Source organism: Clostridium felsineum DSM 794 (genome assembly GCF_002006355.2).
In the GTDB taxonomy this organism is placed as follows: domain Bacteria; phylum Bacillota; class Clostridia; order Clostridiales; family Clostridiaceae; genus Clostridium_S; species Clostridium_S felsineum.
On record NZ_CP096980.1, the window covers coordinates 4,556,046 to 4,613,716 of the forward strand.

General features: G+C 30.4%; 53 protein-coding genes, 2 tRNA genes and 3 rRNA genes (2 of these 58 cut by a window edge). 17 read left to right on the forward strand and 41 right to left on the reverse strand.

The window, feature by feature from the left end; genetic code table 11:
- On the forward strand, positions 1–252 hold the 3' portion of the coding sequence (locus CLFE_RS21095; protein WP_077833515.1) for a penicillin-binding transpeptidase domain-containing protein. It extends 1,575 nt beyond the left edge of the window; the window shows 252 of its 1,827 coding nt (coding positions 1,576–1,827); the start codon falls outside the window, past its left edge; its stop codon occupies positions 250–252.
- A gap of 85 nt (positions 253–337) precedes the next feature.
- On the opposite strand, the gene CLFE_RS21100 is transcribed toward CLFE_RS21095, so the two are convergent.
- Positions 338–1,063, reverse strand: coding sequence for a YgjP family zinc-dependent metalloprotease (locus CLFE_RS21100; RefSeq protein ID WP_242951633.1), 726 nt, complete (start codon positions 1,061–1,063; stop codon positions 338–340).
- 410 nt (positions 1,064–1,473) lie between these two features.
- The gene (locus CLFE_RS21105; RefSeq protein WP_242951635.1) at positions 1,474–1,887 is read right to left on the reverse strand and encodes a peroxiredoxin; all 414 of its coding nucleotides are present in this window, start codon (positions 1,885–1,887) and stop codon (positions 1,474–1,476) included.
- Between the two features lie 146 nt (positions 1,888–2,033).
- Between CLFE_RS21105 and CLFE_RS21110 the strand changes: the two genes are divergently transcribed.
- From CLFE_RS21110 to CLFE_RS21125, 4 genes are all read left to right on the forward strand, one after another.
- Positions 2,034–3,353 carry a replication-associated recombination protein A gene (locus CLFE_RS21110; RefSeq protein WP_077893661.1) on the forward strand — a complete coding sequence of 440 codons (1,320 nt, stop codon included), beginning with the start codon at positions 2,034–2,036 and terminating at the stop codon, positions 3,351–3,353.
- 83 nt (positions 3,354–3,436) lie between these two features.
- The gene (locus tag CLFE_RS21115) at positions 3,437–4,051 is read left to right on the forward strand and encodes a manganese efflux pump (RefSeq protein WP_077893662.1); all 615 of its coding nucleotides are present in this window, start codon (positions 3,437–3,439) and stop codon (positions 4,049–4,051) included.
- A 636-nt stretch (positions 4,052–4,687) separates the two neighbouring features.
- Entirely contained in the window at positions 4,688–5,998 is a 1,311-nt protein-coding gene (locus tag CLFE_RS21120) for a helix-turn-helix domain-containing protein (protein ID WP_077893663.1), read from the forward strand.
- Between the two features lie 16 nt (positions 5,999–6,014).
- Positions 6,015–6,167 (forward strand): hypothetical protein, encoded by a 153-nt coding sequence (locus CLFE_RS21125; RefSeq protein WP_169850949.1) that lies wholly within the window; start codon positions 6,015–6,017, stop codon positions 6,165–6,167.
- Positions 6,168–6,205: 38 nt separating this feature from the next.
- Here the strand turns inward: CLFE_RS21125 and CLFE_RS21130 are convergent, their stop codons facing one another.
- The 11 genes from CLFE_RS21130 to CLFE_RS21180 all read right to left on the reverse strand — a co-directional run bounded on the left by CLFE_RS21130 (position 6,206) and on the right by CLFE_RS21180 (position 20,051).
- Positions 6,206–7,876: a hypothetical protein gene (locus tag CLFE_RS21130; protein WP_077893664.1), complete on the reverse strand. Its 1,671-nt coding sequence runs from the start codon at positions 7,874–7,876 to the stop codon at positions 6,206–6,208.
- A gap of 191 nt (positions 7,877–8,067) precedes the next feature.
- Positions 8,068–10,032, reverse strand: a complete 1,965-nt coding sequence (locus tag CLFE_RS21135; RefSeq protein ID WP_077893665.1) for a sensor histidine kinase — start codon at positions 10,030–10,032, stop codon at positions 8,068–8,070.
- A 408-nt stretch (positions 10,033–10,440) separates the two neighbouring features.
- Positions 10,441–11,679: an EAL domain-containing protein gene (locus CLFE_RS21140; protein WP_077893666.1), complete on the reverse strand. Its 1,239-nt coding sequence runs from the start codon at positions 11,677–11,679 to the stop codon at positions 10,441–10,443.
- 300 nt (positions 11,680–11,979) lie between these two features.
- Positions 11,980–12,672: a response regulator transcription factor gene (locus CLFE_RS21145; protein ID WP_077893667.1), complete on the reverse strand. Its 693-nt coding sequence runs from the start codon at positions 12,670–12,672 to the stop codon at positions 11,980–11,982.
- 71 nt (positions 12,673–12,743) lie between these two features.
- The gene (locus CLFE_RS21150; protein WP_077893668.1) at positions 12,744–13,949 is read right to left on the reverse strand and encodes an ABC transporter permease; all 1,206 of its coding nucleotides are present in this window, start codon (positions 13,947–13,949) and stop codon (positions 12,744–12,746) included.
- Between the two features lies 1 nt (position 13,950).
- Positions 13,951–14,643: an ABC transporter ATP-binding protein gene (locus CLFE_RS21155; protein ID WP_077835051.1), complete on the reverse strand. Its 693-nt coding sequence runs from the start codon at positions 14,641–14,643 to the stop codon at positions 13,951–13,953.
- 37 nt (positions 14,644–14,680) lie between these two features.
- The gene (locus CLFE_RS21160) at positions 14,681–15,892 is read right to left on the reverse strand and encodes an efflux RND transporter periplasmic adaptor subunit (protein ID WP_077893669.1); all 1,212 of its coding nucleotides are present in this window, start codon (positions 15,890–15,892) and stop codon (positions 14,681–14,683) included.
- 45 nt (positions 15,893–15,937) lie between these two features.
- Positions 15,938–17,425 (reverse strand): sensor histidine kinase, encoded by a 1,488-nt coding sequence (locus CLFE_RS21165; RefSeq protein ID WP_077852862.1) that lies wholly within the window; start codon positions 17,423–17,425, stop codon positions 15,938–15,940.
- Between the two features lie 225 nt (positions 17,426–17,650).
- A complete protein-coding gene (gene argF, locus CLFE_RS21170; protein WP_077893670.1) occupies positions 17,651–18,652 on the reverse strand; it encodes an ornithine carbamoyltransferase in 1,002 nt (333 codons plus the stop codon).
- A 265-nt stretch (positions 18,653–18,917) separates the two neighbouring features.
- Positions 18,918–19,451, reverse strand: a complete 534-nt coding sequence (locus CLFE_RS21175; protein WP_077835055.1) for a GNAT family N-acetyltransferase — start codon at positions 19,449–19,451, stop codon at positions 18,918–18,920.
- Positions 19,452–19,460: 9 nt separating this feature from the next.
- Positions 19,461–20,051, reverse strand: coding sequence for a DUF1836 domain-containing protein (locus CLFE_RS21180; RefSeq protein ID WP_077835056.1), 591 nt, complete (start codon positions 20,049–20,051; stop codon positions 19,461–19,463).
- A gap of 406 nt (positions 20,052–20,457) precedes the next feature.
- Between CLFE_RS21180 and CLFE_RS21185 the strand changes: the two genes are divergently transcribed.
- Genes CLFE_RS21185 through CLFE_RS21195 form a run of 3 tightly spaced genes read left to right on the forward strand, consistent with a single transcriptional unit; the run spans position 20,458 to position 22,293 of the window.
- Positions 20,458–20,922 carry an amino acid permease gene (locus tag CLFE_RS21185; protein WP_077835057.1) on the forward strand — a complete coding sequence of 155 codons (465 nt, stop codon included), beginning with the start codon at positions 20,458–20,460 and terminating at the stop codon, positions 20,920–20,922.
- 49 nt (positions 20,923–20,971) lie between these two features.
- Positions 20,972–21,628 carry a PspA/IM30 family protein gene (locus CLFE_RS21190; RefSeq protein WP_077893671.1) on the forward strand — a complete coding sequence of 219 codons (657 nt, stop codon included), beginning with the start codon at positions 20,972–20,974 and terminating at the stop codon, positions 21,626–21,628.
- Between the two features lie 8 nt (positions 21,629–21,636).
- Entirely contained in the window at positions 21,637–22,293 is a 657-nt protein-coding gene (locus tag CLFE_RS21195) for a DUF1292 domain-containing protein (RefSeq protein WP_077893672.1), read from the forward strand.
- A 268-nt stretch (positions 22,294–22,561) separates the two neighbouring features.
- On the opposite strand, the gene CLFE_RS21200 is transcribed toward CLFE_RS21195, so the two are convergent.
- The gene (locus CLFE_RS21200; protein ID WP_077893673.1) at positions 22,562–23,932 is read right to left on the reverse strand and encodes a tRNA nucleotidyltransferase/poly(A) polymerase-related protein; all 1,371 of its coding nucleotides are present in this window, start codon (positions 23,930–23,932) and stop codon (positions 22,562–22,564) included.
- A 452-nt stretch (positions 23,933–24,384) separates the two neighbouring features.
- Between CLFE_RS21200 and CLFE_RS21205 the strand changes: the two genes are divergently transcribed.
- On the forward strand, positions 24,385–24,630 hold the full coding sequence (locus CLFE_RS21205) for an AbrB/MazE/SpoVT family DNA-binding domain-containing protein (RefSeq protein WP_077835061.1): 246 nt from the start codon (positions 24,385–24,387) through the stop codon (positions 24,628–24,630).
- Between the two features lie 60 nt (positions 24,631–24,690).
- Here CLFE_RS21205 and CLFE_RS21210 read toward each other — a convergent pair whose 3' ends face one another.
- The 14 genes from CLFE_RS21210 to CLFE_RS21275 form a co-directional block, all read right to left on the reverse strand.
- Positions 24,691–25,806 carry a C40 family peptidase gene (locus tag CLFE_RS21210; RefSeq protein ID WP_077893674.1) on the reverse strand — a complete coding sequence of 372 codons (1,116 nt, stop codon included), beginning with the start codon at positions 25,804–25,806 and terminating at the stop codon, positions 24,691–24,693.
- Between the two features lie 85 nt (positions 25,807–25,891).
- On the reverse strand, positions 25,892–27,016 hold the full coding sequence (locus tag CLFE_RS21215) for a C40 family peptidase (RefSeq protein ID WP_077893675.1): 1,125 nt from the start codon (positions 27,014–27,016) through the stop codon (positions 25,892–25,894).
- A gap of 210 nt (positions 27,017–27,226) precedes the next feature.
- Positions 27,227–28,072 (reverse strand): 16S rRNA (cytidine(1402)-2'-O)-methyltransferase, encoded by an 846-nt coding sequence (rsmI, locus tag CLFE_RS21220; RefSeq protein ID WP_077893676.1) that lies wholly within the window; start codon positions 28,070–28,072, stop codon positions 27,227–27,229.
- 11 nt (positions 28,073–28,083) lie between these two features.
- A complete protein-coding gene (locus CLFE_RS21225; protein ID WP_077893677.1) occupies positions 28,084–28,818 on the reverse strand; it encodes a tRNA1(Val) (adenine(37)-N6)-methyltransferase in 735 nt (244 codons plus the stop codon).
- A 113-nt stretch (positions 28,819–28,931) separates the two neighbouring features.
- Positions 28,932–29,702 carry an OmpA/MotB family protein gene (locus tag CLFE_RS21230; protein WP_077835982.1) on the reverse strand — a complete coding sequence of 257 codons (771 nt, stop codon included), beginning with the start codon at positions 29,700–29,702 and terminating at the stop codon, positions 28,932–28,934.
- A gap of 2 nt (positions 29,703–29,704) precedes the next feature.
- On the reverse strand, positions 29,705–30,493 hold the full coding sequence (locus tag CLFE_RS21235) for a motility protein A (RefSeq protein ID WP_077893678.1): 789 nt from the start codon (positions 30,491–30,493) through the stop codon (positions 29,705–29,707).
- Positions 30,494–30,685: 192 nt separating this feature from the next.
- Positions 30,686–30,856 carry a 4Fe-4S ferredoxin gene (fdxA, locus tag CLFE_RS21240; protein ID WP_010963626.1) on the reverse strand — a complete coding sequence of 57 codons (171 nt, stop codon included), beginning with the start codon at positions 30,854–30,856 and terminating at the stop codon, positions 30,686–30,688.
- A gap of 168 nt (positions 30,857–31,024) precedes the next feature.
- On the reverse strand, positions 31,025–31,228 hold the full coding sequence (locus tag CLFE_RS21245; protein ID WP_077835984.1) for a heavy-metal-associated domain-containing protein: 204 nt from the start codon (positions 31,226–31,228) through the stop codon (positions 31,025–31,027).
- Positions 31,229–31,242: 14 nt separating this feature from the next.
- Positions 31,243–32,154, reverse strand: a complete 912-nt coding sequence (locus tag CLFE_RS21250) for a PSP1 domain-containing protein (protein WP_077893679.1) — start codon at positions 32,152–32,154, stop codon at positions 31,243–31,245.
- Between the two features lies 1 nt (position 32,155).
- A complete protein-coding gene (locus tag CLFE_RS21255; RefSeq protein ID WP_077835986.1) occupies positions 32,156–33,100 on the reverse strand; it encodes a DNA polymerase III subunit delta' in 945 nt (314 codons plus the stop codon).
- Positions 33,101–33,117: 17 nt separating this feature from the next.
- Complete coding sequence (darA, locus tag CLFE_RS21260; protein WP_077835987.1) at positions 33,118–33,447, reverse strand: cyclic di-AMP receptor DarA; 330 nt, start codon at positions 33,445–33,447, stop codon at positions 33,118–33,120.
- 75 nt (positions 33,448–33,522) lie between these two features.
- On the reverse strand, positions 33,523–34,110 hold the full coding sequence (locus tag CLFE_RS21265; protein ID WP_077850835.1) for a nucleoside/nucleotide kinase family protein: 588 nt from the start codon (positions 34,108–34,110) through the stop codon (positions 33,523–33,525).
- Positions 34,111–34,130: 20 nt separating this feature from the next.
- Complete coding sequence (locus tag CLFE_RS21270; RefSeq protein WP_077893680.1) at positions 34,131–35,576, reverse strand: aminotransferase class I/II-fold pyridoxal phosphate-dependent enzyme; 1,446 nt, start codon at positions 35,574–35,576, stop codon at positions 34,131–34,133.
- A gap of 20 nt (positions 35,577–35,596) precedes the next feature.
- Positions 35,597–35,812 (reverse strand): sigma factor G inhibitor Gin, encoded by a 216-nt coding sequence (locus CLFE_RS21275; RefSeq protein WP_077835990.1) that lies wholly within the window; start codon positions 35,810–35,812, stop codon positions 35,597–35,599.
- Positions 35,813–36,032: 220 nt separating this feature from the next.
- On the opposite strand from CLFE_RS21275, the gene CLFE_RS21280 reads away from it, so the two are divergent.
- From CLFE_RS21280 to CLFE_RS21290, 3 genes are all read left to right on the forward strand, one after another.
- Positions 36,033–37,175: a zinc-binding metallopeptidase family protein gene (locus tag CLFE_RS21280; RefSeq protein ID WP_077893681.1), complete on the forward strand. Its 1,143-nt coding sequence runs from the start codon at positions 36,033–36,035 to the stop codon at positions 37,173–37,175.
- Between the two features lie 121 nt (positions 37,176–37,296).
- A complete protein-coding gene (locus CLFE_RS21285; protein ID WP_077835992.1) occupies positions 37,297–38,244 on the forward strand; it encodes a magnesium transporter CorA family protein in 948 nt (315 codons plus the stop codon).
- Positions 38,245–38,262: 18 nt separating this feature from the next.
- On the forward strand, positions 38,263–39,183 hold the full coding sequence (locus tag CLFE_RS21290) for a S66 peptidase family protein (RefSeq protein WP_077835993.1): 921 nt from the start codon (positions 38,263–38,265) through the stop codon (positions 39,181–39,183).
- A gap of 904 nt (positions 39,184–40,087) precedes the next feature.
- Here the strand turns inward: CLFE_RS21290 and CLFE_RS21295 are convergent.
- From CLFE_RS21295 to CLFE_RS21340, 10 genes are all read right to left on the reverse strand, one after another.
- Entirely contained in the window at positions 40,088–40,321 is a 234-nt protein-coding gene (locus tag CLFE_RS21295) for a DUF3006 domain-containing protein (protein WP_308463936.1), read from the reverse strand.
- Entirely contained in the window at positions 40,308–42,089 is a 1,782-nt protein-coding gene (locus CLFE_RS21300) for a bifunctional homocysteine S-methyltransferase/methylenetetrahydrofolate reductase (RefSeq protein WP_207651384.1), read from the reverse strand. Before CLFE_RS21300 ends, CLFE_RS21295 begins: the two co-directional genes overlap by 14 nt.
- A 76-nt stretch (positions 42,090–42,165) precedes the next feature.
- Positions 42,166–42,618, reverse strand: a complete 453-nt coding sequence (locus CLFE_RS21305; RefSeq protein ID WP_077836204.1) for a GNAT family N-acetyltransferase — start codon at positions 42,616–42,618, stop codon at positions 42,166–42,168.
- A 162-nt stretch (positions 42,619–42,780) separates the two neighbouring features.
- Positions 42,781–42,854 (reverse strand) — tRNA-Cys (locus CLFE_RS21310).
- A gap of 10 nt (positions 42,855–42,864) precedes the next feature.
- Positions 42,865–42,940: transfer RNA gene (locus tag CLFE_RS21315), tRNA-Phe, on the reverse strand.
- 7 nt (positions 42,941–42,947) lie between these two features.
- Positions 42,948–43,064, reverse strand: a 5S ribosomal RNA gene (gene rrf, locus CLFE_RS21320).
- A 70-nt stretch (positions 43,065–43,134) separates the two neighbouring features.
- Positions 43,135–46,039: ribosomal RNA gene (locus CLFE_RS21325) — 23S ribosomal RNA — on the reverse strand.
- Positions 46,040–46,368: 329 nt separating this feature from the next.
- Positions 46,369–47,874 (reverse strand): 16S ribosomal RNA (locus CLFE_RS21330).
- Together the 16S, 23S and 5S rRNA genes with 2 tRNA genes alongside form the textbook arrangement of a ribosomal RNA operon.
- A gap of 459 nt (positions 47,875–48,333) precedes the next feature.
- Entirely contained in the window at positions 48,334–49,749 is a 1,416-nt protein-coding gene (locus CLFE_RS21335; protein ID WP_077895505.1) for a sensor histidine kinase, read from the reverse strand.
- Positions 49,750–49,762: 13 nt separating this feature from the next.
- Positions 49,763–50,470, reverse strand: a complete 708-nt coding sequence (locus tag CLFE_RS21340) for a response regulator transcription factor (protein WP_077835844.1) — start codon at positions 50,468–50,470, stop codon at positions 49,763–49,765.
- Between the two features lie 171 nt (positions 50,471–50,641).
- On the opposite strand from CLFE_RS21340, the gene CLFE_RS21345 reads away from it, so the two are divergent.
- The 3 genes from CLFE_RS21345 to CLFE_RS21355 are packed head-to-tail and all read left to right on the forward strand — an operon-like array spanning position 50,642 to position 52,856.
- Positions 50,642–51,367, forward strand: coding sequence for an ABC transporter ATP-binding protein (locus CLFE_RS21345; RefSeq protein WP_077895504.1), 726 nt, complete (start codon positions 50,642–50,644; stop codon positions 51,365–51,367).
- Entirely contained in the window at positions 51,368–52,114 is a 747-nt protein-coding gene (locus CLFE_RS21350; protein WP_077853110.1) for an ABC-2 family transporter permease, read from the forward strand.
- Positions 52,115–52,121: 7 nt separating this feature from the next.
- Entirely contained in the window at positions 52,122–52,856 is a 735-nt protein-coding gene (locus CLFE_RS21355; RefSeq protein WP_077895503.1) for an ABC transporter permease, read from the forward strand.
- A gap of 101 nt (positions 52,857–52,957) precedes the next feature.
- On the opposite strand, the gene CLFE_RS21360 is transcribed toward CLFE_RS21355, so the two are convergent.
- Entirely contained in the window at positions 52,958–54,145 is a 1,188-nt protein-coding gene (locus CLFE_RS21360) for a Y-family DNA polymerase (protein WP_077853108.1), read from the reverse strand.
- Positions 54,146–54,238: 93 nt separating this feature from the next.
- The gene (locus CLFE_RS21365; RefSeq protein WP_077895502.1) at positions 54,239–54,976 is read right to left on the reverse strand and encodes an NAD-dependent protein deacylase; all 738 of its coding nucleotides are present in this window, start codon (positions 54,974–54,976) and stop codon (positions 54,239–54,241) included.
- Positions 54,977–55,605: 629 nt separating this feature from the next.
- Between CLFE_RS21365 and modA the strand changes: the two genes are divergently transcribed.
- Both modA and CLFE_RS21375 read left to right on the forward strand, forming a co-directional pair.
- The gene (gene modA, locus CLFE_RS21370; RefSeq protein ID WP_077835838.1) at positions 55,606–56,424 is read left to right on the forward strand and encodes a molybdate ABC transporter substrate-binding protein; all 819 of its coding nucleotides are present in this window, start codon (positions 55,606–55,608) and stop codon (positions 56,422–56,424) included.
- 28 nt (positions 56,425–56,452) lie between these two features.
- Positions 56,453–57,256: an ABC transporter permease gene (locus CLFE_RS21375; protein WP_242950931.1), complete on the forward strand. Its 804-nt coding sequence runs from the start codon at positions 56,453–56,455 to the stop codon at positions 57,254–57,256.
- Between the two features lie 148 nt (positions 57,257–57,404).
- Here the strand turns inward: CLFE_RS21375 and CLFE_RS21380 are convergent, their stop codons facing one another.
- A protein-coding gene (locus tag CLFE_RS21380) for a peptidylprolyl isomerase (protein WP_077835836.1) crosses the window boundary here: on the reverse strand, positions 57,405–57,671 show its 3' end. Its footprint extends 477 nt past the window's final position; only the last 267 of its 744 coding nucleotides appear in the window; its start codon lies beyond the right edge, outside the window — the gene reads right to left on this strand; its stop codon occupies positions 57,405–57,407.

Genomic DNA, 57,671 nt, shown 5'->3' on the forward strand with positions numbered 1-57,671 from the left:
GCTCAAAAAGCTGATCCAAAGACCGGAGGTTATTCTGCTGGAAAATACATGTCATCCTTTGCAGGAATGGCTCCTTCCTATGATCCTCAAGTCACTTTACTTGTTTCTGTAGATGAACCTAGTAACGGCAGCTATTATGCTTCTGATACCGCAGCTCCAGTTGTGAAAGAAATATATCAACAGATTTTTGATTACCTTTCACTAAATGGAAAATTAAATTTATCAGGAGACCCAGCAAATCAACCAAAATAACAAAAAGGATTTCTAGTTTAAAACTTAAACTAGAAATCCTTTTTACATTGCCTTTACTAATATATATACTATTGAATCATATATATTAAATATTAATGTACCTGTCCAATTCTTCCTTTTTGAGCTTCCAATCAGGTAGAAAATTAGTTACATAGTTATAAAATTCTTTCCTATGATTTCTGAATTTCACATGACAAAGTTCATGAATTATGACATATTCAATGCAATCCTTAGGAACCTTTACAAGTTGTGTATTTAACACCACTTTATTATCAGAAGGACTATAGCTTCCCCACTTTGATTTCATCTTTCTGATGCTAAGTTGTGGCTTCTCATTATATATTGTTTCAAATATTTTATACTTTTCATTATATAAATATGCTAATTCAATTGCTGCTATTTTCTTATACCATTTTTCAATATAATTCTTTTTATACTCATAATTATCCTTTTCTTTTATATACATATATACATTCTCGCCAAAAATTCTCACTTTGTTTTTCATACCCTTTTTTACTATAAGTCTATAAGGAGTCCCAAAAATATAAATTATGTCACCATCTGAATATTTAATTTCATCATTTATATCAATAATATTCTCTATCCGCTTCATCTGTTTTAGTATCCATTTCATTTTTCTATGCACAACATTCTTTATCTCCTCTTCGGATACATTAAACGGGGCAACTACATCTATCATAAAGTCTCTGTTAACAGAAATCTTTATGCTTTTTCTTTCCTTACGAACCAGTGAAAACTCAACCTTTTGATTCATATATTCAATATTCATGGCACTTCTTTCCCTTTTCATTTTAATTTTATACCTATAAACGAACTTACAAGATTATCATAAATCCCCCCTATACAATACATATTCTCATAAATTTTACTTTAACTTTACCATGACCACCCTATTGATTTTATATATAATTGGTTTATTTTATCTGTATGGAAAAACGCAAAATAAATGTTATAAAATCATTTTACGTTTCCCTAACTTTTATTATATCACATATTTTATTTTTTTACATATTTCATAAATAATTATTAATAATCTCATATAAATTAAACGCATAAATTGACTTTTTCAATATATCAATTTAGCTAATAAGCTCGTACTAACCTTATAATATATTTATATTCTATAATAACTTTAGTAATATTTTTAGTTTACAAATAAACATAAAAAGAGCTTCTGGAGCCCTTTTTATTAATCCAAAATCATAAAAATTTCATTATATCTTCAATATGTCCATTAACTCTTACTTTTCTAAAGATCTTTTTCACATTGCCCTTTTCATCTACTAAAAAGGTACTTCTTTCGATTCCCAGATACTTTCTTCCATACATATTCTTTTCTTTTATAACATCATACAATTTACATACACCTTCATCTTCATCTGAAAGTAGTACAAAAGGCAAACTAAATTTATCAATAAAACTGTTATGTGCTTTAACGCTATCTTTACTCACTCCAAGAATAACCCCATTTGAATTACCTATTTCATATATATTATTCCTAAAATCACAAGCTTCTTTAGTACATCCTTTAGTATTATCCTTTGGGTAAAAATACAAGATTACTTTTTTACCTAAGTAATCACTTAATTTATGCTCCTTTTCATCTGAACCCATAAGCACAAAATCTGGTGCCTTATCTCCTTCTTTTATCTCCAAAAAATCACCTCCCACATTATCTTTTATAAATTACAAATTTGTATACATCTATTTTTTAGTGATATAATTAAACATATGTTCGCACTTTGAAAGGAGATATTTATATGAACTATACACAAGGTTCATTATTTGAAAACTTTGAAAGCGTCCCTTTGGCAGGACGTATGCGCCCTGAAACATTAGACGATTATATTGGTCAGGAGCATATTTTATGTAAGGGAAAACCTCTTAGAAATATGCTTCTAAATGATAATATTACTTCCTTAATTTTATGGGGTCCTCCTGGCGTTGGCAAAACTACTCTCGCCATGATAATAGCTAAAATAACTAAATGCAGCTTTGTTGAATTTAGTGCAGCAACCTCTGGTATAAAAGAAATCAAAGAAATTATGGCTAAAGCAGCCAAAAATAAAATATTTGGAACTCGTACTTTGCTTTTTGTAGATGAAATTCACAGATTTAATAAATCTCAGCAGGATGCATTTCTTCCTCATGTTGAAAATGGAGATATTGTATTAATAGGAGCAACTACTGAAAATCCTTCTTTTGAGATTAATTCTGCTTTGCTTTCACGCTGTAGAGTTTTTGTTTTAAAACCACTTTCCACTGAAGCAATAATTAAACTTTTAAAAAATGCCATAAAAAGTCCACACGGCTTTAAGAATAAAAATATAAAAATTTCAGATGAACTCTTAAACTTAATAGCTGTTTATTCAAATGGAGATGCACGAACTTCTCTTAATATACTTGAAATGGCTGTTTTAAGCAGTAAATCTGAAAATAACATTACAACTATAACAAAAGAAATCTTGGAAGGGTGCATGCAAAATAAAACTCTTATTTATGATAAAAATGGTGAAGAGCATTATAATTTAATTTCAGCTCTACATAAATCAATGAGGAACAGCGACGTAGATGCTGCTATATACTGGCTTGCTAGAATGCTTGAAGGTGGCGAAAATCCTCTTTACATAGCTAGAAGACTTATACGTTTCTCTTCTGAAGATATAGGTATTGCTGACACAAATGCATTAAACGTTACTGTAAATGTCTATAATGCCTGTCATTATATAGGAATGCCAGAATGCAGTGTGCACCTTACAGAAGCTGTAGTATATCTTTCTTTGGCACCAAAATCAAACTCCTTATATACCGCTTATGAAAAGGCAAAGAAGGATGCTAAAGAAAATTTAGCCGAAGGTGTACCTCTTCATCTTAGAAATGCACCTACAAAATTAATGTCTGAGCTTGGTTATTCTAAGGGTTATAAGTATGCTCATGACTTTGAAGATAAAATAGTAGATATGCAGTGTTTACCTGATAATTTAAAAAATCAAAAATACTATTTTCCAACAGACGAAGGTAGAGAGAAAATTTTTAAAGAGAGGCTCGATTACTTAACAAAGAAAAAACACAATTCTTAACTGTAATATTATAAAAGTCGTACAACAAAAGTATTTTTAAGAATATATTAATATTGTAACTACTTAAAAGGGATATAGATTATATGATATTAGTATTTTCGGCACTACTCTTCAGCATATCTTCAAACTTAGATAATGTAGTAGTAGGTATGGCTTACGGTCTTAAAAAAATAAAGATAGGATTACTCCCTAATCTATTAATAGCCATTATAACCTCAATAGGAACTTTTCTATCCATGAGTATTGGAAAATATATATCTGTGTTTTTATCTAAGGATGTAGCCAATATTTTAGGTTCTGTAATTATAATAATTTTAGGAATATATTTTGTAATTGCAAGTATACCTAATCTTAAAAAAAATAATTTATCAAAGAGCTTAGCAGTTAAAGATGTTAAAGATATGGCTAAATATGCTGAGGAGTCTGATTTAGATAATTCTGGTGATATAAATATAAAAGAAGCTATTTTGATAGCTGTTGGCCTAACCTTTAACAATTTAGGCACAGGAGTAGCTGCAAGTATAACAGGCGTTAATATTGAGTTTACAGTTGTTTTCACCTTTGCGCTGAGTATTTTAACTATTTTGTTTGGAGAATATATAGGTAATCATGTACTTGGGCGATTCTTTGGAAAATACACTCCTCTTGTTTCGGGAATACTTTTTATATTGCTAGGTATTATCGAAATTCTAAATTAATACTATATTAAGAGAGCAGATAAATTAATTTGCTCTCTTAATATTTTGCTACCATAATTTAGATTGCAAATTCTATTGGAAAATACTTGAATTTATATGATATTCATTAAAAACAGCCCCAAATTATTGAAAATTGGTCTTAATTCACCATTTATTTAACTATTATTTTAAAAAATATTTGATATAATTAGAATATAGTAAAATTATCTATTTATTTAGAACTTACCTAGCAAAGCAAAATATTCTTTGCTTAAATTATATATATCTTAGAATACGAATAAAAAATAATTAATTTATTATGGTACAATATTTTTTACATTACTTAAAGCATATAAATACGTTTACATCATATATATATTAGTGTAGTTAATACTATTATTTTATAAAAACATTTTCTATTATGTATGTATATTACAAAGTTTTGATTACCTACATAAAAACTTTGTAATTGCAAAAACTTAATTTGTAAAATCAAGTCTGATAAAGTAATCCATTGCAGCTTAATTATAAACTATCTTTTCGGACACTTTTACCTAATTTTACGTATTATTACTTAATTTACATCAAATATCATTTCTGATATTATTGTAATGTAAGGATATTATTAGTACTAATAAACTTATAAGGAGACTTGGTATGGGAAACTGTGAAATTTTATCTTCCGGAGATAAAATAAAATTAATACGAAAAAAATACGGCCTTAGACAAGATGATATCGTGGGCGAAGAAGTTACCCGCAATCTTATAAGCCAAATAGAACACAATAAGGCAAAGCTTACCCGAAGCACCGCGGAGATTATAATAAAAAATTTAAACGAAATTGCTAAAAAAAATGATTTTTCAATAGATGTAACCGCTGATTATCTTCTAGAAGATGAAGAGTCTCAAGCAAATTCCATACTAGAAGATTATGTTGACAACTTGAAAAATTTGCTAGTGTATAAAGAAGATACTTTTTTTGCTGAATTAAAAAAAGCAGAGGAATTTTTAATACATTGGGACATAAGAGAAAAGAAAATTGAAATTTATGAGCTTGCTGGAGATTATTTTTACATACAGAATGATTTAGAGAAAAGCGTTTTGTATTACGAAAAAGCCTTTGACTTATTGGATAAAACCTCCTACAGCAAGGCTTTATTAAGTATCTTAAGAAAATTATCTTTGATGTATTTAAACTCCTTGAAATATGATAGATGCATTGAGTGTTGTAATTTTGCATTAAATCACTTTAAAGATATGCCCGAAGATTATGTCAAAATATTCATGTACAATAGTGCGCTATGCTATTATTACATGAAGTATTATGAAAAGGCCTTAGAAATTATTGATAAATTAGAACCTCTTGTTAAAAATAATACTTCCAAACTTATAGATGTCTTAAATAATAAGGCTTGTTGTTTTGATTCTTTGAATAAACTTGATAAGGCTGCAAACGTATATTTAAATGTATTAGAACTTTTAGAAAATATCGACTCAGACTCTTCTAAACATTTATTAATTTTATCCAATGCTATAGATATTTATATTAAATTAAATGAAAGAAGTAACGTTGTTAAGTATTTTAATATGCTTTTGAATAAACTTCCAAACGTAGATCAAAATAGCCTTTACTTAAGTAGTGCCTATTTCTACTTATACAAGGCATTTAAATACTTTAATAATTTAAATGAAGCAGAAGAGTCTCTTATAAAATCATTGGAATTTTCAAAGAAAAATAAGCAATATCCTTTTCAAGAAAGAGCAATTTCTAATTTAGCAGATTTGTATATATCATCAAATAACTTTGAAAGATTAGAAGATATAAATGATGAAGCAATCTTTCTTTCTAATATAAACAAAAAACCATGTACCTCAATATTTTATAAGTTATTAAAGTTTTTTAATAAAAACAATAAACCTAACAACATAGATAATATATTAAATTTTTTAATAAAATTCAAGCAATAAATGGGGGAGTGTCAATATGTTTCCAAAAAGAAGCAATAAATTCATATTAGTTTTTGTTCTTTGTACATTAGTTCTTGTATCTGCCTTTACTCTTAACACATGCGGAACACATAAGCTATTAAGCTTAGATCCTTCTTTAGGATGGAATATATCCAAATTTATATTTTAATACCAAAAACCGCCCTTAAAGGCGGTTTTTTATAACATTTATTTAACTTTTTCAATCTTAATATACTCTTTTGATACACTTGCTCCTGCACTAGGCCTTACTGTTCCAACTACAATATATCCTGAATCATTAGTAGCCTTTATGTTTTCTGCATAATCATCAGAATTGTATTCATTAGTTGTGTAATTCCAGGTACTATTACCTTGAGCATCTAATTTAAGAATATCAGTAAACATTTTATTTCCATTTGAGCTTGTACCAAAATTATAATTTGCTAACATATATCCATCTGGTGTTAATTCAACTCCATTAATTTTTTCATTATTAAAACCTTTTTGAAATTCTAAGCTTCCAGAAGAATTTGTTTTTACAAGAACTGCTCCATCCGCAAAAATATATCCTCCATCTGAGGTTATTTTCAAGCAGTCTGAATTTGATGTTCCAGTAAAATAACTTTTTGATATTGTATAACCTTGCTGCCAAAGTGTGTTTCCATATCTATCTGTCTTAATGAGGTATGGTTGATCCGTAGCATTACCTATATTAGTATCTAAAATTATATATCCTCCGTCTACTGTTTGCTTAATTGATGCTCCAAAATCATTATCAGCATTTCCAATAGTTTTTTCAAATATTTTATTACCTGACCCGTCTATTTTAAGTAAGTATACATCAAATTTATTATTTTGAGTACTTTCATCTCCAACTATTGCAAAATTTCCATCACTGGTTTGTATTATTTCACTATACTCTAATTCTTCAGTAGTAGTATCACTTTTTTCCCATATTATGTTTCCATTAGGATCAATCTTTGCTATATATCCCTTATTACCTATAATAATGTAATTTCCATCTCCTGTAGGCTTTATACTTGAAATAGATGAATTTTTACTATTAGGTACATTTATAGTTTTATCCCAAACCTTATTTCCTTGAGAATCTATTTTCATTAAATATGGACTCCCGTAGTTTATGCATCCTCCTATTAAATATCCTCCATCATCTGTAGGCTGAACAGAATTGCTTCCAATATTTGATGTAGAATCTTCGTAAGTTTTTTGCCATTGCACTGAAGGTGTAGTATTAACAGGTTTATTACTTGGATTAACTATATCAAATGTGTACTGAGCAACATTTGACCATGCATTCTTTGAATCCTCACATTGAAATGTTAAATTATATTCACCTACTGTAGTTATTTTAGTTACAAAGCCATAATTCTTTGTACCATCATTTAAGTATCCTATTATAGAACCATTAGGAATTCCTCCAACTTCCATGTCAATTATTGCATCTCCATCTGGATCATAGGTATAATTTTGTCCATTATTTGACCATACCCATGCTATTAATGAATTAGTAGTTAAGTTTCCATTAGCATCAAGTGAGTCTTGATTTAATATATACGGCTCTAATCCTGCTACTGGTGGATTATTAGTAGCAGCATCTTTTAAAACTCCTAATTTTTGTTTAGTATTAAAATATCCAGGATCAACTACTATCTTATTATCTTTAACTTTCGGACTGCATTTCTTGATGCTTAAATTGCTCTTTTTTAAATTTATAGGTTTAAGTTTAACTAACTTTTTAGATGTACTAACCTTTGCTGTCTTATTTTCTACATTATTCTTTGCAAAAACAACACTTGTTGTAGTTGCTAACATTAAGCAAACGCTTAAACTTAATGACATAATCTTCTTAAATGCCATTATATCTCACCCTCTTATCATTTTTTGTGCCAATATGACTTATTTATACTTTTATTCAATATTAACACATCTATATTATAGCATATTTTTACTAATATTACTTTTTATATACTCATCTCAAATTTTTACATACAAAAAAAGTTGGAATATAATATTCCAACTTTTTAAAATCGCTTTATTAACTCATCTATTTACTCAAGATATATATCTGCAAATTCTATATTAACCTTTTCTACAATATTTTTTATATTATTATCATCTACTTTTTTTACATGCCTGTACTCATCCATAACTTCATTTTGCACCGCTGGAAATTCTATAATAAATGTAGATCCTACATTTTCTTCACTCTCCACTGATATTTTACCACCATTCATTTCAACTATAGATTTAACAAGCGAAAGGCCTATACCACTTCCCTGATGAGGGGTAACATTCATCGGATTAACTTGCTTAAATCTTTTGAATATAACCTCCTGCTTTTCCTTAGGTATTCCTATACCATTATCTTTCACTTCCAGTACTATCTTAGAACCTTTATCATGTATTGTTACAAGTACTAGTCCATTTTCTCTTCTAAATTTTACTGCATTTGAAAACAAATTGAGCATTACCCTTTCTATCATATCTGGATCGCACTGAACGTATTTTTCCTCTACTTCTGTATCAAATATGAGCTCCATTCCTTTTTCATGTAGATATGGCACTATAGACATAGTTATATTTTCTATAAGACTAATTATCTCTCTATCACTTACACAAGGCTTTAAAAAACCACTATCAATTTTTGTTATATCAATTAAGTTACTTATTATTCTTAAAAGTCTATAACAATTTTGTTTTAAAACTTTCATATATTTATTTATGTTGCGCCTATCAAAATTATTTTTATCAATTCTCATTTCCATAACTTGAATTGCACTATATATAACATTTATAGGTGTTCTAAGTTCATGTGTTATATTTGTAAAGAATTCTCCTTTGAGCTTATCTGTAGCTCTCATTTTTTCAATTTCTTCTTTACTTTTTTCAGTGAATTTTTTCTTAGAAATATCCTTAATTAAATGTATGTTAAACTCTTTTCCATTTACAGAAATAGAAAGTTCCTCAACCCTTAGATATACTTCCTTTCCACTAGACGTTATGATCTTTCTTTCATTTTCTTCATTCTTAGGCGAAGCTTTGTATACAATTTCATTCACATCCATATTGGGGATAAACTTGTCCTTTTTAATATCAAAAATTTTTCTTTGAGCTTCATTCATAAAAATTATTTTATTTTCTCTTTCAATTATAATTCCTTCACTTAATTTTTCTAAAGCATTTCTGTATGAAGTTCTATCCTTTTCTATAACGTCAAGTTTACTCTTTATATTGTCTATGTTCTTATTAATTACTTCTTTAGATACTAATATGTATACAAGAATAGAACACACGAATTCCACAAAAAAACTTAACCTTCCAAGAAGATTATTAAAACAAAGTATATTAGGTAAGATAATAAAACAATATAAAACTATATATGTAGAAATTAAACCTTTGCTTTTAATCCATTTTCTCTTTTTTTGAAAATTGTAGATAAATATGAACGTTATCACTATGCATACAATTGCAGAAAATAAATGCAAATTATTTAAGCTAATTATGCTATATCCCCAAAATGCTTTTATAAACGTTATAGGTAATACAAACAAAATCAATCCTATTAAAGCTACCACCTCTACAATTTTAATATTCCTATATTTGCTCTTACTATTTTGAAGTACAGATATAAGACCAATAAAATATGTATAGACTATTAAATTTTCTACAGCATTATTAAAATTCAAAAGTTCATAAAGCTCCATTAAATGACTATTGTATTTTAATATGGATATTAATGATATAAAGTCTATAACTCCAAGAACACCGAAAATACATATTGTATAAATTATAACTTTTTTAGACGAAATCTTATAGGTTATACTTGCCGAAAAAAGTATGTACAAATCAAAAAATACCTTAAAAATTTCACTAGTTTCTATGTAAAACTTATAATTAAAAAATAAAATCTGTGTAAGAATGTATACCCCAAATACAATTGTTAAAAATATAACTTTGTTTATCTTTTCTTGTTTATACTTAATTCCAAAATCTTCTACTTCGGAATAATTCATTTTAATCCCTCTCAATCAATTGATTACCATATCTATATTTTTTATCATGTGTATACTAAGCTTCAATATGTAAATTTCATTTTTTACCTATATTATATAGTAACATACAACTTAATACAATATAAATCTAACCACACCCAATAAAATAAAAAACTAGAGGATTATTTTTATTTACCTTAAAATAAATATTTCAAAATATCATGATGTTAATTGTTTAACTAATAAAGCTATACATATAAAACCAAAATCAAAGTTTAATTAATACATATCAAAACAACTATTTTGATATGTACTTAATTAACTTCTCTTTTTATCTCAAGATACTTGAATATTCATTTCTTAATAAATTTAAACTTTATCAAAACCCCTAGTTTGAAAATTTTCATATGTTTGTATAATACATTTTATCTACATGTTCATGTAATCAGGATTAAAATCAACACATAATATATATTCTTTATCTTCTAAATTTTTAAATACTGCTGAGATAGTTATGCATAAATTTCCTGTAGCTAAAGATATGTATGGCTCTGTTACATACTTATTAAGGCTCATTGTTTTAAGAAAATAGTAATATTTTTTCAAAGCATGATTGGTTCCTTTTTGTGCTGGTTCAAATATAAGCGCTCTTTGTGGAACTAAATCTGTAAATTTAGTTGCCGTGCTTCCTACTTGAATTCCGTCTTTATCAAGTATATAAACACATTCAAGCTTACTATTTCTATTTATAACTTTACCTATAGTTTCATCAAATTTTTCTTCTTCTATCGCTGCCAACTCTTTTAAAGCTTCATTTATAACAGAATCATATCCACTATAAATCATTTCTTTAGCATTTACTTCTTCTTCTGTATATTTTTCGTACTTTACAGCTGTTTCAGCTATAAGCTTTCTGCTTGCATCTAAAAATTTCTCACCTAAATCGAAATCATTTTCAAAGTACGTTCCCTCTAGCATGTCAGCTCCAAGCTCCATAATCGTCATTGTTTCCTGTTCTGATGCTATATCCTCACAGACTACAAGTGCACCAATTTTTTTTGACAAGTTAACAAGTGATCTGAAAACCTCTTGTCTATAATAGTCAACTTCTATACCTTTTGTTAAAACACTATTTATTTTTATAATATCTGGTTCAACATAGGATATTTTGTCCATATTGGCAAAACCTGTCCCTAAATCTTTAAGTGCTACTAAGAATCCATTGCTTCTATATAAATATATAAATTTTTTAAGTGCTTCTACGTTAGTCATTTTTCCTTCTACTATTTGAAGTACAATATTATTAGATGAAATTCCTGAATCCGACACCAAGTTCATTATTATTCCAGATCCTACGTATTTATCTATTATAGATATATTAATATCTAAAAATAAAAGTAATTCCTTATTTCTTTTATAAACCTTAGCAAATTCTTTAATTGCCTTTTCTCTGTAAAGTCTGTCAAGCTCAATTAAAACATCCTGCTTTTCGGCAGTCTTAAAAAGTTTTGATGTAGTAATAATTCCCCCATTATCATCAGAAGATCCTAAACAAACCGCTTCTAAACCAATTACAGATTTTTTTATTACAGATACAACAGGTTGAAATTTTATAATTAAATTCTTATTAGCTAGTATACTGTTTACATCAACATTACTTGCCTCCATCACTAGACCACCTTCCATTATTTAAATATAATTAATTATACAGTATATTTGTAAATAAAACAATAAACTAACAGACACATATTATCATTTTGTTAAATTTTTAGTTTATTCAGTTTATTATTGATTTATTCATACTTTTCTATGTTTTGTAATATAAAACTATTTATAGAAATTATATCCTGCAAATTCAATATTCTTTATTTATATTATCTGTTATAACTTTTTCCTTATACAATATAATAAAAAAAACATAAAAAACATCAGCAAAATAGATTCAATTCTGCTAATTCTTTTATGCTATTATCCTCTAAATCTATAACCTGCTCCCCAAACAGTTTCAATATATTCAGGGTTAGATGTATCCTTTTCGATTTTTTCCCTTATTTTTTTTATATGAACTGTTACTGTGGCTATTTCACCTAAAGAGTCCATTCCCCATATTTTATCAAATAGTTCTTCTTTGCTAAATACTCTATCTGGATTTTGAGCTAAAAATACCAACAAATCAAATTCTTTAGTAGTAAATTGTGATTCTCTTCCATTTACAAATACTTTTCTTGATGCTTTATTTATATTGAGTCCTCTAATTTCAATTTCATCTTCTAAGCTTTTATTGCTACTATTTACAAGTCTTTCGTATCTACTTATATGTGCCTTTACTCTTGCCACAAGTTCACTAGGACTGAATGGCTTTGTCATATAATCGTCAGCACCAAGACCTAACCCTCTTATTTTATCTATATCTTCCTTTTTAGCTGACACCATAAGAATAGGAGTGTTCTTAATTTTTCTTATTTGTTTACATATTTCAAATCCGTCTATCTCAGGAAGCATCAAATCAAGTATAATCAGATCATAACTTTTAGCCTTTGCCATTTCTAATCCTATTCTTCCTGATTCCTCTATATCCACTTCAAAGTCACTAAGCTCTAAATAATCTTTTTCAAGCTCAGCTATGCTAACTTCATCCTCAATAATTAAAATTTTCTTCATTATATCACCCCAAATTATTCTTCGATGTTTTTTTATCTATCATATATATTATTATATATTTGCAATCTAATTTATTCAAATCTTAAAGCTTCCATAGGACTAAGTTTTGACGCTTTATTGGCTGGATATATACCAAATACTATACCCACAAATACTGAGAATAAAAATGCACCCAAAACTACATTTGAAGATATAACCACGTTGGTTTTTATTAACGTTGATAAGAGCTTTGCTCCTCCATAACCAATTGCAACACCAATTATTCCTCCTACAGCACTTAAGCTTGCTGCTTCAATTAGAAACTGAACTAATATGGTTCGTCTTTTTGCTCCTATTGCTTTTCTTATGCCTATTTCCCTAGTTCTCTCTATTACTGAAACAAGCATTATATTCATGATGCCTATACCACCAACCAATAATGATATAGCTGCTGTTCCGGTAAGCATTGTTGTCATACTACTAGTTGTTTTGGTAGCTGTTTGAAGTATACTCGATTGACTTAGAATTCTATAGTTGCTATTTTTACTAGAATTACTACCTCCAGTAGTGTTTTGTTCTACCGACCTATATTTGTTGTCTAAAAATAATTGTAAATATCCCATAGCTTCATCAACAGTATTTTGACTTTGTGCTTCTGCGTAAAATGTCTTTATTTCAGTTGTCTTAGTAAGTCTTTTTGCTGTACTTAATGGTACTATTATTCTATCATCACTAGATCCTGATATTGAAGTTCCTGTTGAATTCAATACTCCAACTATAGTAAATTCAACCCCGTTAACATCCATTGTTTGCCCAACTACATCTGTAGAATTAAAAAGTTCATTTGCAACATCAATTCCAACTACTGCAACTTTATATCTATTATCAACATCTCTACTATTTATGAATCTTCCTGCACTAACCGAGATATTTCTTACCTGTGAGTAATTAGGTGTACTTGCCTCCATACTTGTGGATGCTGTATTATCTCCCTCTTTAACATTTACATTGCTTGTTAATAGAGGTGCTATATCTTTTATTCCTGGTTTTTTCTTTAAATTACTTAACTCCGCTTCTGATATTGCTTTATTTCTATTTCCAATTATATTTACTGCTATAAGGTTTGTTCCAAGACTTTCGATTTGACTAGCAACACTTTCCTTAGTTCCTTGCCCTATACCGACAAGAACTATTACTGATGCTATACCAATTATTATCCCTAGCATAGTAAGAAAGGACCTAACCTTATTAGCCCAAATAGACTGTAAAGACATTTTTATAAGTCTTGTAAATTGCATGTTATTCCCTCCCTACACTACTATCATCTGAAAGTATTTTTCCATCCCTTACAGTAATTACTCTTTTAGCCTCTTTTGCTATTTCCATATCATGTGTTATTAAAATAACTGTATTTCCATCTTCATTTATTTTTTTAATCATCCCTATGACTTCTTTCCCTGTTTTGCTATCTAATGCTCCTGTAGGTTCGTCTGCTAGTATAATTTCTGGATTAGATGCAAGAGCTCTAGCAATGGCTACCCTCTGCTTCTGACCACCTGATAATTCTGAAGGCTTATGAGCTATATGCTCTTCAAGTCCAACCTTTGTAAGAACCTCCATTGCTCTAGTTCTTATTTCTTCCGAACTTAATCCCTGATATACTAATGGCAATTCTACATTTTCCCTAACACTTAATTTAGGAAGCAAATTATAGTTTTGAAATATAAATCCTATTTTTTTATTTCTTATCTCTGCAAGTCTATTATCGCTGCAATTCGTACTAAGTCCATCTAAAAAATATTCACCTTCTGTAGCATTATCAAGACATCCTATAATATTCATAAGTGTTGATTTTCCTGCTCCTGAAGGACCTACAATAGACACAAACTCTCCTTTAGAAATTTCTAAATTAATATCACTTAAGGCTCTGTATTCATTTTTTCCCATTTTATAAACTTTACCTAAATTGTTCATTTTAATTGATAACGGCATTTTATGCACCTCTTTCATAAATTATTTGCCAGATTATCTACTTATTGCCGCCTTGTGACTGTCTATTTGAGCCGCCGCCTACGCCTCCAAAGCCTCCCATGCCTCCAAAGCCGCTCCTACTATTTTGTGAACTATTTGTAGTAGTTTGTGGAAGTTGAATCATAACCTTTTGCCCCATCTTTAATCCAGAAGTTATTTCAACATAATTTTCATTTTCAAGTCCAGTTTGAACTTCTACTAAACTTGTAGACGAATTAGTTGACGAAAAACCTGATCTACCGTAGCTATTTTGAGAACCTTTATTAGATGAATTAGAGTTGGCTCTAGTATAACTCTTTGTGCTGCTTGAATTTGAACTTGAAGTACTACTATTACTCTTTTCTTCCCTTACATATTTCTTTCCATTTTTCTCTACGAGCGCTTCAATTGGAATAACCAATGCATCTTGTTTTGAAGCAACTTTTATATTAACATTAGCACTCATACCTAATTTTACAGCTGCATCTGCATTATCTACATTTAAACCTACAGAATATGTTGTTACATTATTAGTTGTAGTTCCAAGCTCAGATATTGTCTGTACAGTTCCTGAATATGTTTTACCACTTATAGCATCAAACTTTATATCCGCTTTCTGTCCAACCTGAACCTTAGCTATATCAAGCTCATCAACAGCAAGATTTATTTTTAAAGAACTTGTATCTGCTACTGTAATAAGTGCTTTACCTTGCTGAGTACTATCTCCATTGTTATTATTTTTATTGACTACCAATCCTCCTATTGGTGTTATAACTGTCATATTGTTTTGCTGCATCTCAGCACTAGCCAAATCATTTTGATCTGATTGAAGTGCCAATTGTTCTTTAGGTAAATCTGATGGTTTAGCACTATTTACTACAAGCTGCTGCTGCTGAACGGCTAAACTTGCTTTGCTAACCTGCTGATCTATAGTATCACTTTGAACTTTTCCAATCACCCGACCTGCTGTAACAGTATCTCCCACATTTACATTCAAGTTTTGAACTGTACCTGTATTATTGGCTGTAACATCTTTTGTTTGTGCCGGTGAAACCGTTCCTGTTCCTGATACTGTAACATCAATATTACTTTTGTTAGCGGCTACTGTGTAATATCTATTAGCCGTTGTCTTTTTAGCATTTACAGATTTACTGTAGAAATAATATCCTCCGATGGATACAACACAAACTATTACAGCACCAATGATTACATTAATAATCTTTTTATTCATTATATAATTCCTCCTAATTATGTTACTAGTTTCTGTTTTTTAACCCTATGATTTTAATTTTATTGAGAACCATATCTCCGTGCCATTACCCTTCTGGCTTTTTGCCCATATTTTCCCGCCATGTTCCTCTATTATTTTTTTACAAATTGCTAGACCTAACCCACTTCCACCTTTTGAGGTATTCCTTGAAAAATCTTCTCTATAAAATCTATCGAATACATGTAAAAGTGCCTCTTTTGATATTCCCATTCCGTTATCTTTAATTCCTACTATTATATCTTCATTACTAGATAACATTTCAACTAATATTTTTCCATGTTCTTTATCCATATATTTAATAGAATTAGACACTATATTAGTTATAACTCTATTTATATTTTGAACATCTATTCTTACAATAGCTTTACCTTTTATAGAATTATCATAATGAAATTCTATATTATTTTTTTCAACATCAAATTTAACTTCCTCCATTAAATCATCCATGTAACTTACAAAATCTATATCTATAAAATAAAATGGAAGTTTTTTCAAATCTAATTTTGAATAAGTTAAAAGTTCTTCTATTAAATAATTCATAGACTGGGCTTTATTATAAATGGTATTCACATACTTTTCCATCTTTTCAGGAGTATCTGCAACTCCATCTTTTATCCCCTCAACATATCCCTTTATTGAAGTTATTGGAGTTTTTAAATCATGTGATATATTAGATATAAGTTCCTTCCTATTGTCTTCATACTGTAATTGCAACTCTACGGACTCCTTAAGTCTTTTTCTCATATCATCAAATGCATTACATAATTCTCCTATTTCATCCCTTGATTCAGCCTTAACTTCAAAACTTAAATCTCCATCCTTAATTTTCTCAGTACCTATTTTAAGCTGTGTTAGTGGTATAAGTATTGATCTTGATACTAAAAAAGTTATAAGTGCACTTGTTAAAGATACTATTGCTATTATTGCTATTACAATAGAAATTATAAATTCCTTTGACAATTCAGATAGTTTGCTTGTGTCTATTACTAAAAATATAATCCCTGATCCCCCATCTGAAAAAGCAAATCTTATCTGACGTACCATAGTTTCACTATCATCTGAATTATTTTCTATCTTAGAAAATTGCGGTCTATCCGCATTATAATTATAGTTATAATCATCTAATTTATTTATTATATCTTTGTTATCCTCTTTGCTACCATTAAATATGACTTTACTGTTTTTTTCTACTACTATATATGAATTCTTTTCTAAAAGCGCTGCATTAACTGATTTCAAGAATTCACCATCCTGAAAATTATCCGGAATAGCTTCTGCCTTACTTTCAAGCTCTGATAATTGCCTTAAATTTATTGACTTTATTTCCATATAAGGATTTATTAATGCTCTCTTTCTTCTATCCTCTATATTATAATAAGTGTGGAGTTTTTTAGTATAAACACTATCTAATCCAAGTAAAGTAACTATACATAATGCCAGTGGAATTATACACATTGCAATATTAGATAATACTAATTTAGTTTTTATCGACAATATATACCTCCTCTTTTTTATAGTATAAATTTAAACTCATGCCGTAAATACATCTTACTATGCCATTCTTAATTCCTAATAAAGTAATTATAAAAATTGCATAAAATATAATTACTTTTATATAAATCCATAATTATTTTATTATTTGTTACCCCTTAAGCTTTTATTACAAACTCACAAAAAAACAAATAGGATGCTGCATTTTGCAGCATCCTATTTAACAAATTATACATCACCTAAAGTTGCAACCATAATAGCTTTTATTGAATGAAGTCTATTCTCTGCCTCATCAAAAGCAAGAGAATAATCACTTTCAAACACCTCATCAGTAACTTCGAAGGGAAGTTCATTAAACTCCTCAAAAATTTCCTTTGCAGCATCTGTACTAAAATCATGAAAAGCAGGAAGGCAATGCATAAACTTTACATCTGGATTTTTAGTTTTATTTATCATATCCATATTTATTTGATATGGCTTTAGCATGTTAAGTCTTTGTTTCCACACTTCTCTATCTTCCCCCATAGAAACCCATACATCTGTGTAGAGCACATCTGCCCCTAATACCACTTCATCAACATCATCATTTAATGTTATCTTGCCACCAGTTTCTTTACATATTTCAATGCATTTCTCAACTAGCTCTTGGTCAGGAAATAAATTCTTAGGTGCTGCAATTCTAAAATCCATTCCCATTTTAGCAGCCCCTATCATAAGTGCATTAGAAACATTATTTCTTCCATCTCCGCAGTACACAAACTTAATTTGATTCAACGGTTTGTTAAACTTCTCCTTCAAAGTCATAAAGTTTGCAATAACCTGTGTAGGATGTTCCTCATCCGTAAGTCCATTCCACACTGGAACTTTAGAATGCTCCGCTAGTATTTCGACCACTTCTTGCCCATATCCTCTATACTCAATAGCATCAAACATCCTTCCAAGCACCCTTGCCGTGTCCTTTATAGATTCCTTTTTACTTATCTGACTTCCTGTAGAACCTATATATACTGCATGTGCTCCTTGATCATGTGCAGCAACCTCAAAGGAACATCTTGTTCTAGTTGAGTCCTTTTCAAAGATCAATGCTATATTCTTCTTTTTTAGGTATTGCTCTTCTACTCCATTTTTCTTATCTTCCTTTAATTTCTTTCCTAAATCCAACATATAGTTTATATCTTCTGGTGTAAAATCCAATAAAGATAAAAAGTTTCTATTTTTTAAATAGCCCATGTTACCCCCTAATCTATAACTAACCTTCTTCAGTTATAATTATTCATTATTTATGAATAATTATAACATCAAATAAATAAAATTACAAACATTATTTAATATAAAAAAATAATAGAGATTCCTAATATATATAATCCAATGTGTCTATGCTCATAAGCAATCTTATCTTACAAGAGCTTTGCTTTAAAATAAAAACATTTCACATTTATATAATATTAAAGAATCTCTATCACGAAAATATTCCATATCCAATGTATATGTATATTTATTCATTGTAGAACCAGTATCTTCTTATCTTACTTTTTTTCCACCTATCATTTACTTCATTTTCAAAAATTCCACCGTTTTCTTCAATAACTTTTTTAGATGCAACATTGTTTACATCACAAGTTACCAAAATAGGGGTTATATTGAGTTTTTTTGCCTTTTCAAGCCCTAACTTTAAGATAATCTTTCCATAACCTTTATCCCTTTTAAGCGGCGATATATCATACCCTATATTTCCAATTATATCTCTTAAGATTTCACTAGATAACTTTTTCCGTATTCTTATTACTCCTAGAACACTTTTTTCATTGTCGATTAACCAATAAGTTGCACATGGTACAAAGCCTTCTTTTAACTTTATCCCTTTGTCTTGTTCTTCTAACTTAATTAAATACCCCCCAAAGTCATCTAATGCCTTATTATACATTTTGAAATACTCTTTCTCTCCATAGCTTCTATACTCCATAACCATACGTTGAAATTCATATTTCATATCTAAAGATGGCTTTACCAGCTTCAAATCCTCTTTCACTTAATTTCCCTATTCCCCTTTATATTCTTCAATTATTTTTTTTGCTATGTTTTTTATAACACTAGCCTGTGCAACTAGACTCATTACTACAATAAATACAAATATTTTCTCCTCATCTTTTTTATCTAACTTAAAATTCTTTACTATATTTTTAAGTCTATCTGTACTAAAGTCTTTTTCCGCAAATACGTTATTAAAATAATTCTTTTGAACATCTGAAAATGCTTCATATGCTTGCTCCCATGATATTACATCATCTTCTTTATCATTTATTTCATTAAACGCTAAAGCAAATACTTTTTTTATTTCTTCAGTATTCAAAACAGGTCTCATATAACTTAATAGCAAAAGTTGAGCCACATGATCCTTAGTATATCCTTTTTTTCTGCCGTCTTCAGGTTTTGATATAACTCCACCCTTTATATAATTCTGCACTATATTGTTTGTATATTTTTCACTTTCAAATTTATCATTTAAAAAATCTATAACCTGTGACAAGAACAAATCAAGCTTTGGCAATTCGTCATAGGATATTATACTGTTTGCAGAAATTTCTTCAACTAATTTTTTTATAGCATCTATACTAAATTCTTCCTTCATATATACCCCTCCATCTATAATAAAAAACAATTATTGCATTTTACTCCTCTAAAGATTGTCATTTCTCATATATTTTAATTTATAAACTAAATCACTTTATAACGTAAATAAAGCTTCCTTTACATTATAAGTTAATTATAAACCTATTACAAGTTATTTTCTATCCAGAACAGTATGTAAATTAATGATATTTAGAGATATAAAATGCTTGTACACTTTTTTAATGGTAAAAAGGTTGATTTAAACATAAAATGAGTTATTTTATATATTGTAATGTAGTATTTTATATTATATAATTATTTCATAAATTAAGTTACATAAATAACTATTGAGTTTGTTTTAAATCCATATTCAAACGGTACGTTTTGTTATATAATTAGTCTATAATTATATAACTTAAAAGGAGGTGCTCAAAATAAAGCGTAAAAATTTAATATCATTATTTCTCTTTGTTTTAATTTTTTTAAGTACAAACCTTTTTGTACCGATTAATATTAATAACTATGTATCAAAAAATATAACTTATAACACGGTATATGCGTCCCCAAGAGGCGGCTTTCATTCAGGCAGTTTTTCTAGCCACTCAAGTTCTAGTTCCAGCAGTGGTGGCTTTAAATCTGGTAGCTTTAGTAATTCACATTCTAGTAGCAGTAGTTCATCAAAAAGCTCAGGCTCAGGTTTTTTTGGAGGTTCTAGCCATAGTTCATCTTCAAAACGTACTTATGTGCCAATACCAATCCCCTTCTTTGGTCACAGCTACTATGGAAGAGGTTATTCTTCATTCTTCTTTATACCGTTTTTAATAAAGTTTATACTTTTTGTAATAGTTGTAGTTTTTATATACAAATTTCTAAAAAATAGAAGAAGGTAAACAAAAATTTCGAACATAAAATCATATTATATATTAGGAGGAAACTATTATGGGAATATTTAAAAGAGTATCAAACATGATGAAGGCAAAGGTAAACAACACTTTAGACGAAATGGAAAATCCAATTGAATTACTTGATCAAAAAATAAGAGATATGGAAGAAAGTCTTAACAAAGCAAAGGTTTCTTCAGCACAAATACTTGGAAACGTACATGAAATAGAGAAGAAACTTGAAAAAGCAAAATTAGAAGCTGAAGATTTTGATTCTAAAGTAAAACTTGCTGTAAAAGCTGGAAATGACGAACTTGCTAAAAAAGCACTTGAAAGAAAACTAGAAGCAGACAAACGCTGTGAATCTCTTAAGAAAAGCTATGACGATGCTGCTCAAAAAGCAAAAATCATTAAAGATAAATTAAGAACATTAGAAGAAGAAATAACTAAAACAAGAGCCTACAGAGATGAAGCTGCTGCAAGATTTAATAATGCTGAAGCAACTAAGAAGGTAAATGAAGTTTTATCAAATGTGGATGCTGGATCAAATAGCATAAATATTGATGACATAGAAAGAAAAATAGAAAGAAAAGAAGCTATGGCTGAAGGATTAGGCGATTTAAGAGTTGAAGATTCCCTTGATAAAGAGTTCGAAAAATTAAATGAGGTTAATCTAGACGATGAACTTGCAAAATATAAAAACAACAGTAAATAGGAGAATATATGAGTAGAACAGAAGATTTTGTAAAATCAGAAAAAGCTCAGTACGAAAAAATATTCTCAGATATATCATTTACAATAAATGATATATCTGATTTCCTTGATAAACCTACATTAAATAATAGAAAGTATGTAACTAGAATAAGTGTACTTTCTAAATATATAGAACTCTTAGACTCTGCCAACTTAGAAAGTAAAAAAAGCGGATTTTTAGGTAATCTATTAGGTAATAACAAATATATCGACTTAGTTCAAAGTTATAAAAATGATCATATATCCGACTTCACTCAATTAGAAAGCTGTTCAAAATGTGCATGCTTAAACTGTACTTCTGAATGTAAATTTGATTCTTGTAATGGTTGTTCTTCTGGAAAAACGGTAGCTTATTGTGATCACAAACGCACAAATGTTGTTCTTTGGAAAAATAAAGTTTTAAACCTAACTAATAATGCTACTGGAAGTGATGACAGATACTCTGTTTTAGCACTAGTACAGGATGCTTTAGAGGATAAACGATATATATTAATAGAAAATCTTATGAATTCAGAAAGATTTATTCTTTACTATACTCCAGGAATTTCAGAAGATTCCTATGGTGAAATAACAGATGAAAAAGACTTTAATTTTGCTGCTTCTGCTTATGAAAATCTAGAACGTTAAAAACCAAACTTTTTTTATAGCTGTTAAATAGAATTACTTTTATTTAACAGCTATATTTTTTTGACTTATACACAGTTATACACATATTTTTATACCGAAAAAACAAGTTATCCACATTATCCACAATTTTGTCCACAGTTTTTGTGTGCAATAAATATTTTAATTCCTCTTATTTTCAGTATGATTCTCGTTATTCCTACTATAATTCACATTATCAACAATATGTGAATAAGTTCTACACAAATTTTACACATATTATTGTGAATACCTACTTTATCATTTTTAAGACAAATTTTTGTTGTTCCTCTCTAGTTTTGCTTCCTTCAAGATAAATAAATTTGTCAAGTTTGTTGATCATATCACCTATATCATTTCCGTTTAAACCCAAATCAATCAAGTTATTTCCATCTAAGAGTCTATTTATTTTTAAGTTTTTAAATTTATTATACTTAAGCATTAGCTCAGAAATAAATTCTATAAAACTAGCTTTTTCATTTCCATGATCCATATAAATTTTCGTAGCATACACATCACAAAAGGATGCCACTATAATATGTGGAATATATTTATCAAAATTCTTAAAGAACTCGTATTCTTTTAATTTTCTAGCTTCTTTTTCTGTTTTAAAAATCATAAGCGGGTACATGTGATTTCTAACAACTGAGCTTACTATCTTTTTTCCTTCAATAGGGAATTTTAATTCATCACACACTTTTTCAATTATTTCTAATCCCTTTTCATCATGTCCCTTGAAGCTTATACATTCTCCTTCTTTCTTATAACTTACATACTTACCTATGTCATGAACAAAAACAGCGAAAGCTAAATAATCTGATTCATCATATAACCCAATTTTTTTCTCAAATCTCTCTAAATTCAAATTATCAACTTTTAAATATCCCTTTTTCAAGTCCTTAAAAACTCTATAAGCTGTATTCATATGTGTAAAGGCATCCACAAGATGATATTTACATTTCCCTACGGTTTTTAATTCTTCTGTATATGGAAGTATATTTTTTAAAACCATATACTGATCCATTACTTCAAAAAACACTCCACTTTCATCATTATGTATACTGTGCATAATTTCATCAAGAACTCTATCCTTAGGAAACTTCATTATATTCTTTGCTTCTTCTCTAATATACTCCTCAGTATATCCATTAAAATGCATGCCATATTTTATATAAAATCTTACTCCCCTAAGTATCCTCACAGCATCCTCTTTAAGACTATTTTCATTCACTACTTGGATAATTCTTCTCTTAATATGTAATCTTCCCTTAAATGGGTCTATTATCTTATTATCTTTTACATCTAAAGCTATTGCGTTTATCGTAAAATCTCTTTTATTTAAATCCTCCTCTATATTCTTACCTTTTATTCTAGATATGTCTACTAAACAACCTTTATAGCTAGCTCTATATACATTCAAATCCTTTTTTATAAGGCTTATCTTTGCACCCTTATCTTTAAGTATATCTAGTATACCTTCAAAGTCATCTTCAAAAACAATATCTAAGTCCTCCGGTTCATTTTTAGAATTAATAAGTTTATCTCTTACATATCCACCAACTACATAAGCTTTTATATCTACCTCTGTAATTATATCTTTTATTAGTCTAATAATATCATTCACAAAAATCACTCCTTAAAATAATTATATCATTTTAATTTCCAACATATACATAAAGGTCGAAAATTTACATTTGTTCTTATTTTTTTAACAAATATTTCGACATGTTATTAGGTTTAACCCATATAATTACTTTTTTGTTTTTCTGCAATCTTGCATCCCCCTAAAATCAAAAAATACAGCTATTTTATAGTATTTTTCCCTATAAATCACTTAAATTTTTTTATTTACCTTGATATTTCTGGGATGTAGCATATGGAAATATTTTGTATTAATACGAAAAAAAGCATTGACATTTCAATTATATGGTAGTATATTAACATTAGATGGAAGTTACTAAAAAAATTGTAACTAAATTTAAAACATTATGTTTTACTCATTGACTTTTAATGTAATATTTGTTATTATTTAATTGCAATGTTTGTCGGATAATGTAATTTAAGGAGGAATTTAAAATGAAATCAACAGGTGTAGTTAGAAGAGTAGACGAATTAGGTAGAATAGTAATACCTATTGAGTTAAGAAGAACTTTAAATATAGCAGAAAAAGACGCTTTAGAAATATATGTAGATGGTGAGCAAATCATTTTAAAAAAATATGAACCTGCATGTATATTCTGCGGAGATGCAAGTGACGTTATTAATTACAAAGGTAAAAACATCTGCAAACACTGCCTTCAAGAATTAAAAGAAGGTAGATAGTTTTTAGTTTCATATATGAAAAGACTGCTCTATAAATAGGCAGTCTTTTATTCTTTATAATTAGTTTATTATTCTTCTTGCAGCACAATAATGTCTTATTGGTGAAAGCCTAACATTAGCTCCTGTATGAGGTGCTTCTATAAAATAGCCGTCACCAGCATAAATTCCAACATGATCTGGTCCTTTATCACTCGGTTCAAAGAAAAGCAAATCACCAGGCTGAAGATCACCTACAACTGCCTGCCCTTCATTAACCTGTTCATATGTTGTTCTTGGTAACTTAATACCAAAATGACCATAAACGTATTGTACAAGTCCTGAACAATCAAATCCTCCTGGCTGAGTTCCTCCCCATAAATAAGGAGTTCCCTCAAAAGATTTCGCATATTTCACTACAGCGAGCCCATCTCCACTTTGAAGAGCTTTATTATTGCTACTATTCTGAACATTCTTACCTATCGGCTTTAATTGAAGATCTGTAGAAACATTAAGTGCTTCTATTTTCTTTCTCTCATCATCTATTGCCTTTTGTATTTGCTGCATCTCGTTACTATGTTTAGCTTCTTCAGCTTTTGCTGCTGCTATAAGAGTATTTTGAGTGTTCTTCTTATTATTGAAATCATCCATTTTTTTATGATTATCGTTTTGAAGTACTATAAGTTTATTATTTTGATCAACTAAAATCTTCTGCTGAGCTTCTACTTCCTGCTGTTGAGCTTTAAAATTATTTATTACACCTTTATCATATTTTATTATATCTTTTACATCATCTAATCTAGAAACAAAATCACTAAAATTCTTACTGTTTAAAATTACTTCTATATATTGAGTTGTTGTGCCATTTACATACATAGCTCTCAATCTATCTCCATAAAGTTGCTGCTCATTAGTGATATTTTCCTTAGCCTTATCTATCTTTTTCTGTGTTATTGCCATGTTTGCTTTACTCTCATTTATTTTCTCATCAGTGTTTTTTATGCTCTCATTTAATTCTCCAATTTGGTTGTCCAGTACAGTTATTTGACTTTCCATATCTTGTACACTCTTCAGTGCATTTTGATACTGCTGTAAACTTTTATTATACTGATCTTGAAGCGGGCTCGCAAACACAATATTGCCGCTGCAAGATACCATAATACTCAAAGCCACAAGCGAAGTTAAAAACTTTCTGTGCATTCCACTTCTCCCCTTTTATATTAAGTTTTATTTAAATTATTAAAGGGACAACAAAACAAATTTTGTGTCCCCATATTTTTCAGTCCTATTTTACTCTTTTAATCAAACTGTAAGCTCTAACTGGTGTTAATCTTACATCTAATCCTGTACGTGGTGCTTCTACCATTTGTCCATCACCTGCATAAATTGCAACATGATATGGTGCTGACGCAGGTCCAAAGAACAATAAATCTCCTGGTTGTGGCGAACTAACAGTTGTACCTACACCTGCCTGTTCTTGACTTGTCCTAGGAAGGCTTATTCCAAAATGATTATATACATATTGAACTAATCCTGAACAGTCAAATCCACTTGGAGTTGTTCCACCCCATACATAATGAACTCCACGGAAGCTTTCTGCAAAACTTACAACATCATTACCACTTCCTGCAAATGAAGAAGGCGTTGAATTATTTTGCACAGGTGCACTGGATGTTCCTCTGCTTATTGGTGCTGCTGCCTTTGGCGCTGCTGGTGTTGCTTTAGGTGCTGCTGCCAAAGCTATAGCTCTAGCTTGAGCTGCTTTTTCTGCATCCTGCTGTGCTTTAAGTGATGCTGCATCCTTACTTTCTTCTGCCTTTGCTTTTGCAACAAGAGCATTTTGCTCAGTCTTCTTATCATTTAATTCCTTAAGTTTAGAATCATTTTCCTTATTTAAAGCTTCAAGCTGCTGCTTATCTGCTACAATTTTATCCTTTTTAGCCTCTATTCTATTTTGTGAGTCTTTTAAATCTGATACGAGCTTTTGATCATAATCTGAAATTTGCTTTATAGCATCTATTCTAGACACCATATCACTAAAACTTTTTGATTGAAGCAATATGTCTACATAACTTTGAGTACTACCACTTATGTATAAAGCTCTAACTCTATCTGCAAATTTATCTTTTTCTTCCTTTATGTTATCCTTAGAAGTCTCTATGTCATTTTGTGCCTCATTTATATTGCTTTGAGCCTCAGATATCTTCTTATTAACACTATCCCTTTGACTCATAATAGTTTCAATCTGGTTGTCCATTTTTTCCATGGTAACTTCTAAATCTTGCACATTTTTATGCGACGCATTTAATTTACTTTGAGCGTCCTGAACCGGCGATGCAAAAACGCTCGTAGATCCCATAGTCGCTATTATACCTACTGCGACTACAGTCGACAATATCCTCTTGTGCACTACATATCTCCCCCTTAATCCAATGTAAATATTTTCACTCTTGCTCATAAAAAAAGACTGTCCAACTTTTGTATTCAATTTTATAATATTGTTTATATTATATCATTATTTTTGCACAATTTACAACCGACACTTTTTATATTATATTCAAGTTTTTATAAGCATATAGTACAATAAAAAGATTATTCAAATCTCTTAAGGGATTATACATCATTTTATTGCTATAGAATGTTTATAAACTTCCGATTTACCGATGTTTCTCTCTTTGGCCACCTTTTTCACAGCCTCTTTTTTAGATAATCCTTCTTCCATACATTTAATTATATGCTCTTCAATACTCATATCTTCCCACTCAGACATTTTTTCATTTATAATCTCCTCTTCGCTCTTTCCTGCAAGGATTAGAACGTATTCCCCCTTAGGTTTAGAAGTATTATAAAACTCAATTGCTTCCTCAAGAGTAATATGTTTTATCTCTTCATGAAGTTTTGTAAGTTCTCTACATATAGCTATTTGTCTGTTTCCAAGATTGTCAAATAAAAAGCTTAATGTATTTAATAGTTTATGCGGAGCTTCATAAAAAATTAACGTTTCCTTAACATTTTTCACATCTTCAATCACTGCTTTTCTATCCTTTGTTTCCTTAGGCAGAAATCCTCTAAATAGGAACTTTGATGTATCAAGTCCAGAACATACTAAAGCTGTAACTAAAGCTGTAGGGCCTGGTATAACTTCAAATTCAATATTATTTTCAATAAACTTCTCTACTATGACACTTCCCGGATCTGAAATTCCTGGCATACCTGCGTCTGTTACTAGCGCTATATTCTTACCATCCCTAACCATATCCATTAATTCTTTACTTCTATTATTTTCATTAAACTTATGATAACTTATCAAAGGCTTCTTTATATTAAAGTGATTTAATAACTTTAAACTCTGCCTTGTATCCTCTGCTGCTATAACATCACAATTTTGTAGTGTTTCCAAAGCCCTCAGTGTTATATCCTTCAGATTTCCTATAGGTGTTCCAACTAAAAATAATTTTCCACTCATGCTAGTTTCCCCTACCTTCCATATATCTCATTTAATTCTTCCGTATAATCTCCGTTATCCTTATGTATATACAAAGAGTTTTCCCATTTTAAGAACTCTCTACCATCACGTTTACCTTCTATAAGAACTATGTTTGGTGGTTTTTTAGTGTTCGGATAAACCAGTTTTATGGATTTGGGTTCTATTTTATATTTTCTCATTAAACACAGTATGTCAGCAAGCCTTTCAGGTCTATGAACCATAAAAAAGCTGCCATTATCTTTTAGTAGAATTCTAGCGGCCTTTATAACATCCTCTAAATTACAACATATCTCATGCCTAGCAATAGCATTCTTATCAAATTCATTTACAATTCCTGAATTTTTTAGTTTATATGGCGGATTTACCGTTATTACATCCACTCTTTCCATTTTTTTTAATACTTCTACATTTTTAAGATCTTCATTTATAAATTTTATTTTGCCTTGAAATTCATTATATAAAACAGTTCTATTTGCCATTTCAACCATATCCTCTTGAATTTCAATACCAACAATAGATTTCGGTTCCTTTTTTCCTTCTATAATAAATGGAACTATTCCTGTTCCACTACACAAGTCTATAACTGTTTGATTTCTTTTAACCTTAGCATAATTTGCAAGCAAAACAGCATCTACTCCAAATCTGAAGCCTTGTTTTTTTTGTATTATGCGAATATCTTTTATTTGTAAATCATCAAGCGTTTCATCTATTTTAACTAAATCCATAAATTCACTTCCTAAAATCATTAATCAGAAACTCTATTAATTATATTATACATTACTGATTTTTTCTATAAAAATAAAAAGGCAAGGAACATAAATCACTTCCTTGCTTTCTTTTATTTACCGCCGCTTTCTTGTTCTACAGCGTTAAATTTACTATTTAATATTACAATATCAACTCTTCTATTTCTAGCCTTACCTACATCTGTATTATTATCTGCTACTGGTCTTGTATCTGCATAACTTACTGTATACATTTGAGTTGGTGGTATTTTAGCTGTATCTAGTAAAATATGCTCAACATTATTTGATCTAGCAGAACCCAATTCTATATTTGATGGATATTGCGAATTGCTTATAGGGGTATTGTCTGTATGCCCTTCAATTCTTATATAGTTATCAATAGTATTTAGTATCTTTCCTATTTCAACTAGTTTTTTTTCAAAATCTGGTTTTACTTCTGCTCTTCCCCTATCAAACATTAGTGTATCAACTATACTAACCACTAATCCCTTTTCTTCTAAGTTAGTAGTTACACTACCTTGCATACCATTTTCTTTTACATATTGGTCTATTTTTTGTTTTACATCCTTAAGCTTATTTTCTTCAGTCTTCTCTGCTGAAGCATTTTGTTTATTAGATTGTTGCGTAACATAATTATTGCTTGTTTTTATATCAACAGCATCTTCATTACCTATAATTGTTTTTCCAGTGGAGCCTTCAAAGCCAGCTTTAAGGGATTGTGCTATTTGTGCAAACTTAGACTTACTCACTGTACTTGAAGCATACATAACTATGAAAAATGCCATAAGAAGAGTTATTAAATCTGAATATGTAAGTAGCCAACGTTCTGAATTTTCTGGCTCCTCATGTTTTTTCTTTTTCAAACTTATTCACCTTCTCCTCCACTCATATTTTCATATTGTAGAAGTTGCTTCTTGTCCAAAAATCCTTTAAGTTTTTCATCAAGTGTATTAGGATTTATACCTTCTTGAATACAAAGTATAGCTTCTATCACTAAGCTTTTTTCTTGTATTTCTATAGCATTAAGTCTTTTTAATTTACTTGCTATTGGTAAGCAGACTAAATTGGCACTACTTATACCATAAAGTGTGGCCAAGAATGCTGACGATATCGATTCTCCAAGTTGGGAAGTATCACTACTTAAGTTTCCAAGAACAACAACAAGACTACAAACAGTACCTATGATTCCAAGTGTAGGAGCAAATCCGCCCGCAGCTTGAAATATATCAGCGCCTACCTTATGCCTTTCTTCTATCAATTCTACACTTAACTCTAATGTGTCCTTTACTGTTTGAGGCTCGATACCATCTACAACCATCTGAAGACCTTTTTTGATAAAGGGATCTACGCCTTCTTCTGATATCATTTCTTCTATACTTAAAAGTCCTTCTTTTCTTGTCTTAAACGCTATCTGTTTAAAGTAAGCTATAAGTGCTGGTAAATCTGTTTTAGGTTTTGCAAAAACAACCTTGACAACACTTCCAATCCTTTTTATATCAGCAAATGGGAAAGATGTACATACTGCTCCTATAGTTCCTCCAAAAACAATTATTGCTGGTGAACCATGCAATAAGCTTGTAACTGAACCACCATCAATCATAAAACCCAATATAACAGCTACCACCGCCACTAACACAAATATAATACTATCCAAACCATTCTCCTCCTTAATACCCGTCGGTTAAGAAAACTTATAAAATTTATATATATTCCAATATGTACCTTCAAGAAAGTCTATAATTTATTATCGTAACCTAGAATAATTAATTTACATGCTATTTAAAATTGCAATAAAATAAATAAAAAGTTCGCATCACTAAAATGCGAACTTTTTATTTATTTTATTTTACTCTTGAACTGGAGCTCCTACTGGGCAAACATTAGCACAGTTTCCACATTCAATGCATGTATCAGCATCAATTACGAATTGAGTATCTCCTTGGCTTATAGCGCTAACTGGACATTCTGAAGCACATGAACCACAACTAACACAAGCGTCTGTTATTTTATATGCCATACTAAATACACCTCCTTATCATATAGGCGTTAAATACTACACGTACATTGTAACATGATTTTGATAAATTTCAAACAATATTTATATAATTTTGAGGGCATACTAAAAAAATAGATATGTTGTTTGTATTTTTATGAAATTAATTACAATTCCACCATATTGCTCATGTTAAACAATAATATAACCCAACTTTTCTATTGAATCTACCATATCATCTACTTTTAAAAGTCTTTCATCATAAATCACTTCAACTTCTAACTTATCCTTATCTATATAAAATGCTATTACTCCCTCATTTCTAGATATAGAGCTTCTAACCTTTGATATATCATTTGAAGTAACCATATTACTTATTTTTAAAACCGTCTTCATTTTTTGAGTGCCTCCTAATCAGGTTTAAATAACTCTTTTACTTCTTTTGCATCTACATCTTCAAGCTCTAACTTTATTTGAGATTCATCTACATTTCCTTCATAAGATCCAGATATTAATTTTACATCTTTAATATGAACCTCTGCTTCTGAAATTGTTTCTCCATCTTTTGCTGTATACTTAACTTTAACTGATTCTTTTATTATATTATTGTCTACTATCTCTGCCTTACCATACTCTTTTGTATTTACTATAGACCCAACCTTCGGCATTCTTTTTCTTATATCTTCATAACTCTCTTGTTCATAATTTAAGCAGCACATAAGCCTTCCACATACTCCTGAAATTTTAGAAGGATTAAGTGACAAGTTCTGCTCTTTTGCCATTTTTATCGAAACTGGTGCAAAATCTCCTAGATACAAAGAACAACACATAGGTCTTCCGCATACACCAAAACCGCCTATCATCTTTGCTTCATCTCTCACACCTATCTGTCTCAGCTCAATTCTAGTCCTAAATACAGATGCTAAATCTTTAACTAACTCTCTAAAGTCTACTCTTCCTTCCGCTGTGAAATAAAATATTATCTTATTATTATCGAAGGTGTACTCAACATCTATCAATTTCATGACAAGCTCATGTTTTTTTATTTTATTAAGACAAATATTAAAAGCCTCTTTTTCTTTGCTTTTGTTTTCCAAGTATTTCTTTTTATCTTCTTCTGTAGCTACTCTTATAACACTTTTTAGAGGTGATACTATACTCTCTTCCCCTACATTTTTTAACCCTATAACACAATTACCATATTCAATTCCCCTTGCTGTTTCAACTATAACGTCGTCCCCTTTGTTTACATTGAGATCATCAGGAGAAAAGTAATATATCTTTCCTGCCTTCTTAAATCTCACTCCCACAACTGTTATCATATTAGACCTCCTGTATTTTAAACAACATTTCAACATAAGTTAAAGGCATATTAACATTTGTTTCCAAGTTTAATTGTCCATAATTCACTGCTTCTACCATCTTATTTAACTGTTTCATAGAAAATTGGCTAGCTACCTTTTTTACATCGTCTATCTTATCTAAATTTATTAAAAGATCCTTATTTCCCGTTTCTTTGTATATAAGCGCATCTCTTATATATAAAATAAAGTAGTTACAAATTTCATGCCATAATTTCTTATACTCAGAGAGCTTATTTGCACATTCAATAATCTTTTTAGGATTTAGATTTTTTATATTTAAAATAGCATTTATGACAATATTCCTTATTTCCTTCAAATCTTTATCATTTAAAAATTCATCCACTTTACCAGGAATACCATCACTAAAAGCTAGTAATGTTCTTATCTCATCTTCATTTGTTATATTATATTTAATATCTATAAATTTTCGTATTTCATCTTCATTGAGACGATTTAATTTATAAATTTGACATCTTGATTTTACAGTATCAAGAACTCTATTTTGAGATTTACATAATAATATTATATAAACACCTACTGGTGGTTCCTCTATTGTTTTTAAGAAAGCATTTTGTCCTTGAATAGTCATAGAATCCATATCATGAACTACTATTATTTTATTATTGCCTTCATACGGCTTTTTATTTACTTCCTCTATTATTTTCCTAACTTGATCTACCGATATACTTTTTTTGTCATTTAATATTTTCCACTCAATTAAATCTGCATATTCCCTTATTTCAGATTTATTTAAAATCTTTGAAGCAATTTCTCTTGCAATAACACTTTTACCTATTCCATCTTCACCACATAATATTATTGCATGTGGAAATCTTTTATTTTTAATTAACTCATCAAACTGTGTTCTAATATCTTCATGTCCAAATATATTTTCAAATTTCATGAAAACTTCTTCCTCTATCAAATTTTAATAAACTTATCAACGTCCACTACAAATATAGTTGCTCCCCCTACCTCTACATCAATAGGATAAGGAACATATACTCCCGTGGACCCTGCAACTGGAGAAGGTGACGTTACAACTTGCTGACGCGTTTTGCATACATCTTCTATTGTCTCTATAACACCATCTACTTCTTTTTCTTCAACTCCTATCATTAAAGTAGTATTTCCTGACTTTAGAAATCCACCTGTAGTAGCTAGCTTTGTTACTCTTAATCCTTTGTCTGTTAAGACATCAATTAACTCACCTGCGTCATCATCTTGAACAATGCATATAACTAATTTCATTTTTACCCCTCCTCTATAGAATCTTTATATTTATTTTAACACATTTTTATGTAAATTCTATGTTTTTAAATATATTTAAATATTCTTAATGATATCGTTTTTTATTTGATTCAAACAATCTTCAAGACTATAATTGTTATAATATTTTTTTATTCCACATTCTTTTAATCTTTCTCCACTAAAATCTTCATTATCCGCCAGAAATCTTCTGCACATTTCTTCGTAATTAGGTTTATGTTGATTTCGTTCTCTTTTTAGTGCTCTTTCAAGTCTAATGCCATCCTCAACATTTATGTAAAATGGTATGATTTTTTCTTCTCCAAAATAAGCCTTTATATTTTTATAAGCTTCTAACGTTGTTATAAGTATATAATTTTCATTATCTGAATCGAATTGACCATCATCTACTGTAGCATAATGCCATTTCCCATTTACCGTGTTGTAACTTCTTTTTTCTATTACTTTTCCCATATTATCATAAGTTTCTAGCTTACTTTCATCTATAAAATAATATTCTGTACCGTCCCTTTCTGTATCCCTCTTAGGTCGTGTTGTATATGTTACAATAGGCTTTAATTTTAAGTTTTCATCTCCTCTGAGTTCTTTAAATATAGTATCTTTCCCAGAATTACTTTTTCCAAACAAACAAATTATTTTGCCCATTTTAATCCTCCAATATTAATTTAATTTTCAGAAACAACTTCTATTATAGTATCTCTACCTTGATTTTCAATTCCCAAAACTGTAATTCCGGCCTTAATAAAATTTATTATACAATCAATAATTTCTTGATTTATAATTTCACCTGGCATAATAATTGGTATTCCAGGTGGATATGGAACCAATTCTTTTTTTACTGCTTTTCCTAAACTATCTTCAATTTTAACTTTCTCAGATTTCAAATTTAAAACCTCATATGGCGCAAATCTAATTTCAGGTATATCTGGTAGATTCATAAATTGATTTTTATTATCATTTATTTTTATAATGTTACAGTTCTTTAATGTTTTATATAAATTTTGTAACTGCAATTCTCCATCAAAGGGTGAACAAATTAAAACAACATTTCTGTCATCACACATTTCAGGTTGTATATTATTTTCTTTTAAATATTCATACAATTTAAATCCGCTGCATCCATCTTCTACATTAATCACAAACCTTGTTGCATCAAATTGAAGCCTTTTTCCATTTATACTTAAATCCTCTGAATTCAACACATGTAGTCCATTTATTTTGCTTATTTTTTTTGAATATTTTATACATAATTCTACTAAGTTATCGTAATCACGCTTTCCTCTGTCCTCAAGATAATTTCTAGCATAATCCATAGAACTCATTAACATGTAAGATGGGCTTGTACTTAAAAACGAACTTACATAAAAGTCTACTTTGCTTTCTTCAATATCACCGCATAAATGAAGATATGCAGTCTGAGTAAAACTTGGTAGAGTTTTATGTGAACTCATTACAACCATATCTGCTCCAAGCTTAACAGCACTTTGTGGCAAACCTTCTGATATTCCAAAATGAGCTCCATGTGCTGAATCGACTAAAACTTTCATTTTATATTTTTTAGCTACCTTTATTATATTTCTCAAGTCTGAGCACACACCATAATAATTAGGATATGTAAGTATTATTCCCTTGGCATCTTTATTTTCTTGTATAACTTTTAAAAAATACTCCTCATCTATAGATAAAGAAGCATTTATATTCTTATCAAAATAATTTTTTACATATATAGGATTAAGTTTTCTTAATATTATTCCGTTGAATATTGATCTATGGCAATTTCTTTCAACAATTATCTTGTCTCCCTCATTGAAACATGAAAATATCATAGCAAGATTACCACTTGTGCTTCCATTCACAAGAAAATATGATTTTTTACTTCCATATAAGTCTCTAAGCCTATCTTCAGCTTCCTTAATAATTCCAACCGGCGCATGTAGATTATCAAGCCCATCAACTTCTGTTAAATCCATTTTTATGATATTTTCATATAACTTCTTACCCATTTTACTATTTGAAAATCCTCTACCACCTTTGTGTCCTGGTGTACAAAACAAACTATTTTTTTCACTTATATATTTCATTATTCCATCTATTATAGGTGCTTTAGACACTAGTAATTCACTTCCTTATATCATGGAGTTTTTATACAATCACACACCCCACTTTTATATCGTTTTCCTGTATTATGAACTATTCTTTTTTTTATACGTTTTTTATAATATTCATAAAAATCATTTCCACATTCAAGTCCTACTAACCTTTTTTCACAGTTCTTGCAAATACCCTTTCCATTTATTATTATACCATCTTTTAATGGCTTTCTGCATATGATACACATTTTTTTCATAGCCTATCCCTCCTATGAATCAAGCATATTAGTTTTCTTTAAACATCTAATCTTTATTCACTATAACCCTTATACTATATTTTATTCACTGTACTATGAAATTTTATTTTGTCCCAAAAAAATTTTAATATATTTTTATTTTTAGTAAATACTATAAGTTATTAAATATTAATCTTCTATATGTTGTTTGATTCTAATCTATATCAAGAGGTGAGTAACTTTGAAACAAGAACTAGCTTCATTTTTAACTACAATCGATAGCGAATTGTATTCTCTTACAAAATATTTATATGATAATCCCGAAGAAAGCTTTCATGAATATAAAGCTTGCAAGTATATAACTGATCTTTTAAAGTCTTATAATTTCAATACTTTAACAAACTATTTAGATGTTAACACCGCATTTTTTTCTCAATTTGGAGAAGGTCATCCCAAAATATGCCTTATATGTGAGTATGATGCAGATATAAATTACGGTCATATATACGGATTTAATGCTAAAACTACTATTTCTATTGGTGCCGCCCTTACTCTATCCAAAACTATTTCTAAAATCGGTGGAAGTGTTGTTCTAATAGGTTGTCCTGGTGAATTGAAGAGTAGTTTGAAATCAACAATGTTTAAACAAGGAACTTTTGAAGATATGGACGCTATATTGTCAGCTCAACCACATGTAATAACAGCACAAAGTGGTACTTCAATGGCTTCTCTTCCACTAAAACTTAATTTTTCATCAAATAACAAAATGGCTGATATAGCGAGTTCCCACTGGAATTTTAATACTGCCCTAATTATTTTTAATGCCTTAAATTATTTAATAAGCACTTCAAAAGCTAGTTTAGATATTAATAATTTAAGTTTCTCAAATTTAGTTGACTCTGATCCTAAAATTTCTGAAATGGCCTTTACTTTAAATTCTGTATCTTCTCAAAATATATCTGACCATGAGTTAAAAATAAGAGAATTTTTCAAGGGTTTATGCTCACTATTAAATATTGACTTCGAACTTCACCTTAGCGACGCACCATGTACAGAATTGTTATCAAGCAGTACTCTTTCACGACTTTTTTCACATAATTTAAAGGAATGTGGGATAATAAATATAGATAAACCTAAAAACTTATCCTCATACCTCAGTTTAGGAATTATAAGTCATTCAATTCCTTGTATACATCCATACATATCTATAACAGAAAATTCTTCAGTGAGATATGGAACTAACTTCTTCGCAGATGAAACAATTACACCTTATGCTCATAATATAATTATGAAAACTATAAAAGCTTTAGCATTTACATGTATTGATTTAATAGAAAATAATAGCCTTTTATTTGAAGCAAAAAATGAACTTAACAATAAATAAGTTCTTAATAATTGAATTTTAGACTTCTTACCAGTTATAATATATCTATAACTATAATTGAATTAAAGAAGGGAGGAACTGTACAAATAATTATTTTACACTTTGTACAGGACCATAAAACATGATATCCATTTATAAAAGTGTTGATTTCAATAATCCATCAAAACTTGAAAAATTAGAAAATGTAGAACCAGGCTGTTGGATAAATGTCACAGCACCAACTAAACAAGAACTAATGCTTATACAGAAAAAAACAAATGTTCCAATGGACTTTTTAAATGCTGCGATGGATGATGAGGAGACCTCTAGATTAGAAATAGAAGATAATAACATTTTAATTATTGTAGATATTCCTTTTACAGAGGTTGAAGATAACTCTTTAGCTTATGATACTTATCCACTTGCCATAATACACACTGAAAAGGAAATCATAACAATATGTCTTAAAAACAGTAAAATATTATCTGACTTTCTTGATGGAAAAGTAAAAACTTTCTTTACTTTTAAACGTTCACGATTTATATTACAAATACTATATAAAGTAGCAACCTACTATCTACTGTACCTTAGACAAATTGATAAAAAAAGTCTTATGGTTGAAAAAAGACTTCATAAATCTCTTAAAAATAAAGAGCTTATTCAACTTCTATCCCTTGAAAAGTCTCTTGTATATTTTTCTACTTCACTTAAGTCAAATGAAATTACTCTTGAAAAAATGTTAAAACTTCAAGTAATGCAAAAATACACAGATGATCAAGATGTACTTGAAGATGTGATAATTGAAAATAAACAAGCTATTGAAATGGCAAGTATATATAGCGATATTCTAAGTGGAACAATGGATGCATTTGCCTCAATAATATCTAATAATTTAAATGTTGTAATAAAATTTTTAACCTCAGTAACAATACTACTATCAATTCCTACAATGATTTCAAATTTATTCGCAATGAATGTTGCTGGAATACCTTTATCAACATATAGATATGGATTTTGGATAATTTGTGGACTTATGGCCTTAATATCCTGCATAACAGGAATATTTTTATATAAAAAGAATACTTTTTAAATTAAGAAGGTGATAATTTTGTTAGGTAAAAAACTTAAGCTTGGAGATACAATAGGTATTATATCTCCAGCAAGCCCTGAAGATCCTAAATCTATTGAAAATGCTATTAGCTTTTTTCAAAACAAAGGATTTAAAATTAAACTCGGCAAACATATATATGATAAGCGTGGTTATCTTGCCGGTGAAGATAAAAATAGAGCAGCTGATCTTATGGATATGTTTAAAGATAATGAAGTCGACATGATTTTATGTGTACGAGGAGGCTATGGTTCTATGCGAACTTTGCCTTATATAGATTTCGATGTTATAAGAAGCAATCCAAAAATATTTATAGGTTTTAGTGATATAACTTCTTTCTTAAATACTTTTTATTCTAAATGCAATTTGATTACTTTTCATGGGCCAATGTTTACTTCTAATTTTAAAGACAAGTATACTATTGACTCATTTTTCAACACTCTAATGAATGGAAACAAACCGTATATAATTTCAAATCCTTCTGAAAATGAACTAATTTGCAGTGTAGAAGGTGAATGTCGTGGACATTTAGTTGGGGGAAACTTATCTTTAATTAGTAACACTTTAGGCACGCCCTATGAAATTGATTTTAAAGATAATATTTTATTTATTGAAGATGTTCATGAAGAACCATATGCAATAGATAGAATGTTAACTCACCTCGAACTTTCTGGCAAGCTTAATACCTGTAATGGTTTTATATTGGGACAATTCAAAAATTGTACTTTACCACATTACAATAGAAGTCTAACATTAAATGAAGTTTTTGCAGATAAAATTTTTAGTCTAAATAAGCCAACAATAACAAATCTTATGAGTGGACATGATTACCCTAAGCTAACATTACCTATAGGTGCTCAAGTATATATGAATTCATTGAAAAAAATTATAGAAATAAATCAGCCTACTGTATTAAATTAAAAATTATAGAGAAATTATGTACATTTAAACTTAAATTGTACCAAAATGCTGACTATAAAATCATTTTGGTACATATTTAAATTAACAATGAATTAATTTCTCTATACCCATCAATTACTATATTTATCTTATACCATATTTTATATTTCTATTCATACTAATAAACCAATTATATTATCAATCCCCAAATAAAAAACATAAAGTTTTATCCCCTAAAAACTAGTTTTTTTAATATTTTTTCTTTTATTCCCACTTAATTGAAACGACTTAATACGTAAATCACCTCCATTACATTTTTTAACCATATAAATCCTCACTCCTCAATTAGTTAATATTAAAAAAACCATAATCGAAAGAAAATAAAATACTATGAAACAATCTATGTATTTTGTTTCATAGCTATATTGCAAAATTTGCCTATTTCAGTAACTTTTTTAGTTTAAATATTATAATTCATTGATATATTTTAAAAAATATAATGAAACGTTTTTTGATTATTTAACAACACTAGTTTTACTTACTAAAGTATAGAAATTTAAACATATTTCAACAAAAGTATATTAAAAATATATTCTTACTATCTGTTGGAAAATGTAACTATAAGTGATATAATAAATACTAATATGAAACAAAATACATAGATTGTTTCATTTTTGTCATACAATTATATAACGTTGGTGTTTATTTTTTACAAAAAAGTTATTGCGCATTCTTGTTTTATTCCATTATATGTTATTATTTGTATTTATTCGTATATTTAGTTTTCATTTTTTTATTTAAAATTCCATAAAAATACAACTACTAAAAAAACAAAAAAATTAAATTTTCTTATGAAATTTAATTTTTTCATCTAAAAATATTCTTGAAAGAAATTATCTAGTATTTTGTATGTTAAATTTACTATTTACATAAACAAATTACTCATTAATTTTTGTATATCTATCTTTCTTTTCCTTGTTTCATCAATATTAATTTTAATATTACCATCATCATATAAATTCAAAACGGTACCCTCTACTGCTCCCTTAGGGATTCTAGTTTTTAATATATTAAGCATACTTCTATCTGGCCTTTCACAAACAGCAAATTCACCTTCAAATCTATCTATAACAAGTTTAATAAAATCACTTCCTAATATTCTTTAATATTTTCATAACCATTTCAATTCTGTTAAATGGTGTGACCATATATATACCATCAACATACTTTTTAATTTTATGTATAAGCTCTGTTGCTAAATCAACTCCAACTGTTTCTGCTTCTTCCCTTGACATATCAATCTTAAATCTTTCAACATATTCTTTAGGAATATTAACTCCAAAAAGCTCATTATTTATAAACTGAACATTTCTATAACTTACTAAAGGCAATATTCCTCCTATTATTTTTACACCTTTATCTCTTTTAAGGTTAGCTAAAAATTCAATAGTACTTTCTTCAAAAATTGGTTGTGTTAAAAAAAATGTTCCTCCATTATCGACCTTTTTCAACATTCTTGAAACCTCAATTTTTTTATTTAATACATTTAAATTAAGCGCCCCTCCTATATTTATCTCGTCATGTTTAAATACTTCTTTATTCATTTCACTTATAAGGTTCATAAGTTTAAATGAATTTAAATTAAAAACACTTTTTGTATTAACCTTATCAATTCCTGTAACAGGATCTCCAGTTATAGCTAAAATATTTCTTATACCTTCTATATGCGCAGCAAGCAAACTAGCTCTTATAGCGTTTACATTTTTGTCTCTACAACACATATGGGGCATAACCTCTATTCCCAATTCTCTTTTAATTTTAGATGCAATCATTATTGAGTCCACTCTAACTTTCGACATAGGTGAATCTGCAATAGTAACTAAATCTATATTATTTTTCTTACACACCTCAGCTGCATACATAATTTTATCTATATCAATATTGAACGGTGGGTCCAACTCTACCACTATTGGAAATTCGTCCTTAACCAACTTTTCCCAAAACTTATTCTTTTCCCTTTTTTTATTAGGTTTTTCTTCTTTCTTAATTGCTTTTATTTCTACCTGTTTAACATTTGTTTTTAATTTTTCTACTAATTTTTCTATATGTCTTGGTGTAGTACCACAACACCCTCCTAATATTTTAATTCCTACATTTTTAATCATTGACATTTTATCAGCAAAATAATCAGGATTATCTACATATACCATTCGTTCATTAATTAATTCCGGATACCCTGAATTAGGTAAAGCAGATATTGTATCCCCAAGTAATTTCAAATTTTTAATAACACTATATAAGTGAGCTGGTCCAGAACCACAATTAAATCCATATGCATCTATATTTTTAATACTGTTCATTTTGTTTACAATACTATTTGCACTAATACCTTCTCTTGTAAAACCATCTTGCATAACTGCGAATTGAGTTAATATAAAAGCATACTTATTTTTTAACTTTATATATTTAAAAATTTCTTCTAAACAATCTATACTACTTAATGTCTCAAATACAAAAATATCGGCTCCTAATTCCATAAAAGTATCTACTACAAACTTATATTCTTCTATTATATACTCTACAGGTTTTCCTACTTCAAATTTATTAATTGGTCCTACATCCGCTGCAACAAATACATTATCTTTAGTTGCAGCGGCTTTTTTAGCTATTTTATACCCCTCTGTTATTATATTCCTTAGTTCTTCTTTTGATATATCCATTGTTAAGGTGTTTGCCGAAAAAGTATTTGTCCTAATAAATTTAGCTCCCGCATCTATATACTCCTTATGAATATTAAATATGACTTTAGGATTATTTAAATTTGCAAATTCACAAAAATTATTATAATCCCCTGTAATTTTAGAATAATATGTTCCCATTGCACCATCTGTAACTAAAATATTGTTCTTTATGTATTCACGTATCAATATATTCACCACCTAGATTTTAAAATTATTATATTATATTTTATCATAGATCCATAACTAAAATTAATACTTTTATTTATAAAGTCTTTTTCATACATATACTATTAGTGTTTCCTATATACTGACCATAATTTGATATTATAGTATAACCACACCTCTTATATAAATGAATAGCTTCATTTTGTTTTATTCCTGTTTCCAAAATAGCGTACTTATAATATTTTTCCTTTGCACATTTCTCCAAAGTATTTACTACTAACTTACCTAACCCATTACCTCGTTCCTTTTTATCAATAAAAATACGCTTTAATTCAACAGTTTTATCTTTATATTCCTTATATGCACCACATCCAACAGGAACATTGTCCCTATAGATAACCAATACTTGCTTTATATCTTTATTTCTATTATAATCATCATATTGTTTTTGTAAATCCCCATACTTTTCTTTCAAGTCCTCATCTAATAATTTAATGAGGTAGATGAAATCCACATTATCACTGTTTGTTTTCAAAATATTTATATTCATTGTAATTTCATTCTCCAAAAAATAAAAATCAACTTAATTATTATATTATAATTTATTAAATGTAGTCATTTCAACTTTTTCAAAAAAATAAAAAGTAGTATGTACAGCTAACTCTTTATGAATTACTGTATATACTACTTATCTAATCGTCATATAATTAATTGGAGGCGCCACCCAGATTTGAACTGGGGATAAAGGTTTTGCAGACCTCTGCCTTACCACTTGGCTATAGCGCCATAAATATAATGGTGGCCGGACCAGGAATCGAACCAGGGACACGAGGATTTTCAGTCCTCTGCTCTACCGACTGAGCTATCCGGCCAAACATTACCCGGCAATGACCTACTCTCCCACAGAGCCTCCCCTGCAGTACCATTGGCGTTCTGGTTCTTAACCTTCGTGTTCGGTATGGGAACGGGTGTTACAACCATGCTATGATCACCGGATTTATTTAATTATAGAAAGTACTTTATACTTTCAAGATTGCATAGTAATTATTATATATTTACTTATTAATTGGTCAAGCCCTCGACCTATTAGTATCAGTCAGCTTAAAATGTTACCATTCTTACACCTCTGACCTATCACCTGTTGTTCTTACAGGGGTCTTACTAACTTATGTTATGGGAAATCTAATCTTGAGGTGGGCTTCACGCTTAGATGCCTTCAGCGTTTATCCCTTCCCGACATAGCTACCCAGCCGTGCCTTTGGCAAGACAACTGGTACACCAGAGGTCAGTCCATCCCGGTCCTCTCGTACTAAGGACAGCTCCTCTCAAATTTCCTTCGCCCGCGACGGATAGGGACCGAACTGTCTCACGACGTTCTGAACCCAGCTCGCGTGCCGCTTTAATGGGCGAACAGCCCAACCCTTGGGACCTACTTCAGCCCCAGGATGCGACGAGCCGACATCGAGGTGCCAAACCTCCCCGTCGATGTGGACTCTTGGGGGAGATCAGCCTGTTATCCCCGAGGTAGCTTTTATCCGTTGAGCGATGACCCTCCCACGAGGAGTCACCGGATCACTAAGCCCGACTTTCGTCTCTGCTCCACTTGTTTGTGTCGCAGTCAGGCTCCCTTCTGCCTTTGCACTCTACGCGCGGTTTCCAACCGCGCTGAGGGAACCTTTGGGCGCCTCCGTTACTTTTTAGGAGGCGACCGCCCCAGTCAAACTGCCCTCCTAGCTATGTCCCGTGACCAGTTTCATGGCCTCCGGTTAGAACCTCAGTACTGTCAGGGTGGTATCCCAAAGACGACTCCACAATTCCTGACGGAACTGCTTCCAAGTCTCCCACCTATTCTGTACAGACAATACCGAAATTCAATGCTAAGATACAGTAAAGCTCTACGGGGTCTTTCCGTCCAATCGCGGGTAGCAAGCATCTTCACTTGCACTACAATTTCGCCGGATTTGCTGTTGAGACAGTGCCCAAATCATTACGCCATTCGTGCGGGTCGGAACTTACCCGACAAGGAATTTCGCTACCTTAGGACCGTTATAGTTACGGCCGCCGTTTACTGGGGCTTAAGTTCATGCCTTCGCTTGCGCTAAGCATTCCCCTTAACCTTCCAGCACCGGGCAGGCGTCAGCTCCTATACTTCAGCTTTCGCTTTAGCAGAAACCTGTGTTTTTGATAAACAGTTGCTTGGGCCTATTCTCTGCGACCTACTCTCGTAGGCACCCCTTCTCCCGAAGTTACGGGGTCAATTTGCCGAGTTCCTTAACAGCAATTCTTCCGATGGTCTTAGGATTCTCTCCTCACCTACCTGTGTCGGTTTGCGGTACGGGCACAGAGCTCCTGGATAGAGACTTTTCTTGGCAGTATGAAATCAGATATTTCGGTAGTAAACTACCTCACCATTACACCCCAAGCTTAAGGAAGACGGATTTTCCTATCTTCCACTCTCAGTGCTTAGACGTACTTCCAATAACGTACGCATATCCTATCCTTCTGCGTCATCCCATTTCTCATAACGTTACTCTGCGGTATCGGAATATCAACCGATTGTCCATCACCTACGCCTTTCGGCCTCGGCTTAGGTCCCGACTTACCCTGGGCGGACGAACCTTCCCCAGGAAACCTTAGGTTTTCGACCACTAAGATTCTCACTTAGTTCTCGCTACTTATGCCAACATACTCTCTCCTGTACAGTCCACCGCTCCTTTCGGTACGACTTCAGCCCATACAGGATGCTCCTCTACCACTTGTACGAAGTACAAGTTCACAGCTTCGGTGTTAGATTTTAGCCCCGGACATTTTCGGCGCAGGATCTCTTGACTAGTGAGCTATTACGCACTCTTTTAATGAATGGCTGCTTCTGAGCCAACATCCTAGTTGTCTTAGAAATCCCACATCCTTTACCACTTAATCTATACTTTGGGACCTTAGCTGGTGATCTGGGCTGTTTCCCTTTTGACTACGGATCTTATCATTCGCAGTCTGACTACCATGATTCAAGTATCCAGCATTCGGAGTTTGATAGAGTTCGGTAACTGTTGTCAGCCCCTACCTCATTCAGTGCTCTACCTCCGGTACTCATTCATGGCGCTAGCCCTAAAGCTATTTCGAGGAGAACCAGCTATATCCGAGTTCGATTGGAATTTCTCCCCTATCCACAGCTCATCCCATGGTTTTTCAACACCATTGTGGTTCGGGCCTCCACGGAATTTTACTTCCGCTTCACCCTGGCCATGGATAGGTCACCCGGTTTCGGGTCTACAGCATGCAACTATGCGCCCTATTCAGACTTGGTTTCCCTTCGGCTTCGCACCTTAAGTGCTTAACCTTGCTGCATACCGTAACTCGTTGGCTCGTTCTACAAAAAGCACATCATCACACATTAACGTGTTTTGATCGGTTGTGGACACACGGTTTCAGGTTCTATTTCACTCCCCGTCTGGGGTTCTTTTCACCTTTCCCTCACGGTACTGCTTCACTATCGGTCACTAGGTAGTATTTAGCCTTGGGAGGTGGTCCTCCCAGCTTCCCACAAGGTTTCACGTGTCTCGTGGTACTCTGGTACAGATCGGGCTTTTTTCTCTTTTCACCTACAGGACTATTACCTTCTATGGTTTAACTTTCCAGAAATCTTCGGTTAAGATATAAAGCTTTAATGATCTGCCCGCAACCCCGGAAACAAGTTTCCGGTTTGGGCTCTTTCCGTTTCGCTCGCCGCTACTAAGGAAATCGATTTTTCTTTCTCTTCCTCCAGGTACTTAGATGTTTCAGTTCCCTGGGTTTACCTCTATATACCTATGAATTCAGTATACAGTTCATGGGGTTACCCATGAGAGTTTCCTCATTCGGAAATCTTCGGTTCACAGACTATTTGCGTCTACCCGAAGCTTATCGCAGCTTATCACGTCCTTCATCGGCTCCTAGTGCCAAGGCATTCACCATGCGCCCTTTGTAGCTTGACCTTACAAGAATTCATTAATATCTCTGTAGATTATGATGGCTAATTTCGTTCAATACTTCATCAATAAAGCTAACTATAGATTACTATAAGTTTTCTTTATTTCTTTGTATTCCCCGAAATTCCCTCATCATTACTAATATGAGGTATTGAATCCTATACTAAGTAAATATATTTAAATTCAAACAACAAAGAATTAACTTTGCCTTGCTTTAGAGTATTACTCTTAATTACTATGCAATTTTCAAAGTACAAATAGAGAGTTGAACTCTCAAAATTAAACAGAGAACAAAGAACCTTCATGGAAATTACATTTCCATGTCGACTCCTTAGAAAGGAGGTGATCCAGCCGCAGGTTCTCCTACGGCTACCTTGTTACGACTTCACCCCAATCATCAACCCCACCTTCGACCGCTGGTTCCAAAAGGTTACCTCACGGGCTTCGGGTGTTGCCGACTCTCATGGTGTGACGGGCGGTGTGTACAAGACCCGGGAACGTATTCACCGCGACATTCTGATTCGCGATTACTAGCAACTCCGGCTTCATGTAGGCGAGTTTCAGCCTACAATCCGAACTGGGATAGGGTTTTGAGTTTAGCTCCACCTTGCGGTATAGCATCTTTTTGTCCCTACCATTGTAGCACGTGTGTAGCCCTAGACATAAGGGGCATGATGATTTGACGTCATCCCCACCTTCCTCCCGGTTAACCCGGGCAGTCTCACTAGAGTGCTCAACTAAATGTTAGCAACTAATGATAAGGGTTGCGCTCGTTGCGGGACTTAACCCAACATCTCACGACACGAGCTGACGACAACCATGCACCACCTGTCATCCTGTCCCCGAAGGGACTTCATCCATTACGGACTAATTCAGGAGATGTCAAGTCTAGGTAAGGTTCTTCGCGTTGCTTCGAATTAAACCACATGCTCCGCTGCTTGTGCGGGTCCCCGTCAATTCCTTTGAGTTTTAATCTTGCGACCGTACTTCCCAGGCGGAATACTTATTGTGTTAACTGCGGCACAGAAGGAGTCGATACCTCCTACACCTAGTATTCATCGTTTACGGCGTGGACTACCAGGGTATCTAATCCTGTTTGCTCCCCACGCTTTCATGCCTCAGCGTCAGTTACAGTCCAGAAGGCCGCCTTCGCCACTGGTATTCTTCCTAATCTCTACGCATTTCACCGCTACACTAGGAATTCTGCCTTCCTCTCCTGCACTCCAGACATCCAGTTTGAAATGCAGCCCCCAAGTTAAGCCCGGGGATTTCACATCTCACTTAAATATCCGCCTACACATCCTTTACGCCCAGTAAATCCGGACAACGCTTGCCACCTACGTATTACCGCGGCTGCTGGCACGTAGTTAGCCGTGGCTTCCTCCTATGGTACCGTCATTATCGTCCCATAAGACAGAGTTTTACGATCCGAAGACCTTCATCACTCACGCGGCGTTGCTGCATCAGGGTTTCCCCCATTGTGCAATATTCCCCACTGCTGCCTCCCGTAGGAGTCTGGACCGTGTCTCAGTTCCAATGTGGCCGATCACCCTCTCAGGTCGGCTACGCATCGAAGCCTTGGTGAGCCGTTACCTCACCAACAAGCTAATGCGCCGCGGGTCCATCTCATAGCGAATAAATCCTTTGGCTCAGAAATCATGTGATTTCCGAGTATTATGCGGTATTAATCTTCCTTTCGGAAGGCTATTCCCCACTATGAGGCAGGTTACCCACGTGTTACTCACCCGTCCGCCGCTGGGAACCGAAGTTCCCCGCTCGACTTGCATGTGTTAAGCACGCCGCCAGCGTTCGTCCTGAGCCAGGATCAAACTCTCAATTTAAAAGTTTGATTAGAATCATGCGACTCTCTATAGATTATAGTGGTTAATTTTGTATAATACTTCGTCAATAAAACTCATCATAGATTACTATTGACTCGCTTTATTTCCTCGTCTTATCCAAAATTTCCTCGCTATTACTAAAACGAGTGTCTTCTGAATCTTTTATACAGATGCTACTCTGTATTCCTTTAGCTCATCGCTAAATTTATTTAAATAGAATAAATTCTATTCAAAAGAATTGCTGGTTCTTTAATTCTCTGTTTAATTTTCAAAGTTCAATTGTGCGCTGCACTCAGACAGCTTATTTATAATATCATTTTCATCAAGTTTTGTCAACATCTTTTAAAATTTTTTTATTTTTAAAAACGACAAACTTGCGACAACGAATAATATTTTACCACATACAATTATAATGTCAATAGTTTTTTATATTAATAAGTTATTGACCATATCTATATATTAATTCTCTTTTAAAAACACAGTGAATTCAGTACCCTCACCCTCTTTACTTTTCACATTACAAACTCCATCATGTAACTTTATTATGTCATTAGCTATAGCCATTCCTAATCCGGAACCTTTTGAATTTGAAGTTGTATTTGTTCCTCTATAATATCTTTCAAATATGTGATCAATATCTTTTTCTGGTATTCCTTTTCCATTATCCTTTATACCTACTTTAATAAATTCCTCACTCTTTTCTACAAATATCTCTATTATAGAATTATTATCATTATACATTAAGAAATTAGTAATAATATTTACAAATGCCCTTTTCATCATAAGTTCATCTATATTAATAACTATATTTTCATCTATATTAGAAATTTTCACATTTCTATCCTTAAATTCTGGTGATGAATGCAGCGTATATATTATATTATTTAACCACTTGCTAAAATAAACTTTTTTCTTATTTATAGTGATACAATTATTTCTAAGCTTATAACTAAAATTCAAATCATTTATAAGTTCTTCCATATATAATGCTTTATCATATATTATACCTGCATAATCTATAATTTCATCTTTTGCAAATTCATAGTCATCATCTTTAAGTATCTCTGAAAAGCCCTTTATTGATGATAATGGTGTTTTCATGTCATGACTTATAGATGAAATCCATTGATCTCTTAACTGATCTATTTTCTTTTTTCTATCCCTATTATCCATTAAAACTTTAGATAGGACATTTAAATTTTTAAATACATACTTATATATACCTTTTTCTTTTTCATTAATTTTATAATTACCACTAGATAATTTCTCTATGTAAATGAGTACTTTTTCAAGAGGTTTACCAATTTTACGCGCAAAATAAACATATCCAAATATTAAAATTATTATTAAATTAATAGCTAATATTATTAAAATGCCTCCACCGATTATTTCTTTTAAATTATGAGGATTATATTCTAAATTATATTTAGCAATTTTATTTATAGGGAATCCAATAAAATAAGAAAATTTATTTTGACCTTCAAAGCTTTTTTCTCCAATAAACAACGTGGAATTAACAGTATCATATTTATAAACATGTACAAATTCTATTGGACTATACTTTATAGGAACGTTTTTAGGTTTTTTATATGAATATTCCTCTTCTAATTTATTGTCCACAATTTGAATCCATGCATTCTGTTCTTTTAATATATTCTTTCCTCTTTCATCTATATATGGTTTAGCATCTTTTACTTTTATATATTTTCCTATATCATTTGTAAACTGAGCTGGATCCTGAGTTAATGTTGGTCTATATTCCGTTAATCTTATCATTGTCAACATATCTACAATAAAAATTATTACAAGAATTAATACTATACTTTTTGTAAATAAGCTAGTGATTTTTATATAGCTGGATGATTTTCTTCTCATAGTTTTCCCCTTCTTAAAACTTCATTTTATACCCTAATCCTTTAACTGTTAAAATATACTTAGGATTAGAGGGATCATCTTCTAACTTTTGCCTTAGCTTTCTTATATGTACCATTATAGTATTATCATAGCCAACATAATCATCTTGCCAAACTTCATTAACTATCTTTTCTTTAGATAATATTATATTTTTATTCTTAACTAAATACTTTAATAATAAAAGCTCTTTTGCTCTTAAAAGAACGCTCTCACCATTTTTTATAATTTCACCCTTTTCGAAATCTATTGTGAAATCATCCGTTTTTATTATGTCTTCCCTATTTATTAATGATTTCCTTACCATTTCAATTCTTTTAAGATGTGCTTTAACTCTAAGAGCTACTTCTTTAGGTGAGAATGGTTTTGTTATATAATCATCAGCTCCAAGTCCTAATCCTATTATCTTATCTGTATCTTCGCTTTTGGCTGATAAAAACATTATTGGAACCGCATCAAAGTTTCTTATTTGTCTAAAAACCTCAAAGCCATCTATATCTGGAAGCATTATATCTAAAATAATAATTTCTGGTGCGTTATCCTTACACTTTTTTACCCCATCGCTTCCCGTTACACTTGTTATTACATTATTAAATCCTTCTTTTTTAAGTACTGTTTCTAACAATTTTAAAATACTTTCCTCATCATCTATAAGAAGTATTTTGCTGTCCATTATATTTTTCATGATTAGCACCTCCCTAAACATGATAATATACTTTTCTTATCCATTTCAATCTAATAATCAATATTTAAGGTTTAGTTAAGGTTCAGATTAAACACAGATAAGCTTAGCATATTACAATTTAAACATAGTCAAGTTAATCACTTTTGAAATTAATGTATAGGAGAGATATAAATGAAAAATTATGTTGTTGAAGTTAATAATTTAAGTAAAACTTATAGAGGTTTTAATACTGTAAATAATATAAATTTAAATATTAAAGAAGGAAGAATTTATGGCTTTCTTGGACCAAATGGAGCTGGAAAATCAACTACTATAAGAATGATTTTAGGCCTTATTAAAAGTTCTTCTGGAAGCATAAAAGTTTTTGGAAAGAACCTTAAAGAAAGCAGATCAGAAATATTAAAAAATGTTGGTGCTTTAGTGGAATCCCCTTCATATTATGGACACTTAAATGCTTATGAGAATTTAAAAATATGGGCAACAATTAAAAATGTTGATAAGAATAGTATTAATGATGTTCTAAGATTAGTTAATCTTTATGAGCATCGAAAGAAAAAAGTAAGTAAATTTTCTCTTGGTATGAAACAACGCCTTGGAATAGCACAAGCCTTAATTGGTGATCCAGAACTTATAATACTTGATGAACCTACTAATGGACTTGATCCAATGGGCATAAAAGAAATCAGAAATCTTATAGTAGACTTAGCTAAAAAGCATAATAAAACTATAATTATAAGCTCACATATACTAAGTGAAATGGAACTTATGGTTGATGATGTAGGAATAATTAATAAGGGTAATCTTCTCTACGAAGGCTCACTTGTAAATTTAAAATCTAAATATAGCTCAGATATGAAACTTGAAGACATATTCTTAGAATTAGTAGGAGGTAACTAAATGGAATCATTTGTTTGTTTAAAATTAGAATTTATGAAATTTAGGAAAAGCTTTATAAAATTTTTGTTTATTTTTCCCGCAGTATTATCTGCTGCTATGTTAACTATAGGTCTTTATTTTAGAAAAAACAGTTTTATTTCTTACGGTGGCTTAAAAGATAGTTTCTCAGGAGTACTACTGGCAAATAACTCTATCCTTGCTTGGAATATTATACTTCTTTTATTTGTAATAGCTATGAGTATTTCTTTATTTTATATTGAAACTGCTAATGATTCCTTAACTTCTATTTGTTCAAGTAATCTTAAAAGAGGCAGTATATATCTTGGAAAATGGATGTTCCTATTTATATCTACAATATTAATGATTTCTATCGGTATATTTATTTTAATTATTGATGCAAAAATATTTGGAATACCAATCGTTTTAGATAATGGTGTAATTATGAAATATATATGTTTTGAGTTATTTTTCTCTTTAGGTTTAGTAAGTTTTCAACTATTTTTAATATCTATTTTAAAGGACATTACAACCTCTACTATTGTTTCTCTTTTGGCAGCAGTTGGATTCAATGCTGTTCATATAGGCAAAGGCATAGTACCTTATATACCATATTTATATTATTCTAATTCAACGCCATTTAGTGATACCAATATTTTAAGACAATCACTTATTACTTCTTTAATTTATTTCGTTGTATTTTTAGTAATTGGTGTTGTAACCTTCAATTTTAAAGACATAAGGGAGTGATTAGTTTATGTGTAAACTTGTTAAATGTGAATTATTAAAATTAAAATCTATGCTTGGTGTAATTTTAGCGTTTTTATTTCCACTAATACTTGTAGCTATGGGACTTTTGAATGTATACAATGGAACTGTTAAACTTTCTGGTGTGAATGAGATGTGGAATGCTATTTATGTACAAAGTTCTTCATTATATGGTGGAATTCTATTTCCTGTGTTTCTTTCAGCCTTAATCTCCCTTCAATGGAGAGTTGAGTTTAAAAATAATAGCATAAACAATCTTTTAATTACAGATAAATCACATAAAGATATTTATTTAAGTAAACTATTTACTACTTTTATAATAGCTACTGTTAATATACTCTTATATATTATAATTATATTTGTATCTGTAAAAGTACTTCTTCCTAAAGAATCTGTGAAAGCTTTTATATTTTATGCTCCTGTTGTCGGACTTTTATTTTCTCTTCCACTTATATGCCTCCAACATTTATTAAGCATGAATTTTAAAAACTTTGCACTTCCACTTATAGTAGGTATTGTTTTAAGTTTTCCTAATTTCGTAATAAGTTGCTACGGTTTTTCTAAATTCATTCCCTATTCTTATATCTGTAAAGGTATGTTCTTCAATGTAAAAAACTCTTTGAATGTTAAGTGTGAAGCTTATATATTTATAATTACAGCATTACTGTTTATACTTTTAATCTTTGCAGGAACAAAACTTTTTAAAAACAAAGAATTTCATTAAATGATATTTTTAAAGTAATCAAATTATCCACAAATACGTTTTAATCTTAAACATATTTGTGGATAATTCGCTTTTTATATTTATTTTTGTGCATAACTTTATTATTTGTCCTTTGGCATTAATACGGATCTCATAACTGCATTATCACCATACTTCTTCCTTATAGCATCTAAAGTTTTATCTAGCATTTCATTCTTAGGATTAATTTCTTCATCAAACATTGAAATTTGAATATTACTACTGCTGCATAACCCTGAAAGTTGAACTCCTAAAAGTCTTATTGGTTCTTTTCCCCACATTTCAGAAAATATTTTACTTGCATAAAGTATTATATCCTTAGTACTATTAATTGAATTTTTAAATGTTTTTTGATGAGAATAATTTCTAAAGTCACTAGTTCTTATACTAACAGCTATAGATGTACAATACTTATTTTGCTCCCTAAGTCTTTTACCCAAATTTTCACACAAAGATATAAGAATGTTGTGAATTTCTTCTATTTTAGTCAAATCATTAGATAACGTTGTTTCATTGCTTATACATTTTATTTCATCCCTATATCTACTTATATCTGAATTATCTATACCATTTGCATACTCCCATACTATTTTTCCATGACTCTTAAACTTCGCTTTAAGAATATTAGCATCATATGCGGCAAGTTCTCCAATAGTTTTTATATGAAGCTCATTTAACTTTTTCTTCATGCTCTTTCCAACCATAAATAATTCACCTACTGGCAGTGGCCACATCTTCTTTTTAATTTCATAGTCATAAAGAGTATTTACTTTGTCAGGTTTATTAAGCTCTGATGCCATTTTAGCTAGTAACCTATTTGTTGATACTCCAACATTAACTGTAAACCCAAGCTCATTTTTTATTCTTTCTCTAACTATATTTGCAAATTCTACATCTTCCATTCCTCTTAAATCGTTGGTTACATCCATAAAACATTCATCAATAGAATACTTCTCTATATGTGGAGTAAATCTCTTAATTAAATTCATCATATTCTCACTAGAGCGCCTATAAATTTCAAAACGCGGTGGAAATACAAGAATATTGGGGCATTTTTTTCTTGCCTGATAAAGACTTTCTCCTGTTACTATACCGTATTTTTTAGCTGGAGTAGATTTTGCAAGAACAACACCATGTCTTGATTTCTCATCTCCACCTATAACAGAAGGTACTTTTCTTATATCAACTTTTTCTCCATTTTTAATTTTTTCTACAGCAGTCCAAGAAAGAAATGCTGAGTTCACATCAACATGGAAAATCACCTTACTCATCTAAATAAACCTCGCAAAATAAATTTATACTATACTTTCTAATACTGTTGCTGTTGTAATAATTTATTTATAATAATCCATCATAGCATATATCTAAAGTTCACTAACAGCTTCACTTAATACTTTAGCAATATCATCACTAATAATAAGATTGGCCTTATTATCAGCTGATGTTGTACTTTTATTAATAAGCACAAGATTTTTTCCTTTAAAATAATTAATAAGCCCAGCAGCAGGATAAACAACTAGTGAAGTTCCACCAATAATCAAAGTGTCAGCATTGGATATTGCATTAACTGCACCATTAATAATATTATTATCCAATCCTTCTTCATAAAGAACAACATCTGGTTTAACTTTTCCTCCACACTTAGGACAAGTAGGTACTCCTTCTGATTGTAATATAAATTTCTCATTATAAAAAGCATTGCATTTCATGCAGTAATTTCTAAGAACAGATCCATGCAATTCATAAACAACCTTTGAACCTGCTGCTTGATGAAGCCCATCTATATTTTGAGTAACCACAGCTTTTAGTTTTCCCATTTCTTCTAGTTTAGCTAAAGCTATATGACAGCCATTAGGTTTTGCATCAGGATAAATTAATTTGTCTTTATAGAATCTAAAAAACTCTTCTGGATATTTCACAAAAAACGTATGAGATACTAATTGCTCAGGAGTAAAGTTAATTTTCAGTTTCTCATTCCACAAGCCATTTGAACTTCTAAAATCAGGTATACCAGAGGCTGTGCTTACACCTGCCCCACCAAAGAATACTATATTATTACTGTTTTTAAGTATTTCCGTTAACTTTTTTATTTTAGTATCCACAAAATCATCTCCATATTATATTTCTATAGTTATATTATTACACAGATTAGCATAAAAAGAAATCCAAATACAAAAATTGTAAAAAGCATTCTACATAAATTATAAATATTATCAAAAAACATAAATATAATTTTTTAGCCTGTGTTTTATAGCAAATCGTTAAATTAAAGCCATTTTTTTAAGTATCTCTCAACAAACTATAGTTTTAATTATCAATATATTATTTTCTACTTTCTTTAAGTTGTGTTATTATATAAATTAATGAAACATAACTGTTAATTTAAATTCACTAGTTAATATACTATTTTGTCACAATCAAAACCAATATAATAACTTACATCATTTATATCTGTTTTTTATTATTCTAGAAGAGATATCCTTATTTTTCAGAAAATTTAGACTAAATATTCCTAGTAAGCCACCCACTTTAAAGACTCACTGTATTCACTCAAGAAAAAATGATATTAGTTTAATAAGCAAAACTATAATAATATTACATTTCTCAGCTTTAAATTTAAGAATAAATGTAATTCTTCACTCTTATATAACTACTGTTTACACCTATTCTCTAATTAAAACACTTGTGTCAGTAATTCAAAATTTAAAATAAAATTTAGGAGGAATCCCCTATGCATGTAAAAAAAATTATTTCAATTTTGTCGCTTAGCATACTTCTAACTTCTTGCTTTTATGGTTGTAGTACTAATAATTTAAGTTCAGCAAAAACATCCATATCTTCTACCAAAAAAAGTAATAAAAAGATAGTCGTTCTAGCTGCTGCAAGCCTTACCGAAAGCTTCAATGAAATTGCAACAAACTTCAAAAAGGATACTGGAATTAGTGTATCTTTTGATTATGCTGGAAGTCAACAACTTGAAAGTCTTATTAATCAAGGAACTACTGCTGATGTATTTGCATCTGCTAGTACTAAGAATATGGATAATGTGAAAAATTCAAAACTTGTTTCATCTCCTGCTATATTTGTCAAAAATAAAATTGTAGTATGTGAGAATAAAAATAGTAAAATAAAAATATCAAAATTATCTGATTTAGGACAAAGTGGTTTAAATTTAGTTATTGCAGATAAATCTGTTCCCGTTGGACAATATTTCTATAAAGTTCTTGATAGTAATAACATAACTTCAGAAGAAAAATCCCACATATTAAATAATGTTAAAAGTAATGAACTTAACGTAAAAGATGTTGTTAGCAAAGTATTACTTGGTGAAGCCGATGCTGGTATAGTATATAAAACGGATATAAATAAACAAAACATGTCAAAACTAAACACAATCGATTTAAAAGAGTTTAATAGCATAACAGCAAAGTATCCTATCTCTGTTATAAATTCTTCTAAGGATAAAAGCTCTGCTAAACGTTTTATAAATTACGTTATGTCGAATAAGGGTAGAACAATTTTAAAAAACCATGGCTTTACATTACCATAGCTGTGTAGCATAAAAAGAGACCATGCTTATGAAAAATCAATACTTTGATAGAGATAAATTCTTTATAATTCTTTTTAGCTTGCTTACAACTATATACATAATTATTTTATGCCTTCCTATAGCCTCTATAGTAAGATATTCTGGAATATCAAGTATACTAATAACAATACAAGATTCTGAAAGTTTATCTGCAATAAAACTAAGTTTAGAGACCTCATTAGTATCTTTATTTTTTACCTTTTTTCTTGGTACTCCTACTGCATTTTTTATAACTTTAAGAAAAAAACTATTATTAACAAGATTAATTGACTTAATTATAGAAATTCCAATAACCCTTCCACCCGCTGCTGCTGGAATTGCCCTTCTTTTAGCTTTTGGAAAAAATGGTATATTGGGAGGTTTCTTTTCTAGATATAATATTCAACTTACTTTTACACCTACTGCCGTGGTATTATCTCAATTTTTTGTTTCTTCTATATATTATATCCAAGTTCTCAAGACTTCTCTTGAAACAGTACCTATTGAAATCTTTGAAGCCTCTTATGTATTAGGATGTGGAAAAGTTGAAACTGCTATTAGAGTTATTATACCAATGCTAAAAAAATCAGTAATTTCAGGGTTAATCTTAACTTGGATTAGATCAATGGGGGAATTTGGTGCAACAATTGTGTTCGCTGGAAATGTGATGAATAAAACCACCACTATGCCTCTTCTTATTTATACCTTTATGCAAACAAATATAGCTAAATCAGCAGCTTTTTCTTTAGTTCTTTACATTATTTCATTTATAATTCTATTTTTAATAAAAACATGGTGTGCCAGGGACGACTAACTTTTTTCAAAATTATAGTTAAATATAAAAATACCAGAGTTTCTAATAAATATTAAAACATTATATTATTAGAAAACCCCTGGTATTCATATATTTAAATAACGTAAACTAAAATTATTTATCTTAAAGCATAATTTCTTATTAATAATTATTTAATTTCTACTTTATATTTATTCTTTAATTGATCAATATACCAACTATATTTCATACTTTGTCTTTCTTGAATTAATCTATTTTTAATAGCATCCTTTACACTAACAAAATCTCTTTGAGTTGGCTCAATTTTTCCTTCAACTTTAATTAAGTGATATCCAAATTGTGTTTTAACTGGTGCTCCAACTTCTCCTATTTCTTGAGAGAAGGCTGCTTGCTCAAATTCTGGCACCATTTGGCCTTTTGTAAATGCACCCAAATC

Bases quoted from the DNA above. Each gene is read 5' to 3' on its own strand.
- CLFE_RS21375 (WP_242950931.1), top strand. From the start codon at position 56,453: ATGAAAAATCAATACTTTGATAGAGATAAATTCTTTATAATTCTTTTT.
- CLFE_RS21130 (WP_077893664.1), bottom strand. From the start codon at position 7,876: ATGGCATTTAAGAAGATTATGTCATTAAGTTTAAGCGTTTGCTTAATG.
- CLFE_RS21105 (WP_242951635.1), bottom strand. From the start codon at position 1,887: ATGGGTTCAGATGAAAAGGAGCATAAATTAAGTGATTACTTAGGTAAA.
- CLFE_RS21140 (WP_077893666.1), bottom strand. From the start codon at position 11,679: ATGGAGGCAAGTAATGTTGATGTAAACAGTATACTAGCTAATAAGAAT.
- argF (WP_077893670.1), bottom strand. From the start codon at position 18,652: ATGGGCTATTTAAAAAATAGAAACTTTTTATCTTTATTGGATTTTACA.
- CLFE_RS21225 (WP_077893677.1), bottom strand. From the start codon at position 28,818: ATGGATTTAGTTAAAATAGATGAAACGCTTGATGATTTACAAATAAAA.
- CLFE_RS21155 (WP_077835051.1), bottom strand. From the start codon at position 14,643: ATGCCGTTATCAATTAAAATGAACAATTTAGGTAAAGTTTATAAAATG.
- CLFE_RS21245 (WP_077835984.1), bottom strand. From the start codon at position 31,228: ATGAAGACGGTTTTAAAAATAAGTAATATGGTTACTTCAAATGATATA.
- CLFE_RS21160 (WP_077893669.1), bottom strand. From the start codon at position 15,892: ATGAATAAAAAGATTATTAATGTAATCATTGGTGCTGTAATAGTTTGT.
- fdxA (WP_010963626.1), bottom strand. From the start codon at position 30,856: ATGGCATATAAAATAACAGACGCTTGTGTTAGTTGTGGTTCATGTGCT.
- rsmI (WP_077893676.1), bottom strand. From the start codon at position 28,072: ATGAGTGGAAAATTATTTTTAGTTGGAACACCTATAGGAAATCTGAAG.
- CLFE_RS21350 (WP_077853110.1), top strand. From the start codon at position 51,368: ATGGAATCATTTGTTTGTTTAAAATTAGAATTTATGAAATTTAGGAAA.
- CLFE_RS21110 (WP_077893661.1), top strand. From the start codon at position 2,034: ATGAACTATACACAAGGTTCATTATTTGAAAACTTTGAAAGCGTCCCT.
- CLFE_RS21190 (WP_077893671.1), top strand. From the start codon at position 20,972: ATGGGAATATTTAAAAGAGTATCAAACATGATGAAGGCAAAGGTAAAC.
- CLFE_RS21210 (WP_077893674.1), bottom strand. From the start codon at position 25,806: ATGCACAGAAAGTTTTTAACTTCGCTTGTGGCTTTGAGTATTATGGTA.
- CLFE_RS21180 (WP_077835056.1), bottom strand. From the start codon at position 20,051: ATGAAGGAAGAATTTAGTATAGATGCTATAAAAAAATTAGTTGAAGAA.
- CLFE_RS21125 (WP_169850949.1), top strand. From the start codon at position 6,015: ATGTTTCCAAAAAGAAGCAATAAATTCATATTAGTTTTTGTTCTTTGT.
- CLFE_RS21265 (WP_077850835.1), bottom strand. From the start codon at position 34,110: ATGGGCAAAATAATTTGTTTGTTTGGAAAAAGTAATTCTGGGAAAGAT.
- CLFE_RS21100 (WP_242951633.1), bottom strand. From the start codon at position 1,063: ATGAAAAGGGAAAGAAGTGCCATGAATATTGAATATATGAATCAAAAG.
- CLFE_RS21340 (WP_077835844.1), bottom strand. From the start codon at position 50,470: ATGAAAAATATAATGGACAGCAAAATACTTCTTATAGATGATGAGGAA.
- CLFE_RS21275 (WP_077835990.1), bottom strand. From the start codon at position 35,812: ATGAAAAAAATGTGTATCATATGCAGAAAGCCATTAAAAGATGGTATA.
- CLFE_RS21135 (WP_077893665.1), bottom strand. From the start codon at position 10,032: ATGAATTATTCCGAAGTAGAAGATTTTGGAATTAAGTATAAACAAGAA.
- CLFE_RS21250 (WP_077893679.1), bottom strand. From the start codon at position 32,154: ATGATAACAGTTGTGGGAGTGAGATTTAAGAAGGCAGGAAAGATATAT.
- CLFE_RS21355 (WP_077895503.1), top strand. From the start codon at position 52,122: ATGTGTAAACTTGTTAAATGTGAATTATTAAAATTAAAATCTATGCTT.
- CLFE_RS21335 (WP_077895505.1), bottom strand. From the start codon at position 49,749: ATGAGAAGAAAATCATCCAGCTATATAAAAATCACTAGCTTATTTACA.
- CLFE_RS21145 (WP_077893667.1), bottom strand. From the start codon at position 12,672: ATGAAGAAAATTTTAATTATTGAGGATGAAGTTAGCATAGCTGAGCTT.
- CLFE_RS21120 (WP_077893663.1), top strand. From the start codon at position 4,688: ATGGGAAACTGTGAAATTTTATCTTCCGGAGATAAAATAAAATTAATA.
- CLFE_RS21345 (WP_077895504.1), top strand. From the start codon at position 50,642: ATGAAAAATTATGTTGTTGAAGTTAATAATTTAAGTAAAACTTATAGA.
- CLFE_RS21150 (WP_077893668.1), bottom strand. From the start codon at position 13,949: ATGCAATTTACAAGACTTATAAAAATGTCTTTACAGTCTATTTGGGCT.
- CLFE_RS21195 (WP_077893672.1), top strand. From the start codon at position 21,637: ATGAGTAGAACAGAAGATTTTGTAAAATCAGAAAAAGCTCAGTACGAA.
- CLFE_RS21205 (WP_077835061.1), top strand. From the start codon at position 24,385: ATGAAATCAACAGGTGTAGTTAGAAGAGTAGACGAATTAGGTAGAATA.
- modA (WP_077835838.1), top strand. From the start codon at position 55,606: ATGCATGTAAAAAAAATTATTTCAATTTTGTCGCTTAGCATACTTCTA.
- CLFE_RS21305 (WP_077836204.1), bottom strand. From the start codon at position 42,618: ATGAATATAAATATTTTGAAAACAAACAGTGATAATGTGGATTTCATC.
- CLFE_RS21360 (WP_077853108.1), bottom strand. From the start codon at position 54,145: ATGAGTAAGGTGATTTTCCATGTTGATGTGAACTCAGCATTTCTTTCT.
- darA (WP_077835987.1), bottom strand. From the start codon at position 33,447: ATGAAATTAGTTATATGCATTGTTCAAGATGATGACGCAGGTGAGTTA.
- CLFE_RS21255 (WP_077835986.1), bottom strand. From the start codon at position 33,100: ATGAAATTTGAAAATATATTTGGACATGAAGATATTAGAACACAGTTT.
- CLFE_RS21115 (WP_077893662.1), top strand. From the start codon at position 3,437: ATGATATTAGTATTTTCGGCACTACTCTTCAGCATATCTTCAAACTTA.
- CLFE_RS21285 (WP_077835992.1), top strand. From the start codon at position 37,297: ATGATATCCATTTATAAAAGTGTTGATTTCAATAATCCATCAAAACTT.